The following is a 57671-nucleotide window of genomic DNA, read 5'->3' as shown; positions in this document are numbered from 1 at the left end:
ATTCCTCGCCCAGAGTCGGCGCAGGGTGCGGATTATCCTCGGTCGGTTCGACCGGAATCTCGTCCTGAGCCCAAACGGTAAAGCTTCCGGCACGCGGATCAAGCTCCACACGAGCATGTTTCGCCGCGTGCGGCGTTTTCAGATATGCCAGTCGTAATGCTTCCGAGAGTGCGGCATCCAGCGTCTCGGGATCGATTCCCTGCCCAGCTGCGAGCTGGTGCATTCCTGCCAGGTCCAGTTCCATACTTCCAAGACCTCCTATATGAAGTTATTCCGAGCGCTCGGCCCAATGGTCACAGTCAGCTATTAGTCTAATGTTTCATGCAGACACGTTCCCCTCTTTTCCCTTCGGTCTCGTCGACCTCAAGACGCGTCTGCGTCTTGGCATGCATAGGCGTGCTTGTAGCGTCTCTGACTGCTTGCTCCGCACCCCGAATCGCGGGCCGCGCCGAGGCTGAACTGCAGCCAAGTCCTTGCGAGAAGGCGTATGCCGACGCGACCGCCAACGCCGACATCATGGCAGACAGGTCACGCCATATCATTATGCGCTATCTTGCCGCGCAGGAGGCGGTTTCAGATTGGGCAAACACCGCAGCTTACTGCCCTGCACGGTTCGCCGACGGCACGTTGCGCAGCGCGCAGGCCCGTCACACCGCCCGTTTGATGGCGGCGCAACTTACGATCAACATCGCACAGCCCACGCTGTCACGTTGCGACGGCATCGATTCGTTTGATATTGACGCGGATTCGCTTTCCGCCATGTCCGTTGCGGAAGATCAGGCCGGATTCGCAATGGGGGTTTTCGCGGCACGTTCCATCGGACATGCGACGCTCGATATCAGCGATCGTCATAAAACAACTTCGCAGCGGCTGATTTCCTTCTCTGGAGCTGAAGATACCCGTGCGAAAACCTATGATGTCGCGCAATTGCTCGCCCATCCCGATACTATTGTGGATTCCGCAACTGGATTGTTCGCACCGACCGACGCCGTCATTGAAATGAATTGCGCGCGCAGCGAAATCGCAGCCGTCACATCAAGTTCGAATTCGACGAACGACTCGGCGCAACCCCGCACGACCGCAGAAAACTCTTCAGATGATTCAAGGCAACAGTCTCTGGGCATACTTACCAGCATGATCGCCGACCGTGTGGACCTGGCTCTCACTTGGGGCTATCCATCATTCGACGAAGCATTGTTCGAATAGCGCACACCAACACACGCCAGTTCATACAACAACCTACGCGATACCTGCGCAACCACGAGCCTGACAACGTAACGCATCATCCATGCAGCTAAGACACGCCGAACAATCGCAGACATCGCAAAAATCTCATAGCTGAATTTGACAATCGCCAAAGCTGTGGCAGAATAATCAAGTTGCTTGTTTTCAAGCGGCGCAATGGATAAGTGTCCGAGCGGTCTAAGGAGCACGCCTCGAAAGCGTGTGAGGGCAAACCCCTCCGCGAGTTCGAATCTCGCCTTATCCGCAAGTAGAAAAACCGGAGCAACGACGCTTCGGTTTTTTTATTGCTTACAGCTCCTGTTCGTGCACGGAAGCGTTCACCCACTGATGCTGTTGCACGTTGCAACCGGAGAAAATACCGGTGTCGAGCATGCAGTCACGGTAATCACGGCCGTGCGCGATGGTGATGTAGTTGTCGTCGACCATACGGTTGTGTGTCGGATCAAGCCCAATCCAACGCTCGTTGTGGTACACCTCCACCCAAGTGTGCGTGGCACCCTCTCCACCCAACAATCCGGCGATATAACGCGCGGTGAGACCAACATGGCGGCACACCGATTACGGAATCCGGATTGAATGCGAACGGATCGAGATATTCGTCCGACAAGCGACGGTAGACCACGCCCACGCGATGTCTTTTGCCCGCATAATCAAGGAAATACACCTTGTTGTCAACCACTTCGAGATCTTCCGGGAACGCCAGCGCGGCACCGGTTTTCTCCGACAAATAGGCATGCTCGAAAAACGCGGAATCATATCGCCTTGGCGTCAGCACCACAACAATGCCTTCCGTGGAGACGAAATCCATGGACTTGTGCAGCAGACGAGGGTAATCGCGGTTATATCTCGTTTTTCCGTTTTTCTTGCGATTGCGTGATGTAGCCTTGCGATACGCTATTTGGTGCGATTGTATAGCGCGGTCTTCTGTGCAACTGTACAGTATGTGCTCTTACAAAGTACGTTTTGCACGAATCGCTTCGGCACGAATCGCCAACTGGTCGTCTTCCGGATATTCGATATGTTCGAGCGTCAATCCTTGCGGAGCGATCGGGCCAGTGCTGCCTTCACGCAACGGCGTCGCCATTTTTCCGGCGAACCAATCCAAGGAACGTTTACCGATACCGACCTGTACGCAACCGTTAACCAACGAACGCACCATATTGCGTGCGAATGCGTCGGCGACGATGGTGAAGCAGAGCAGTCCCGACTCCAAGGCGGGCGTTCGATACCGCTCCCCCATGGTGGCTCCGTCGTCGATAAGCGGATGCTGCGGTATGCGCCTCCAATACGCGGTTTTGACCTCTCGTATGGTGGTTCCTTCTGGATTGGGAGTTGCGAACGAGCCGAAATCATGCAAACCGATTGTCATTTCAGCAGCCTTGTTCATGGCGTCGATGTCAAGATTATCGTCGATATGCAGCACACTATTTCTGATACGTGGATCGATTTCGCTTGATCGGTCGGCAATACGATATACGTAAGTGCGTTCCAACGCGGAGAAGCGCGCGTCGAATCCTTCAGGAGCCTCTTTGATGGAACGAATGGCGATATCGTTCGGCAGCATGCGTTGCAGTCGTCGCGTCAACGCCATCACCGGTTCGACCTGCATATGCCCGACGCAACGTGCAAGCGTCTCCTCATTGATATCGAGATGGCAAACCTGGTGCGACGCGTGCACACCGGTATCAGTACGACCTGCGACGGTCAGGCGCAGCGGATCGTTGTCGTCGCCTTCCGGCACGCGCAGAATGGTATGCAGCACACGTTCGATTTCCCCCTGCACGGTGCGCATGTCAGGCTGTTTCGCCCATCCGTAAAAATCGGTGCCGTCATATGCCAAGTCGATACGTAATCTCACGGCAATGAGCATAACAAAAGGCGCATAACAACACATGACAACGCATAACAAAAAGGCTGGGAACCTTTCGATTCCCAGCCTTTTCATCAGCTAGTCAAGCCTGCTTGATGCCAATCACTCGGCGTTCTCTGCGGTGGCTTCCGGAGCCTCAACCGGTGCCTCTTCGACAACCGGAGCTTCTTCAGCGGCAACCTTGGTTGCAGCTTCGGCTTCCTTGACCACGGCCTGCTTCGGGCTCACCGGCTCGGTGACGAGCTCGATGATGGCTGCCGGAGCGGCATCGCCACGACGCGGAGCGATCTTGACGATGCGGGTGTAGCCACCTTCACGCTGCTCCATCTGCTCGGCGATCTCGGTGAACAGCTTGTGCACAACGGACTTGTTGCGGATGACACGCATCACGCGACGACGGCTGTGCAGATCACCACGCTTGGCGAGCGTGATCAGGCGCTCAGCCAGCGGACGAAGGCGCTTAGCCTTCGGCAGGGTGGTGGTGATGCGGCCGCGCTGGAACAGGCTGGTAGCCATGTTCGCGAGCATAAGACGCTCATGAGCCGGGCTGGAGGCCAGACGCGGACCCTTCTTTGGTGTAGGCATTGTTTCTCCTTGAAAGCCCCGTTGGATTCAGGTGGGCAATCGCCCGAACATCCGAATCCAACGAAGCGGTTAGGTCAAAGGCGGCGAATCACTCGTCTTCCGGCGAGAAGAAGGTGCCACCTTCGAGGTTGTTGGTATCGAAGTTGCCCAGCGGGGAAGCCTTGAGAGCCAGACCCAAGGACTGGAGCTTTTCCTTGACTTCGTCGATGGACTTCATACCGAAATTGCGGATGTCGAGCAGATCCTGCTCAGTGTGGGCGACCAGCTCGCCAATCGTGTGGATGCCTTCACGCTTCAGGCAGTTGTAGCTGCGCTGGGTGAGGTTGAGATCCTCGATCGGAACAGCCATCTCCGGGTTGGTTTCCTCTGCCACCGGGGCAGGTCCAACCTCGACGCCCTCAGCCTGGGTGTTAAGCTCACGGCACAGACCGAAGAGTTCCACCAGGGTGGAGCCTGCGGATGCGACTGCATCGCGCGGGGAGATTGCCGGCTTGGTCTCCACGTCCAGGATGAGCTTGTCGAAGTCAGTGCGCTGTTCAACGCGGGTGGCTTCCACACGATAGCTCACCTTGAGCACCGGGGAGTAGATCGAGTCGACCGGAATACGACCGATCTCGGCGTTATCCTGCTTGTTCATCTGGGCAGGCACATAGCCGCGACCACGCTCGACGGTGAACTCGATTTCGAGTTCGCCATCTTCCGCGAGGGTTGCGATATGCATATCCGGGTTGGCGATGGTGACGCCGGCCGGAGGGGTGATGTCACCCGCGGTGGCCTCGCCCTTGCCGCTCTTGCGCAGATACATGACAACCGGCTCATCGTATTCGCTGGTGAGCACGATGCCCTTGATGTTCAGCAGGATCTCGGTAACGTCCTCTTCAACACCCGGCAGAGTGGTGAACTCGTGCGGGACGCCGGAGATACGCACCGAAGTCACAGCCGCTCCAGGGATGGAGCTCAGGAGGGTGCGGCGCAGCGAGTTGCCAAGCGTGTAACCGAAACCAGGCTCGAGAGGCTCGATGGTGAAGCGGGAACGCTGAGGGTTGAGAGATTCCTCGGTAAGTGTCGGACGCTGTGCGATAAGCACTGTGGTTATCCTTTCAGCTTCAGGCCGGTGGTGCACTCACCGGCCATAAGCGGCGTTGGATTGATGATTTCTTCTAGTGCTCAGACGCGACGGCGCTTCGGAGGACGAACGCCGTTGTGTGCCTGCGGGGTGACGTCGGTGATGGAACCGACTTCGAGTCCGGCGGACTGCAGGGAACGGATAGCGGTTTCACGACCGGAACCCGGACCCTTCACGAACACGTCGACCTTCTTCAGACCGTGCTCCATAGCCTTGCGAGCTGCGGATTCAGCGGCCATGCCAGCGGCGTACGGCGTGGACTTGCGGGAGCCCTTGAAGCCGACATCGCCACCGGACGCCCAGGACACAACTGCGCCGGACGGGTCGGTGATCGAAATGATGGTGTTGTTGAAAGTGGACTTGATGTGCGCCTGCCCAACCGGGACCGACTTACGGTCGCGGCGACGCGGCTTGCGCGCGGCTTGCTTTTGAGCTGCCATTGACCCTCGTTTCCTAATAACGAATTTGCTTTGTTGTTCAGGCGATGAAACTTACGTCTCGTGGTCTGAACTGACAGCCACCGATTACTTGGTGGCCTTCTTCTTTCCGGCGACCGTACGCTTCGGGCCCTTGCGGGTACGTGCATTGGTCTTGGTGCGCTGACCGCGCACAGGAAGTCCCTTACGGTGACGCTGGCCTTGGTAGCAGTTGATCTGAATCTTACGACGGATATCCGCATCGATTTCACGACGCAGATCGCCCTCGATCTTGTAGTTACCCTCGAGGTAGTCACGCAGCGTGATCAGCTGCTCATCCGTCAGATCCTTGACGCGAATATCCGGGTTGATACCGGTCGCGGCAAGCGTTTCCTTGGCACGAGTACGACCCACACCAAAGATGTAGGTGAGGGCGATCTCGATGCGCTTCTCATTGGGGATGTCGACTCCGGCAAGACGTGCCATTGCGATTCCTTCTGTTTTCCGCAGGTCTTGCACCGAGTCGTCCGGTTTCCCGGCCCGGGCCTGCGTACCCGGGGTTCATATCGCTTGCGCGATCTGTGACTCAGCGCCTGTACTGATTGTGCCGCTGGATCTACTCTCAGCCCTGGCGCTGCTTGTGGCGCGGGTTGACGCAGATCACCATGACGCGGCCGTGACGACGGATCACGCGGCAATTCTCGCAGATCCTCTTCACACTAGGGCTGACCTTCATGGTTTTCCTTTGCTTATGTACCTTACTTGTAACGGTACGTAATACGGCCGCGGTTCAGATCGTAAGGGCTCATTTCAAGCACAACACGATCCTGTGGCAGAATGCGGATGTAGTTCTTCCTCATCTTGCCCGAGATGGTTGCGAGCACGATATGCTTGTTCTCGAGTTCAACGCGGAACATCGCGTTCGGCAGTGCTTCCACTACCTGTCCTTCGACTTCAATCACACCGTCTTTAGCCATGAGCCTCGTTCCGTTCTTTGGCGATTACTATGCGTGCCCGAAGACACACCAACTTGCAAGAATACACGAAAACGGGAATTACGGCACATTCGGCGTGTCGCAATTCCCGTTTTCGATTGATCTGTGGTATTTTATTGGGCTTTCTTATCTATGCATATGCTTCGAATCAGCCCAATCCTCAGCTATTTCAGCCGAGTTCAGCCACGATGGTGGACTGGATCTCTTCGACGGAACCGACGCCGTTGAAGGTCTTCAGCAGGCCACGCTCTTCGTAGGTTGTCAGCAACGGAGCGGTTTCCTTCGCGTATACGTCGAGGCGCTTGGCAATTGCTTCCGGAGTGTCGTCGGAGCGACCTTCGATCTCGGCGCGCTTCTTCATGCGCTCCATAAGCACGTCATGGTCGGCGTCGAGAGCCACCACTGCGTCCAGCGGAGTGTTCAGATCGGCGAGGATGGCGTCCAGTGCTTCGACCTGGGAGGCGTTGCGCGGGTAGCCGTCAAGAATCCAACCGTTCTTGGCATCGTCCATGGCCAAGCGATCCTTGACGATCTTGTTGGTCAGCTCGTCAGGAACCAGTTCGCCTTTATCGATGTATTTCAGTGCCTCAACGCCAAGTTCGGTCTTGTTCTTAATGTTGTAGCGGAAGATATCGCCGGTGGAGATCGCCGGAATACCGTAGTGCTCGCTCAGCAGAGCAGCCTGGGTGCCCTTGCCGACGCCCTGAGGTCCCATGATCAGCAGTCGCATGTTATTCTCCGTTTCATTTGGCCTCTTTCGAGGCTTTCTGATTTTCGATTGGTTACATGAAAATCGTGATACCGCCTCACGTCGAAACGGTATCACGATTTTGAGGCTTTACTTGCCTTCCTTGTGGTCAGTGCCCTCGAACAGGAATCCAGCGTACTGGAACTGTTCGGTCTGGGCCTTGGCCTGGCGCAGGGTGTCGAGGCCGACGCCTGCGATGATCAGGATGGTGGTGCCGCCGAACGGCAACTTGGTGTTGAGGTCAAGCGCCATGATGAGCACGGTCGGAATAAGCGCCACGAATAGCAGATACACGGCACCGACGGTGTTGAGCCTGTTCATCACGTAGCTCAGATAACGGCTGGTGGCGCTGCCTGCACGGATTCCCGGAATGAAGCCGCCGTACTGCTTCATGTTGTCTGCGGTCTCGTCCGGGTTGAAGGTGATTTCCGTGTAGAAGAAGCAGAAGAACACGATCATCAACGCGTACAGTGCGATGTACCACACGGAAGTGGTGTTGGCCAGGTTGGAGTTAATCCACTTGACCCAGGACTGGTCAGATTTGCCGAACTGTGCGATCAGGGTCGGGATGGCCAGAATGGAGGACGCGAAGATCGGCGGAATAACGCCGCTCATATTGATCTTCAGCGGCAGATAGGTAGAGGATCCGCCGTACATCTTGCGGCCAATCATACGACGGGTGTACTGCACCGGAATACGACGCTGGGAAAGCTCGACGTAGATGACGAGGATCATGATAACCAACAGTACGCCGACGACCGCGGCGAACTTCGCCCAATTGCCATCGGTGCCTTTGGTGCCCCAACCGATCTCCCACAACTGCGGCAGGAAGCCGGAACAGATGGACATGAAGATAAGGATGGACATACCCTGGCCAAGACCCTTATCGGTGATCAATTCGGCCATCCACATGATCAGGCCCGTACCACCGGTCATGATCAGCACCATGACCACGAGGTTCCAGACGGAACCGTCAGGCACGACCTGGGAGCACTGATAGTTGAACAGGGCACCGGAGCGGGCGGTCACCAGAATGGTGGTGGACTGCAGCACAGCGAGGCCAATGGTCAGGTAACGGGTATACTGGGTCAGCTTGGCTTCACCAGACTGGCCTTCCTTATGCAGCGCCTCAAAGCGGGGAATGACCACGCGGAGCAGCTGGATGACGATAGATGCCGTGATGTACGGCATGACGCCTAGCGCGAAGATCGACAGCTGCAACATTGCGCCGCCAGAGAAGAGGTTCACCAGACCAATGAAGTTCTCGGAGGTGCTGTTCATCGAGCCGACGCACTGCTGGACCACCTTGTAGTCGACACCTGGGGTCGGAATGAACGAACCAATACGATAAATGATGATGATACCAAGAGTGAAGAGGATCTTGTTCCTCAACTCCTTGGTTTTCAAGGCCTGGATTAACGTCCTCACCTGGGATTCCTTCCATCGACGTGCGCGCCGGCGCACCCGTGCAAAAACAGACTCTACCGGTCGAGTCTAGCGTACGGCGTCTACCTACACATGGAGTGTTCCATTGTCGGTTTTCATTAGATCTCTGGGCACTGTTTTTCGATCCCCGTACTGGACCGAAAAAACGAAGTGAGGCCTCCCCCGCCCCAGCGGGAGAAGCCTCACTTACGAGCTTAAGTCAGCTACATTCCGTGGAATCAGTCCTCGGAGATGGAGCCGCCGGCAGCCTCAATCTTGGACTTGGCAGAAGCGGAAGCCTTGACACCCTTGATGGTGTAGGCAGCCGAAACCTCGCCGTCGCCCAGGACCTTGACCGGGTAGCCGTCACGCACGGCACCCTTGGCAACCAAATCGGCAACGGTAATCTCGCCACCCTGCGGGAACAGTTCCGCAAGAGCTGCGACGTTGACGACCTGATATTCCTTCTTGAACGGGCTCTTGAAGCCACGCAGCTTCGGAAGGCGCATGTACAGCGGCAGCTGGCCACCTTCGAAGCCCGGGCGAACCTGATAGCGCTTCTTGGTACCCTTGTCGCCACGGCCCGAGGTCTTACCCTTGGAGCCTTCACCACGACCGACGCGAATGCGATCCTTCTTGGCGCCCGGAGCCGGCTTCAGGTCATGCATCTGCAGAATATCTGCCATAATCAGTCAGCCTCCTCAACGGTGACCAAGTGACGGAGAACCAGCAGCTGGCCACGAAGGGCCGGGGTGTCCTCACGAGTCACGGTCTTGCCAATCTTGTTCAGGCCCAGAGTCTGAGCCGCAGCACGCTGCTTCGGAGTGGAGTTCACCAGACCGTGGTGCAGCTTGATGTTCAGGTTAGTCATCACTCACCGTCCTTCTGAGCGGCCTTGGCCTGTGCTTCTTCACGGGCCTTACGAGCCTCGGCGATGCCTTCGGCGCGAGCACGCAGCAAGGAGTCAGGAGCCACCTCTTCGAGGGACATGCCACGACGAGCTGCGATCTCTTCCGGCTCTTCGAGCTTCTTGAGAGCGTCGACAGTTGCACGCACCACGTTGACGGCGGTGGCGGAGCCCATCGACTTGGTCAGGACGTCGGTGATGCCAGCGCATTCCATGACAGCGCGGACTGCACCGCCGGCGATAACGCCGGTACCCGGAGCAGCCGGGCGCAGGAGCACGGTACCTGCGGCATCATGACCAATCACCGGGTGGGTGACGGTGCCCTTGACGCGCGGAACAGTGAACATGTGCTTCTTGGCATCCAGCTGGCCTTTGGCGATTGCAGCCGGGACCTCACGGGACTTGCCGTAGCCAACGCCCACGGTGCCGTTGCCGTCGCCAACCACCACGAGGGCGGCGAAGCTGAACGTACGACCACCCTTGTGGGTCTTGGACACACGGTTGATGGTCACCACGCGATCGAGCATCTCGTTCTCGTGAGATTCCTCACGACGGTTGCGACGCTCGCCACGACGACCCTCACCACGCTGGCCACGACGGGACTTGCGATCCTCGTTGGTAGCCTCAGCAGCAGCCTGAGTGTTCTGAGTTTCTTCAGCCACTTGGGTTTCCTTTTCGTTGTCGCTCACAGTGCCAGACCTCCCTCGCGGGCGCCTTCAGCGACAGCTGCGACGCGGCCATGATACTTGTTGCCGCCACGATCGAACACAACCGCGGTGATGCCTGCGTCCTGAGCCTTCTTGGCAATCAGTTCGCCGACCTTCTTGGCGGCTTCGGTCTTGGTGCCCTCAAAACCAGCGAAATCGCTCATCAGAGTGGATTCGCTCACCAAGGTAATGCCCTTGGTGTCGTCGATGATCTGGGCAACCATGTGACGGTTGGAACGGGTAACCACCAGACGCGGGAGCTCCGGGGTACCGCTGATACGCTTGCGCAGACGAGCGTGACGGCGCTGAAGCGCGGCCTTCTTGCCCTTACCGAAAATCTGGACGCTCATTACTTACCAGCCTTTCCAGCCTTGCGCAGGATGCGTTCATCCGAGTACTTGACGCCCTTGCCCTTGTAGGGTTCCGGAGCGCGAAGCTTGCGGATGTTAGCGGCGCACTGGCCGACAGCCTGCTTGTCGATACCCTTGACGATCACCTGATTCGGGTTCGGCAGTTCGAACTCGATGCCTTCCGGCGGCTCAACGGTGATGGTGTGGGAATAACCGAGGGAGAACTCGATACCCTTACCCTTCGCCTGAGCACGGTAACCGGTGCCAACGATATCCAGGGTCTTGGCATAGCCCTCGTGCACGCCCTTGACCATGCTCGCCACAATGGAACGAGCCAGGCCGTGCTTTGCACGGGTCGGGCGCAGATCGTCAGCCGGGACGAGGATGATCTCGTTGCCTTCGACCTGAGCGGTGATGCCTTCCGGAATCTCGTAGGAGTCAGTGCCCTTAACGCCCTTGGCGGTGAAGGACTGACCGTCGATCTTAACTTCCACGCCAGCAGGAATGGTGACGGGGAGCTTACCAATATGCGATGCCATGTTTCAGCTCTCCTTTCTCACCAAACGAAAGCGACGATTTCGCCGCCGATGCCTCGGTCGAGGCATTCCTTCTGGGTCAGCAGTCCCGAGCTAGTCGAGATGATTGCGATGCCAAGGCCACCGAGCGGCATCGGCAGAGCATCGGACTTTGCGTAACGACGCAGGCCCGGCTTGGAGATGCGCTTGATGCCCTGGATGGAACGCTCGCCGTTCGGACCATACTTGAGGGTGACCTCGAGAGTCTGGCCGACCTTGGCTTCCTTAGCGGTGAAGTCCTTGATGTAGCCTTCGCGCTTCAGAATCTCGGCGATGTTCGCCTTGAACTTGGAGTACGGCATATCCACGGTTTCGTGCTTTGCCGCGCTCGCATTACGCAGACGCGTAAGCATGTCTGCGATCGGATCTGTCATTGTCATTTGGGCTTATTGCCCTTTCTCGCCGTGGTTTCCGCCGCCCGCACGCTTTTCAGCGATTGGGCCGCGGACCTTCAGCGTCGTTATTTACCAACTGGACTTCGTAACGCCGGGCAGCTCGCCGCGGTGGGCCTTCTCACGAAGGCAGATGCGGCAAAGGCCGAACTTGCGGTAGACGGAGTGAGGACGACCGCAGACCTGGCAACGCGTGTAAGCGCGCACCTTGAACTTCGGCTTAGCGGCCGCCTTGTTCTTAAGAGCGGTTTTTGCCATATCAGTTCTCCTTGAAGGGGAAGCCGAGATGCTTCAGGAGCACGCGAGCTTCCTTGTCGTCCTTGGTGCTGGTCACCACGGTGATGTCCATACCGCGCTGGTGATCGATCGAATCCGGATCGATCTCGTGGAACATGGACTGCTCGGTGAGACCAAAGTTGTAGTTGCCCTGACCGTCGAACTGGTTGCCGTTGATGCCACGGAAATCGCGGATACGCGGCAGAGCCATGGTCAGAAGGCGATCCAGGAACTCCCACATGCGCTCGCCACGCAGGGTGACGTAAGCGCCGATGGCCTGGCCTTCACGCAGGTGGAACTGTGCGACGGACTTCTTGGCCTTGGTGATCTTCGGCTTCTGGCCGGTGATCAGGGTGAGGTCCTTGACGGCGCCTTCGATGAGCTTGGAGTCGCGAGCAGCGGCGCCAACGCCCATGGAGACGACGACCTTCTGGACGCGAGCAACCTGCATCGGGTTGGAGTAGTGGAATTCCTTCTCCAGCTCCGGCACGATCTGCTCGTTATACTTTTGCTTCAAGCGCGGAGTTGCCGGCGCTTCGACAGTGGTATCGGTCATGCCAGCTCCTTTCCGGACTTCTTGGCAACACGCACACGCACGGTCTTCACCTTGCCGTCGCGAGCCTCTTCCTTTTCGACGATGCGCACGCGGGTCGGCTGCTTGGTCTCCGGATCGATGACCATCACGTTGGAGCGATGAATCGGAGCCTCGACAGCCACGATGCCGGCCTGCTGGCCCTGCTGCGTGGCGCGAACGTGCTTCTTGACGATCTGCACGCCTTCAACGATCAGACGATCGTCCTTGAGCACCTGCTTGACGGTGCCTTCCTTGCCGCGATCCTTGCCGCGGATGACCTTGACCAGGTCGCCGCTCTTAATCTTGGCTGCCATGTCAGATCACCTCCGGGGCGAGGGACACGATCTTCATGAAGCGCTTGTCGCGCAGTTCACGACCGACCGGTCCGAAGATACGAGTGCCCTTCGGTTCACGGCCAGAGCCGAGAATGACGGCGGCGTTCTCGTCGAACTTGATGTAGGAGCCGTCCACACGACGGTGCTCCTTGACAGTGCGGACGACGACAGCCTTGACGACGTCGCCCTTCTTGACCGACCCGCCAGGGATGGCGTCCTTGACGGAGGCGACGATCACGTCGCCGATGCCGGCATAGCGTCGCTTCGATCCGCCGAGCACTCGGATGGCGAGGAGTTCCTTCGCACCCGTGTTGTCGGCGACATGAAGCCGCGTTTCCTGCTGAATCATTGATTCTCCTTAGCCGAGCTGGTTCTCCCCAAGCACCCCGCCTGCCTGCTTGAAGCAGGCGGGGTGACTCACGGAGCCTTGCCGAACTTATTTACTTAGCGCGCTCGATGATGCTATCGAGACGCCAACGCTTGGTCTTGCTCAGGGGCCGAGTCTCCATAATACTCACGAGGTCGCCAATGTGAGCCTCGTTGTGTTCATCATGGACCTTGACCGTACGAGTGGAACGCACGACCTTGCCGTACAGCGGGTGGGTCGAACGCTGCTCGAGCTCGACGGAAATCGTCTTGTCCATCTTATCGGACACGACGTAACCGCGACGAACCTTGCGGAAGTTACGCTCTTCAGCCATTACTTCTCCTCAGCTTTCGTTTCGGTCGCCTCGGGGGCCTGGCTGATGCCGAGCTCACGCTCGCGCAGGACGGTGTACATCCTGGCGATGTCGTGCTTGACCGCCTTGAGGCGGGCGGTGTTTTCGAGCTGACCGGTCGCGGACTGGAAGCGCAGGTTGAACAGCTCTTCCTTGGACTTCTTGAGGAAGCCCTCGATCTCCTCGTTGGTCTTCTCGTTCAGATTCTTCATGGTGTAGTCTGCAGTTCCGACTGCCATCAGATGTCACCGCCTTCACGAGCAATAACACGGCACTTCATAGGGAGCTTGTCGATTGCGCGGCGCAGAGCCTCGCGAGCGACATCCTCGGACACGCCACCGATCTCGAACATAACGCGACCCGGGTGGACGTTAGCGATCCAGAATTCCGGAGTACCCTTACCGGAACCCATTCGGGTGCCAAGCGGCTTCTTGGTCAGCGGACGATCCGGGAAGATCGTGATCCACACGCGGCCACCACGCTTGATGTAGCGGGTCATGGCAATACGAGCGGCCTCGATCTGGCGGTTGGTCACATAAGCTGGAGCCAGAGCCTGGATACCGAAATCGCCGAATGCGATCTCGTTTCCGCCCTTGGACATGCCACGGCGAACCGGACGGTGCTGCTTACGATACTTGGTTCTCTTTGGGATAAGCATTTCTCAGCTCACTCCTTCGTTTCCGTTGCGGCAGGTGCCTCAGCTGCGGCCGGAGCCTCTGCTGCTGCGTTCTGCTGCGGAGCAGCATTGCGCTGGCCACGACGCGGACGGCGATCGCCGCGGCGACCCTGGCGGTTGTTGCCCTGCTGTGCCTGCTGCTCTTCGAACTCACGCTCGGTCATGTCGCCCTTGTAGATCCAGACCTTCACGCCGATACGGCCGTAAGTGGTCTTGGCTTCGAAGAAGCCGTAATCGATGAGGGCGCGCAGGGTCTGCAGCGGAACGCGACCCTCGCGATAGAACTCGGAACGGCTCATTTCGGCGCCACCAAGGCGGCCGGAGAGCTTAATACGAATACCCTTGGCGCCTGCACGCATGGCATCCTGCTGGGCCTTACGCATCGCGCGACGGAAGGTCACGCGGTTGGTGAGCTGCTCAGCGATGCCCTGTGCGACGAGCTGGGCGTCCAGTGCTGCGTTCTTCACTTCGAAGATGTTGAGCTGGACCTGCTTGCCGGTGAGCTTCTCAAGCTTGGCGCGAACGCGCTCAGCTTCAGCACCACGGCGGCCGATGACGATGCCCGGGCGAGCGGTATGGATGTCCACACGCACGCGGTCGCGGGTACGCTCGATGACGATACGGGACACGCCCGCACGCTCGAGATCCTTGCTCATGGCCTTGCGGATGACGTCATCTTCGAGAACGAAGTCGCGGTAGCGTTCGCCGACCTTGTTGGAATCGGAGAACCACTTGGAACGATGGCTCTCAGTGATTCCCAGGCGGTAGCCAAACGGATTGATCTTCTGACCCATCTTTAGCGGTTTCCTTCCTTGTTAGCGACGACGACCGTGATGTGGCTGGTGCGCTTGTTGATACGAGCGGCACGGCCCTGTGCACGAGCGCGGAAACGCTTGAGCGTCACGCCTTCGTCCACATAGGTCTCCTTCACGACCAGGTCGTTCTCACGGAACGGTTCGCCGGCCTTGTCGGCCTTCACGCGAGCGTTCGCGATGGCGCTCTCTAGGACCTTACGCACCGGAAGGGATGCGTCCTGCGGAGCGAACTTCAGAATGGTGATGGCTTCGGTCGCCTTCTTGCCTCGGATGAGGTCGACCATACGGCGAGCCTTGCGCGGCGTCACGCGGACGTGACGAGCGATTGCTTTAGCTTCCATGTGTCCTTACTCTCCTTTAGCGGCGTGCCTTCTTGTCGTCCTTCACATGACCCTTGAAGGTCTTGGTCGGGGCGAACTCACCGAGCTTGTGGCCAACCATGGATTCGGTGACGAACACCGGAACGTGCTTGCGGCCATCGTGAACGGCGAAGGTGTGTCCGATGAAATCAGGGGTGATCATCGAACGACGGGACCACGTCTTGATGACGTTGTGCGTACCCTTCTCGTTCTGCTCGTCGACTTTCTTCTGCAGGTGGGCGTCGACGAAGGGGCCCTTCTTGATGCTACGAGTCATCTACTCGACACTCCCTTACTTACGGTTCTTACCATTCGGGCGACGACGAACAATCATCTTGTTCGAAGCCTTCTTCGGACGGCGGGTACGAACCTCGCCCTTGCCCCACGGAGAAACCGGCGGCTTGCCACCGCGGGTACGACCGCCGTGCGGGTGATCGACAGGGTTCATGGATTCACCACGGGTGATCGGGCGCTTGCCCATCCAACGTGCACGACCTGCCTTACCGAGCTGGATGTTGGCGTGATCAGAGTTGCCGACCTCACCAACGGTTGCGCGGCAGCGAGCATCCACGTTGCGGATTTCGCCGGACGGCATACGCAGCTGGGCGTAAGCGCCATCCTTGGCGACGAGCTGCACGGAAGCACCTGCGGAACGAGCGATCTTGGCGCCACCCAGCGGGCGGAGCTCAATCGCGTGCACCACGGTACCAGTCGGGATGTTGCGCAGCGGCAGGTTGTTGCCCGGCTTGATATCAGCCTGGGCACCGGTCTCGATGACGTCACCCTGCTTGATACCTTCCGGAGCGATGATGTAGCGCTTCTCACCATCTGCGTAGTGCAGCAGTGCGATACGAGCGGAACGGTTCGGGTCGTACTCGATGTGAGCGACCGTTGCCGGCACGCCGTCCTTGTCCCAACGCTTGAAGTCGATGAGACGGTACTGGCGCTTGTGACCACCGCCACGATGGCGGGAGGTCATACGGCCGTAGGAGTTACGACCGCCAGTCTTGCTGAGTTTGCGAACCAGCGACTTCTCAGGCGTAGAACGCGTAAGCTCGGAGAAGTCCGAGACGGACGCGTTACGGCGGCCTGCAGTCGTCGGCTTATAAACGCGGATAGCCATAATCTAGTTCTTCCTTTAACTTTTCTCGGCTAGCCTTCAGTTACCGAAGATGTCGATCGTCTGGCCCTCGGCGACGGTCACGATGGCGCGCTTCTGATTGACGCGCTGGCCGAAACCGTTGCGGGTGCGCTGACGCTTGCCGGCGCGGTTGAGGGTGTTGACGTTCGTCACCTTGACATTGAAGATCTCTTCGATTGCCTGCTTGATCTGAACCTTGTTCGCGTTCGGAGCCACCACGAAGGTGTACTGACCGCGATCGGACAGAGCGTAGCTCTTCTCAGAAACGACAGGCTTGAGGATGATGTCGTGTGCGGGCTTGTGAATAGCGACCATGAAAATCAGGCCTCCTTTGCAGCCGGCTCAGCCTTCGCAGCAAGGAAAGCGTCGAAGCCTTCCTTGGAGAAGACCACGTACTGAGCGGTGACCACATCGTACGTGTTGAGCTGATCGGCGAAGATCGGGTGAACGGTCGGGATGTTACGAACGGAAAGCCATTCGTTCACATTCTCGCGAGAGAGCACCACGGTGGTGAACTTGTTCTCGGTCACCGGGGTAAGAGCGGCAACAGCGGCCTTGGTGGACGGGGCTTCGGAAACGCCGAAGTCCACGACTGCCACGCGACCTGCGTTGGCGCGATCGGAAAGCACGTACTTGAGAGCAGCGGCCTTCATCTTCTTCGGGGTGCGCTGGGAGTAGTCACGCGGCTGCGGACCGAACACGGTGCCACCGTGGTACCACTGCGGTGCGCGGATGGAGCCCTGACGAGCACGACCGGTGCCCTTCTGCTTCCACGGCTTGCGGCCACCGCCGGAAACCATGCCGCGAGTCTTGGTGGCATGGGTGCCCTGACGAGCAGCGGCGCGCTGGGCCACCACAACCTGGTGAATCAGCGGAATACGGGACTGGACTTCTTCGGCGGAGAAGCCAAAGATCTCAGCCGGAGCCTCGACGGTTCCGGTTGCATTGCCCTGGTTATCGGTAACGTTCAGAGTAACGTTTGCCATGATTTATCAGGCTCCCTTCACTGCCGAACGGACGAGAACGATGCTGCCCTTCGGGCCCGGGATGGCGCCCTTGATGGCGAGCACGCCGTTCTCAACATCCGACGAAACGATGGTGAGGTTCAGCGTGGTGTTGGTCACATGACCCATGCGGCCAGCCATACGCTTGCCCTTGAGGATACGGCTCGGGGTAGCGCATGCGCCGACAGAGCCAGGACGACGCTCGTTCTTGTGAGAGCCGTGGGTACGACGATAGGACTTGAAGCCCCAGCGCTTGATGGTGCCTGCGAAGCCCTTGCCCTTGGTGGTACCGGTCACGTCGACCAGAGTACCCTCCGGGAACAGCTCAGCGGTCAGCTCCTGACCCGGCTCGAACTCTTCGGCGTTATCAGTACGGACCTCAGCGAGGTGACGACGCGGGGTGACGCCAGCCTTGGCGAAGTGACCGGCGAGCGGCTTAGTCACCTTGGTCGGGTCAACCTGGCCGTAGCCAAGCTGAACAGCCTTGTAGCCGTCGGACTCTTCGGACTTGACAGCGGTCACCACGTTGGTGGAGACATCAACGAGGGTCACAGGAACGAAGAAACCGTTCTCGTCCCAGACCTGAGACATGCCGAGCTTCTTGCCCAGCAGTGCGGTGCGATTAGACATAATGGTTCCCTCCTCCCTTACAGCTTGATCTCGATGTTCACGTCTGCGGGCAGATCAATGTGCATAAGGGAATCCACGGCCTTCGGGGTCGGGTCCACAATGTCGATGAGACGCTTATGAGTGCGCATCTCGAAATGCTCGCGAGAATCCTTGTACTTGTGAGGAGAACGGATAACGACGAACACGTTCTTCTCGGTCGGGAGCGGAACCGGGCCAACCACAGTTGCGCCCGCGTTCGTCACCGTTTCGACGATCTTCTTCGCCGATTGGTCGATGACCTCATGGTCATAGGACTTAAGCCTGATGCGGATTTTCTGTCCCGCCATTGCCTTCCGCCCTTTCTAGCGATTCGTTAGTTACTGTTTACCAGCCTGCTTCTCAAAGGGCACCGGCGTAGAAGCCCCCGGAACCGTGGAAGTTCCGTGGCCATACCACATCAGTGCGCAGCTATGCAGTGTTCACTCTCGTGATCACTGTGCCACGCTCGCTTTTTTAATTCCAATTTGCGAGCCCTAAAATCAGGCAACTTCTTTATTTAAGCATCAGGGGTAGTCTTAAGAAATCCTCGCGTGTCGCAGTCTCAAGTCCTGTTTTCAAGTCCCTGAAAACGAATGCGATGCACATTGCTGATCGTCGGTTGCGATCATGATGCAACATCATCCGAAAATGCTTTTCTATAATACAGAAACGAGGAATTCGATTGAACAGATCCAATCGAATTCCTCGTTATCAATAGCGTCTATCGATGTAACGCAAGTACCTTATATATAAATCAATATCGATGACCTATATATGCGAGGTGACTCATGCGCGCTCGGAAGCCTCTTCCGTGGCGGCCTCACCCTGACGCTGGACGCGCAGCTTGTGGCCTTCCGCCTGACTGACGCCGTAGTAGGCGGCAATGGCGATATCCTTCATATCCTCGATCTGCGGGATACGCGGATTTGCCGGAGCGCACTGATCTTCGTAGGCACGCATGCCGATCTGGTCAAGGACGGACCAGAAATAGTCCTCGTCCACACCGCACTCCTGGAAGCTCTTGTTCATGCCGAGCTTGTTGTCACGGTAGTCCTCGACGGCCTTGGCCAGGTTCTCGACGCCCTCTTCCGGAGTCTTGCCCGGGTTCACGCCAAGGTTCTTGGCGATCTCCTGGTAGCGTTCCGGAGCGACGTACTTGTTATACTTCGGCCAGCTGGTTGGTTCCTCCGGGATGGAGCCGTTGTAGCGGATGACGTACGGCAGCAGGATGGAGTTGGTACGACCGTGGGCAACGTGGCACAGAGCACCGATGGTGTGGGCCATGCCGTGGCACATGCCAAGGAATGCGGAGCCGAATGCCATGCCGGCCATGGTGGCGGCATTATGCATCTTCTCCTGGGCCTTGATCTTGTCTTCGCCCGGTTCGCCGTTGACGGACTCGGCGAGGTTGTCCCAAATCAGCTTGGCTGCGTGCAGCGCCATGCCATCGGTGAAATCGTTGGCATAGACGGAGACGTATGCCTCGAAGGAGTGGGTCAAGGCGTCGAAACCGGCATCGGACGCGAGCTTGCGAGGCTGGGTGCGTGCCAGCACCGGATCGACGATGGCGACGGACGGTGTCAGCGCGTAATCGGTGATCGGGTACTTGTAGCCGGTCTTATGGTCGGTGATCACAGCAAACGGCGTGACTTCGGAACCAGTGCCGGAAGAGGTCGGGATGCACACGAGCTTGGCCTTCTCGCCCAGCGGCGGGATCTTGAAGGCGCGCTTGCGGATATCGAAGAACTTCTCACGCACATCAGAGAAGGAGATTTCCGGGTGCTCGTACAGCAGCCACATGATCTTGGATGCGTCCATCGGAGAACCACCGCCGACTGCGATGATGGTATCCGGCTCGAACTCCTCGCGCATCATGGTGGCGCCGCGCTCGACGGTCTCGACGCTCGGCTCCGGCTCAACGTAGTCGATGATACGGAAGGTCACGCGGTTGGAACGTGCACGCAGCTGGTCGATGATCTTGTCGACCACGCCGAGCTGCTCCATGACCTTATCGCACACGATGACGGCCTTTTCGATGCCGTACATGTCGCGCAGGTACTTGATAGCGTTCGGCTCGAAGTAGGTCTTGGCCGGAATCTTGAACCACTGCATGTTGTTGTTCCTCCGAGCGATGCGCTTGATGTTGAGAAGGTTGACTGCCTGGACGTTGCCGGACACGGAGTTGCCACCGTAGGAGCCGCAGCCGAGGGTCAGCGACGGTGCGATGGCGTTGTAGATATCACCCACGCCGCCGAGGGAGCTCGGAGAGTTCCAGATGATGCGGCATGCGTGCATGCGCTGGCCGTATTCGCGGACCAGAGCCTGATCGTTGGTATGGATGGCTGCGGTGTGGCCTGCACCATGCTTGAGCATGGCTTCGCACATTTCGAAGGCCTGTTCCTTGTTGTCGGACTTCAGCACGGCCTGGACCGGAGCGAGCTTCTCCATGGTCAGCGGCTCGTTTTCGCCGATTTCCTTGCACTCGGCGGCAAGAATGGTGGCGTCTTCCGGAATCTCAAAGCCTGCGGCCTTGGCGATGTACTGCGGGGACTTGCCCGGCACCACAGAGTTAAGCTTCGGGGTCTGGCCGGAGTATGCGGTGCAGCCGAACATGTACTGCTCGAGCTTGGCCTTCTCTTCGTCGTTCACGAAGTAGGCCTTGCGACGCTTGAGTTCCTTGATCAGCGGAGCGTAGACTTCCTTGTCGGCAATGATGGCCTGCTCGGTGGCGCAGATCATGCCGTAATCGAAGTGCTTGGAGAGCACCAGATCGTTGGCGGCGCGCACGATGTCAACGTTCTTGTCGACATATGCCGGAGCGTTGCCAGCGCCGACGCCGAGGGCCGGCTTGCCGGAGGAGTATGCGGCCTTGACCATGCCCGGACCACCGGTGGCGAGGATGGTGGCGATACCGTCATGCTTCATCAGGGCGCCGGTGGCTTCGATGGACGGGTGCTCGATCCACTGGATACAGTTCTCGGGAGCGCCTGCCTCGATGGCCGCGTCGCGCACGATCTTGGCGGCTTCTACGGAGCACTTCTGCGCGCCCGGGTGGAAGCCGAAGATGATCGGGCAGCGGGTCTTCAGTGCGATCAGCGACTTGAAGATGGCGGTGGAGGTCGGGTTGGTGACCGGGGTCACGCCGGCGACGACGCCGACCGGTTCGGCGATCTCGTCGATGCCCATGACATCGTCTTCGCGAATGATGCCGACGGTCTTCTGTCCGGCCAAATAGTTGGTGACGTGTTCGCAGGCGAAGATGTTCTTAGTGGCTTTGTCTTCCACCAGACCACGGCCGGTTTCCTCAACGGCCATCTTGGCGAGCACCAGATGCTTGTTCAGCGCTGCGACGGAAGCCTTGGCGACGATACGGTCAACCTGCTTCTGATCGAGCTTTTCGAAATCGTCAAGAGCCTTCAGGCCCTTCTTGACCAGAGCGTCGACCTCAGCCTCGGCTGCGGCGAGCTTCTCTTCCGGAGTCGGCTTGGTCGGCTCTTCCTTCTTTGCGTCTGCCACTTGAAGTCCTCCTCGATTCTTTGGGGGTTTGCAAAGTAGTTTCCCGTTATTCCACCCACCTCGAAGCGGATGGACGCGTTGCTGGTCTTTTGTGACCTAGGACACACTTTAGTGAGTATGCAATATGATTTTCCACTGTGTCGTGTCGCAAGAGAAATGTTATATTCTGTTCATTTAATGTTTATATTGCGTTCTTTTGTGAAGAGAAAAAGCTTTAAAAACATCATTTTGAGCGTTTTTGTTGCTTTTTATCATAAATCACACACACTTTCTCAAGTCTCACCTCCTCATCTTTTATAAAAGTATTTTCTATATGATATCAATCATATCAAACTTTTACAAAGTTTATTTACTTATCTTGTCCGTCCAATGTATTTTTTCCGCCAGCCAGTAGGAGTTTCGCCTGTTTCTTCAAAGAAGCGACGATTGAAATTTGAAGCGTTTCCATATCCGCAAGCACGACGAATCGACGCGACGCTTTGATTCGTGGTCGTCAGCAATCTACATGCATGCCCGATACGCAATCGTCGAACAAAATCCGAAAACCTTATTCCTGCGGCCCTTTTGAACAGACGAGAGAAAGCCGAAACACTCATTCCGGCCTGACGAGCGGCCAGATCCAGGCTAATTTCACCGCTCAGATGCGAGGAAATGTACTCAATGGCATCGTTGACCACACTTTCCGCACCACTGCATACAGCCGGATCGTATCCGGACGCAACCACTGTATAGGATTCATCTGCGGGAGCATGCGCGAACACATCCAACACACGAATCAGATCACTAACACGGCAAGCAAGACTATGTTCCTCCATGCTTTCCAGAATCGAACCGGCCTGACGAGCGGATTCACCGCTCAGCACCAACGCCTGCCCAGCGCGCCTCAACACCATTGCAAAACCAGACGTTTCCGGAAATCCAGACATCAGCAGACGTATGGTTTCCGGACGCACATGGCACACCACATCACGCTGACGAAGCCGCTCCCCCGGAGCGATGTCGGACACCCAATTATGCGGAAGATTCGAACCAATCAGCGCAACCTGCCCGGCCTCATACGGAACAACGGCATTGCCTGCCATCATCAATCCGGTACCTTCCCGAATCAGATGAATTTCAATATGAGGATGATGATGCCATTTCGCCAACGAGCTTGGGTAGCCATGCTTCACCCAACGCACCGAAGCCTGCGCGTCCGGCACAATGATCTCCAATACGCCGGAATCGTTCGAACTTCCACCTTTCGGCACGAATCCACCAAAAGAGGTCTGAGCCAAAGCCGCCTTCCCATGCCGATTATCGTTGACTTGCACAACAGCACCCATGGCCTAGACCCCTTTCGTCGTTCCGTAAAGTGCGTAACGTCAGTCGTTATTCACGGTAATCTGCAGCTTAATATCTCCAGGACGCCCCTCGGCCATGCGATCGAACGCCGCCTTGGCATCCTCCATCGCATAGGTGTCGGTGATGAATGGCTTCAGATTCAGTTTACCGTTAGCCACGAGGTCAATGGCCTTCTGATACACATTGGCATAACGGAAGATATTTTCGATGCGCACCTCGGTAGCCTGCAGTTCCGTAATGTCGATAGCCACCGGACTGACCGGAATGCCAACGATAACGGCAGCGCCACCGGGAGCAATCAGCTTCCAGAATGTCTCGTATGACTTCGGCGAGCCCGAGCACTCGAAAGCCACATCAGCACCCCAGCCCCCCGTTTCCTCACGGACGCGCTCCACCAGATCCTCTTTGGTGAGATCCACCGGAATAATACCTGGAATCTGAGCCGCAATCGCCAGTTTGATTGCCGACACATCAGAAATCAGCACCTTGGAAGCACCACCTGCCAACGCGCACGACGCGGTCAGCATGCCGACCGTGCCCGATCCGGTGACCACGCAGACATCGCCCGGCTTGATACGAGCCTTGGTGGCGGACCACATGCCCACAGCCAACGGTTCAAGCAGCGCACCCTCACCGAAGCTCACATTGTCGGGCAGCTTGTAGGTGAACGCCGCAGGATGGTTCACCGTTTCGCACAGGCAGCCATCAATCGGCGGAGTGGCAAAGAAACGCACCGCAGGATCGACGTTATACATGCCCAGTTTGCTGGCACGCGAACTCATATCCGGAATGCCGGGCTCCATGGCCACACAATCGCCCACCTTGAAGCCTTCGACGCCAGGACCGACCTCAACCACCGTGCCGGAAGCCTCATGACCGAGAATCATCGGCTGCTCCACCACATATTTGCCCACGCGACCATAAGTGTAATAGTGCAGGTCGGAACCGCACACACCAACGGTATGCGGCGCGATCTTCAGCTCGCCTAGACCAGGTGCGGGGACGTCAGGCACCTCACGCACATTGATGACGCCCTGCTCTTCGAGAACGACTGCCTTCATGATTATTCTCCTTTGTGGATAATGATGTTTTTTGAGAAAAATGATGATCGAGCAATTGATATTCAATTGCGATTAGTTACGCTCGATCACGGCAATGCGACGGCCGCGATCGTCAAATCCGGGTTGATGAGGATGAATGCCGAACGTGACCAACGATCCGATCGCATAGCAGATCGCATACGTCCAGCACACGCCGCCGAATCCGATAGTGGAAACCAGCACCGTCGCAATCAGAGGACCGAAAAACGTAGCCAGGCCGGAAGCGAAATTATGCGCGGAAATCGCAGCACCCTTATGTTCCAACGCCAACGCGGGAAACACGGCTCCCATAGGAACGAAAGCGGAAATTCCCAATCCAAGAACAACCGCATCAGCACACATAAGCACCATATTCGCCCCGAAAAACTGCGGAATGTAATACATGCCCAGCGTGCCGATCACACAGAACCAGCAGCCAAACCAGCGCATTTGCCGCATCCAACCATGCGAATCGCCCATACGACCCCAGAACACATTGCCGAAAATGGTGACCACAAACTGGAATCCCCAAATCTGACTCCATTGCGAAACCTTAAACCAAGCGCCGCCGCCATTGTTGGTAGTGGCCAAGTAGAGTGGCATGATGACAGGAAAGCCATACAACGTCAGATTGCAGATCACACGCACCACCGCAGCCAAAGCGATTTGGCGATTATGCACCAGAATGGTGACTCCTCGACTAAGCTCGCGCAGCTTGTCTGCATTGCTCATGGAAGAGGTGCCAGAACCTTTGCTTTTCGGCACCATCAGCAGGCAAATCAGCAGTCCAGCTATAGAAAACGGCAACGAAAGCCACAGCGAATAGTACTCGCCCACCAGCGGAATGGTGAAACTCGGCAAATATGCGCCAAACACGCCAATGCCGAACGAGTATGCGGCCCAAAACCACCCCATGGCCGACGCGAGCTTGGCAGGATCGATAGTTTGCGCCATTAACACCACGAACGAGTAGATGAACAGCGGGTAGCCAACACCCCGCAACGCATACACGCCTAACATCAGCGGATAGACGCCGCTCGGCAGCGCCACACCAACGAACAGCAGGTGCAAAACAACCCAGGCGCTCGCGCCGATAAGCATGATGCGTTTGGCACCGAACATTTCAGCTAGCACACCGGACGCCCAGCCGGCAAGCGCAGCCATCAGCCCGTACATGGTGAACATCAGCGACGATTGCGAAGAGCTGAATCCCTGGTCCACGATGTATTTGGACAAAAAAGTCAATTCAAAGCCATCGCCAGTCATGAACACCGCTATGGCGACCAAGCCGGCCAATAGCGTGCGCGGCAGACCTATCTTCATAACATGTCTCTTTTCTTGGTAGAACGTCGTTGTCACCGTCTCAACTTTTTTTGTTGATAAACATATTTTCGACGCAGAAAAGTGGCAGAAAATCCTTTATGCACAGCTTTTTTTGATACTTTTTTGCAATACCTGATATCTCAGAACAACACAAGACATAAGGAAAGGACTTTTATGAAGTAATCTTGGAAAAGAAGTTGCGCAGGAAGGATCAACCAGTGAAAGCCCAATCCGCCTTATCAGTCAAAGAAGCCAATCTCAAGGCCATGACCGCGTTCATCTACACCCAAGGTTCAGCCACCAAGCAGATGTTCGAACACGAATTAGGGCTCAGCCTGCCAACCATCACGCAGAATCTGCGCGCCATGGAGACCGACGGGCTCATCGTCAAAGGCGAGATGCAACAATCCACCGGTGGACGCAAAGCGCAAATCTACGAATTCGCGGCACACTCCAGCGTGGCTATCGGCGTGCGAATCCAAACCACACGAATCACGGCCATCGCCATTGATCTGAACGGCAAATCCGTGACCACCAGACAGCGCACACTCCCCTATCGCAACAACGACGCCTACTACCAGCGCATGAACGGCATCATCAACGATTTCGCGCAAGAACTGGCGAAACAAGGCAGCACGGTGCTGGGCGTGGCCTTCTGCATGCAAGGCATCGTATCGGCAGACGGACAGTCGATCACCTTCGGCAAAATCATGAACAACACCGGCCTGAAACTCAGCGAACTCAGCCACGGCCTCAACTATCCGTCGCTGATGATTCACGATTCCGACGCTTCTGCCATGGCGGAACTCTGGTTCGACCACAATCTGAAGGATGCCGTCTGCATCTACCTCGAGCGACGACCCGGAGGCGCGGTCATCGTAGACGGATCGCTCTACCAGGGGCCAAACCAATGCAATGGCTCAATCGAACATATGACGCTGATTCCAGGAGGCAACACCTGCTACTGCGGGCAACAGGGCTGCATGGATACGTATTGCTCGCCGGAAACGCTGATGGAAGATGGCGAAAGCCTGCCCGGCTTCTTCTCGGTGTTGGAACAAGGCGAGCAGGAGCATCGCAAACGATTCTCACAATGGCTGGATTATGTGGCGCTGGCGGTAACGAATATTCGCTCGGTACTGGCCGGTGACGTGATCATCAGCGGTGAGGCAGCACAATATCTCGATGATGACGATATGGCCGGACTACGCGAACGTGTGGTGGAACATACGCCATTCGGCACCACGGATTTCACCCTGCGCAAGGGAATGGCGCTCGACCATCAAGACATTATCGGCGCAGCCCTGCGTTTTGTGGAGCCGTACGTACGCGAACTATGCGATATGTGACCGCTTTTGCGCACATATTAATCGCATCGATTGCATAACAAAAAGAAGCGTGCTGCCGAACCCGTATATAAGGTTCAGCGCACGCTTCTTTGTTTGCTTCCGTCTGTATCGCTTGTTGTATTTGTTTTCAACGATTATTTTCAACGATTATTTAATCATTAATCATCTAACGATAGTTATTTGACGATCTGGCAGAATTCAATGGTTTCGCCGTTCGGTCCGTATACGTTGAAGTAGCGGATGCCATGCTCCCAGAAGCTGTCGATATGCTGGATTTCGTTATCTTTGAAATTCAGCCCGAGTTCCTTCGCGTTTTCGAATGCGGCTTCGATGTCGGGAGTGTCGAATGCCCAATGGTTGATGGCACCAGTGGTCAGCGGAGCCGGATCACCCTCCCACGTTTCGATGGTCAGATGGCCGTAACGCAGGAATGCACAACGGTTTTCGCCGTTATGGAACAGTCCGGCCAGTTCGAAACCAAGCTTCTTCGTATAGAATTCGATGGTTTCGTCGAGATCCTTCGCCGGCATGCCGGAATGCTGCAGATCGGTAGTGAATTCAGACATTGCTTTCGCCATAAAATTACCTCCTGATGACGATGAATACGATTGTTTTTCCCTTTTGTGATTAGGATATGCGCTATGCGGCGATGTCGGCGGCGCATTTGCCGTCATGTCGTGATACTTTTTCGCTAATTCCAAGCTGTTCAGGACGAATAGACAGTGTCTGGCACCGATTTTGACGACAGCCTTGGAAGCGGCGGCGATTTTGCCGTCGAGGAAGTCCTGCACCTGCTCGAGTTCAAGCTCACGGCTGGATCAGACCGGCACGAGCGCCGACAGCCTCGACATAGCAAGTCAACAGATAATTTCAAAGTGTTTAGAATGAGGTTATGAAGAACCCACCTTTGCACCGCTACGCAACCCGACCAGGTCTCTATTTCACCGACGATGGTGGCGCGGACGCCGTTGTCCGCTCAGAAACAGCAGACCAAGTGTGGTTTTGCGTACTTGAACCACTTGACCAACCGAGCGCCTTCTATGCCGACGCCGCACGGCTGTTCAACGAACCCGGACTCACGTTCATCGATCAGGCCAAAAAACAGCGCATCTGCACCAGACGCATTCCCTCGCTCAATCTTCGCGAAACACTGTTCCGCATGGACGGTCCCAACTACGGACTGTGGTACGTGCACGTGCCACAAGCATGGGACGGCATGCAATACGGATACCGCGTCAACGGCCCATGGGATCCCAATCATGGCGTGAGTTTCAACCCCTACAAGCTGCTGCTTGACCCATACGCCAAAGGCATCGAAGGATCGATGAAACTCGATCCAGGCGCATTCGCCTACGAATGCGAAATCGTCAACGGCAAGGTCAAAGGCTCCCCCTTCGGACCGATGAGCACCATCGACTCGGTAGGGCGCATGCCCGTTTCCGTAGCCATAGACGACCGCGCCATCGACAAACACGTAGGAGAGCCCTCGCATCCACACGTTCCGTGGAGCAAAACGGTTATCTACGAGCTGCATGTCAAAGGCTTCACCGCCAACGCGCCATGGCTGCCCAAAGAACTTCGCGGCACCTACGCGGGCCTCGCACACCCGGCCACGCTCTCATACCTGCAGGATCTGGGCGTCACCTCCATCGAACTGCTGCCGATCCAAGCCAAACAATCGGAACTCTTCCTGCAGGAACGAGGACGCACCAACTACTGGGGATACTCCACACTCGGATATTTCGCCCCCGAATCCTCATATGCTACCAAACGCTCGCAAGAGGCAGGCGCGGCCGCAGTACGGCAAGAAGTCATCGACATGGTGCGCGCATTGCACGAGGCCGGCTTTGAAGTGATTATGGATGTGGTTTACAACCACACCTGCGAATCAGGCCCCGAAGGCCCGACCATTTGCTGGCGAGGCCTTGACAATCTCTCGTACTACCGACGCACCAAAGACAAGATCAGCCGTCTGTACGACACCACCGGTTGCGGCAACACGCTTGATTTCACCAACACGCACGTCACCACGTTCGCCGTGGATTCGTTGCGCTATTGGGCCAAACGCATTGGCATCGACGGATTCCGATTCGATCTTGCGGCGACGCTGGCACGTCTCGACGGTGAATTCACCCGCTACCATCCATTCCTGTACGCCTTGCGCTCCGACATGCTGCTCGGCAATCTCAAAATGATCATGGAACCATGGGATTGCGGCCCGAACGGCTGGCGCACCGGCGAATTCGGCATTCCTTTCGCAGAATGGAACGACCGTTTCCGCGACTGCACGCGCAAATTCTGGCTGACCGACGTGGATCGCACACGCGGCGGCGAATACGGCGAAATGACCATGCAAGACATGGCCACACGCCTATGCGGATCTTCCGACCTGTTCGCCACCGACCCCGGCCGCGGTTCGACCGCCTCCGTGAACTATGTGGCCTGCCACGACGGCTTCACCACTGCCGACCTGACCATGTACAAGAACAAACACAACGAAGCCAACGGCGAAAACAACCACGACGGAACAAACAACAACCATTCCGTCAATTTCGGGCATGAGGGCCCCAGCAGCGACCAAATCATCGTGCAGCAGCGCCAGCGTGCCATCATGAACCTGCTGGGCACGCTCTTACTGTCGTTGGGTACGCCAATGCTGCTCGCCGGTGACGAATTCGGCAATTCGCAAAACGGCAACAACAACGCCTACACGCAAGACAATGACACTACATGGCTTGATTGGGATTGGCTGTACAGCACCGAGCAGACGCCGGAATTGAAGCAATTCAATCTAACGTCACGTTTAATCACGTTGCGAAAATCCCACGATTTGTACAGTCATGAGGATTTCTTCACGCGCCTGAGCAAAATCGGTTTGCTGAAGAAATCCGATCGCGTGCATTGGTATCTTCCGAACGGGCAGATGCCGGACGATTCGGATTGGACGAATCCTGCCGTACGCTCGTTCGCCATGCAACTGCTCTCCCCCGACGAGCCGAGCCTGCTAATTCTGATCAATGGTTCCGACGAAGTCACACGTTTCCATCTTCCGAAAGGCATTGAATGGGAGATGGTCTGGTCTTCATCGGAGATCGTCGGCGAATATCCCGGTTTAGGAACGTCCATCGAACGGGTGTCGGAATTCGACGCAGAGTCGGAAAACAAGCCGGCAGGTAGACTGCGCAATCATCTGCACCGCATCAATATGATGTACTGGCAGGTGCAAGACAATGAAGCAAATCTGCAATCCGCCGACGATGGATTGTCGGAAGACGATCCGACATTGTGGACGCTCCCGGCGTTGAGCATCAGTGCGATGAAGCAGATGCCGACCGCCTGATTCCATCAAGCGCTGCCTGAATCGTTCGAATACCAAGAAACCCCTCGGAAAACGAATTTCCGAGGGGTTTCGTATAAGCCGTAAAGCTTTAGCGCTTCGAGAACTGCGGAGCGCGACGAGCCTTGTGCAGACCGGCCTTCTTGCGTTCCACGACGCGAGCGTCGCGGGTCAGGAAGCCAGCCTTCTTCAGGGCTGCGCGGTTCGCATCACGATCGATGGCGTTCAGAGCGCGGGCAACGCCCAGGCGGATTGCGCCAGCCTGGCCGGTGGTGCCGCCACCGTCAACGAGGACGATAGCGTCGAACTTGCCTTCGAGCTTGAGAAGCACGATCGGGGAGTTGACCTCACGCTGCAGCAGCTTGGCCGGGAAGTACTCTTCCAGGGTGCGACCGTTGATGGTCCACTTGCCGGTGCCCGGAACCAGGCGAACACGAGCGACGGCTTCCTTACGACGACCGGTGCCGTAGCCCGGAGCGATAGCGGAAGTACCGGTGCCAGCGCCAGCGTTGGTTTCGGTGGTGTACGAGGTGAGCTCCTCTTCGGTCTCGAGAACCGCGGAGTTGTTGGTGTTTTCAGCCATGTTTCCTATCTCCCTTCGGTTCACTTAGCCTGCTGCGAGACCTGAGCGATCTCGAAAACCTGCGGCTTCTGGCCAGCGTACGGATGCTCGGTGCCACAGATGATGTGGAGGCGATCCAGCTGGACCTTGGCCAGACGATTCTTCGGCAGCATGCCCTTGATAGCGGACTTGATGATGCGCTCAGGGTTGGTCTTGAGCAGCTTGCCGTAGCTATCGCGACGCAGGCCACCCGGACGACCGGAGTGCATGTACAGTTCCTTACCCAACTTGTTGCCGGTCAGAGCGATCTTATCGGCGTTGAGAATGATCACGTGGTTGCCGGAATCGGCGTGCGGAGCGTAGGTCGGCTTGTTCTTGCCACGCAGCAGGATGGCTGCCTGGGAAGCGAGACGGCCGAGCACCACGTCGGTGGCGTCGATAACGTACCAGTCGTGAGTCAGATCAGCTGGCTTCGGAGTGAAAGTTTTCACGATGTACCTTTTCTATATATTGTGTTCCGGACCTTCCATCAACATCAATGCGTTGGTTAGGCGCGGAATGATGCCGTTTTCAGGTCTCATTATCCGTGGGCTCCCTGAAAGTCCTCGATGGCGAGTGGGAAAAGCGCTTTGAAGGACCCCGTAGGGAAACACAACAATCTACTAGTGTATCGCCAGCCTTGACATTTGCGACACATCGTATAGCGAAATCAACGTAAAATAACTCTTTTCCCACAGCAACGAAAAACCGGCGATACGCAAACGGACGTTCCGTTTCATATCACCGGTTTTACTATATCTAATATCTGATGCCAAACGCGATCAGCCGCGCATAATCGCCGCGATCTCCTGCAGTCGAGTATTGCCGAACAACTCTTCCAGAGGCACGACATTGCCATCGCCGTCAGCTAAAGGAATACGCCAATTCGGGTACTCGTTGCAGGTTCCCGGCTGGTTCTGCGTGCGCTTTTCACCGACCGCATCGACAATGGATGCTGCCATCAGCTTGCATGGCGATCCCTTAAGACCGCGGTACAGGGCGTCGATGATCTCGTTTTCGTTGGCAAGCTCATCTTCCAGCACGTCAGCGTCAAGATAGCCTTCCTTGACAAGCATGTTCAGCATGGCGTTATGCTCGGCTTCCGCGGACTTCTTGAATTCCTCGACCGGACCGGACAACAATCCCAACTGCTCGCGCAGCTTGACATGCCCATACTCCAAGTAGCCTGCCGCCGGAGGCAAATCGTGCGTATTGACGGAAGCCAGCGCATACGGACGCCAATCCTTCGGTGCACGGAACACACCGTCGAACTGTTCGAACCATTCCACTGCGCAACCGAGAATGCCGTGCTCGGACAGCGATTTGGACACATAAGCCGGAACCACGCCAAGATCCTCGCCCACGACCACGCCACCGGCGCGAGACGCTTCCAGCGCGAGAATGCCGAGCATGATGTCAGAATCGTAATGCACGTAGGTGCCGTCCATGGCCTTCTTGCCTTCCGGAATCCACCACAAGCGGAACAAGCCGAGAATATGGTCAATACGCACCGCGCCCGCATTGGAGAACATGCCATGCACCATGTCTCGGTACACCTTGTAACCGGTCTGATCAAGGGCAATCGGGTTCAGCGGCGGCTGGCTCCAATCCTGACCCTGCTGGTTGAACATGTCTGGCGGGGCGCCGACCGTGGCACCCTTGGCGAAACGCTCAGGATTCCACCACACGTCGGAACCGGCCGGGTGCACACCCACCGCCATGTCGGCGACGATGCCGATCTTCATGCCTGCGTCACGCGCCGCCTGCTGGGCCGCATGCAGCTGCTCGGTGGCGACCCATTCGAGCCAACGGTAGAATTCGAGCGTGTCAGGATACTGCGCGCGAAGCTGCGCGACCTCTTCGGAACCACGATTAAACTTACGCACCCAATCGTCGTCGCTGCCATTGGAGGCGCCCCACTTGTCGTAGCACAGGCACCACGTGGCATAGGATTCGATTTCATCGCCCACTTCGGCGAGATACTGGTCGAACTCAGCTTGACGCTGTATGGAAAGACCTGCTTTGTAGATGACCCACAACGCCTGCATCTTGGTACGCCACATCGTTTCACGGTCCAAAACCTGCGCATCGCCGTTGAGGGGTTCGACCTGCTCGTGCAGCGCGTCGACCTTCGTCTTATCTTCCGGCGAAAGCGTGGCATATTCCGGCATGGATTCCGGACGAATATAGCTGAAGTTGATGAAACGGCGCGAAATCGGCAGATACGGCGACGGCTCGATCGGCGGCACCGGCTCGGCGGCATGCAGCGGATTGATCAGCATAAAATCGGCACCGGTTTTCTTCTTGGATTCGACGAGCAGGGTCTTCAGATCCTCATAATCGCCGATTCCCCAAGAGCCGCTGGAACGGATGGAATAGAGCTGGCTCATCCATCCCCACAGGGAGCCTTCCTTCATCTCGTCGAGCAGTTCGATCTTCTCCGGAGCGCTGATAACGGTTGCAGACTCCGTCTTGCCACCCACGGTGACCTCAAGGGTGTGATACCCTTCGGGAAGGTCTTCCGGAAGCACCAGATACGATGTGCACACAAATACGCCATCGACCTCGACCGCGGCACCGCTGCCGCCCTCATGCTCGATTTTGCCGGCATACGTCTCGCCATCTTCCAACGTGATGGAAGCTGCAGGAACGTCAAGCGCGCCGCCATGGACTTCTACTTTGCTTTTCTTACCGACAATGTGCAACACGGTCGGGGGAACGATTCGGATGTTGCGTTCACGCTGAATGGTGGTGATGGACCGTTCGATCGCATCATCGTTGGAAGCGTCGATTCCAAGCGCTTTGAGCACCGCCACAAGAACATCGTCTTCGATTTCGTGGTAATCACGGCTCATACCGACATAACTGGTGGCGACACCCACCAACTTTGCCAAACGAATGAGCGGACGGGCTAGACGCGTTGCATTTTCGGTCTGTTCTGTCATAAGCAACAGTCTATGCCCCAATCACACGCACCACGCGCAAAAATCTCATAAAAATGACAACGTATGCAACTATTTCTCCGAAAGACGCTTTTCAGCGGCTCTTTTTACTTCTCCCGACGCATCCCGCGCAAGTTTTTCCAGCATCTGATCGGATGCATTCGGGTTCACCGCAACGGCCCTGCGCACCATGGAAGCGAGTACCGCAGGAGCATTCGGTTCGATCTCGGTTCCCAAGGATCCCAAAAAATCAAGGGTTTGCGAATCCGTATCCGGATCCTGTGCGCCTTCGAGCCTCATCTTCCAAGATGTCCGCTTGTTACGCAATGCGACATCGCGCACTTCGGGGGACTCATCCTTGGTGAGACGCCCCACCAGCCAATTCTTATCATTGGAATTGCCGGCAACGGCCTTGCGCACCTCAACGGATTCGTCGGTGGACAGTTTGACGAGAATATTCGGAAACGGCATGGTTTCCGCGAGGAAAACGCGATCTTCCAACGGCGTATGCGTATTGCCTGCGACAGCCTCCAGCAGTGCCGTGGCTCGCGAGAACGCAGCCTGTTCGGAACGGTCAGGCAATGGCCGGCGTGCGAATTCACTCAGTTCAGCGGCATCCGCGGAATGCCGCAAACGCTCGTAAGTCGCGGTCAGAGGCTCGAAATCCGAAGGAATCTCCTGGCCTTGCGATTGTGCGGATTCGTTCTCGGCATTGCCGTCTTGCTTGATTTCAGCATCGGTCATAGTTTCCACCTTACGTCATTGTCTTCCGGGATTCACATTTTCACCGGACGATTGGAAGTTCCCGTTTTCTGTGGAGTCACGGTTGCATTGAACGTTTCGACCACACGCGATTCGAATTGCTGCGATTGCTCCTGTGGCACGACAACCGCCAATACGATGCGATCGGTGTACTGCGCGTCCGCCTGCTCACCCTGCACCGAGGCGAGAAGATTCTGGAAACTGCCCAATTGTGAGTAGTCGAGCGTTACCTGATATTCGCTACACGGCACGATTTTCGCTTTGGTCGCCGCTTTGACGGCGATGGACGCACCCGTGGAATATGCACGGATCAGACCGCCGGAACCCAATAAGATCCCACCGAAATATCGGGTGACGGCAACCACGCAATCCGTCATCTCGTTGGCGCGCAGCACGTCGAGAATCGGCTTGCCGGCCGTGCCCGACGGCTCGCCGTCATCACTCATGCGCTCGGCCAAACGGCCGTCGGAGCCACCGCACACCGCAGCATAGGCAACATGACGGGCTTTCGGATGCTGATCGCGAATCATCTGCACAAACGCGAGCGCCTCATCCAAGGAATTGATATGGCAGGCGTCGCCGATGAATTCCGATTTCTTCTCGACGAACGCATCATGCGCGGGCTGATCAGCGGAATCGAGTATGGTCTGCATGTCTTTCAACCTACCCAATCACGCCGACCGTCCGTACGTTTTTTCTTATACCGTTTCATGCGATCGCTCACACGACGACGTTGAAATCCTCGCCCTTAAAGTAAGCCGCGACCGATTGAACAACCTGCTTGGTGATGCCCACATATGCGCCGTCGGTGCGCCAGGCGGTGTGTGGGGTGAGGATGATGCCTGGAATCGAGCACAGCGGATCGTCGGCAGTGAGCGGCTCATGGTCGAACACGTCGAGCGCCGCAGGAATGTCGCCGCGCTGGAGTCTGGAGAGCAACGCGCCTGACTCGATGATTTCCGCACGGGCCGTGTTGATGAACATGGTTCCCGGTTTCAGAGCCTCAAGATTTTGCGCGGTGACAATGCCTTTTGTGGAGTCCAGCAACGGCAAGTGGATGGACACCACGTCGGATCCGGCAATCAGTTCGTTCATATCGTCAACCGGAGTGACGTTCAGGTCGGTGAACACCTGCTCGGGAACGTGGGAGTTCCATGCGGACACGTTCATGCCGAGAGTTCCGGCGATACGCGCCACGGTTTGGCCAATGCCGCCAAGGCCGATGATGCCAAGCTTCTTACCGTACAGTTCATAGCCGTCGACACCATCCCAATTGCCTTCTTTGACTTGCCTGTCGAGTTTGCCGACCTGCCTGGCGAGTTCCATGAGCAATGCGATGGTGTGTTCGGCTACGGCATGGTCGCCGTAGTGCACCACGTTGCATACGCGGATGCCGCGTTCCTTGGCTTTGGCTAGATCGATGTAGCTGGCTACGCCGGTGCCGCCGAACGCGTAGCACTTGGCGTTCAGACGGTTGAGGATCGAGTCGGCGCAGTGGAATCCGACCACTATGATGGCGTCGGCTTCGGCGCACCGCGCGACGATGGTGTCTTCATCGAGCGTGAAATCCTTGTACATGCGTACGCGGGCAATGTCTTTGAACAGCTCGAAGTTCTTTTCGAACGGTTCAATCATCGATTCGATGATGACGGGCATAACCACCAGAGGCAGATCGGTACGTTCCGGCTGGGTTTCGTAGATTTCATCCATGTCTTTCACCTCACACTGTGTGTTCAAGCGGTTCTTCCGCGTTTTCAACCAACGGTATGAGGCATATTGTGCCATGGAAAACTACTCGCCAGATGAACTCGCCCGCTCTGCGGTTATATTCCATTCCTTGACCACGTTTTGGTCGGCGCCCATGGAATAGAGCACGTCCCAGATGCGTTGGCGCACATTCGCGTCTTGCGTTTCATCCCAGCAGGGGCCTTCCGGATGATCGCTTGCCAGCGAACACCATTGGTATTTGCCTTGCGTCACATTGGCGCTGGGCACCCAGTCGATACGGTTGACGCGCCACGAGCCTGCCACGCCTTTTTTGCCTGCGAATTGAATGCGCGCGGTCACACCTTGGTTGTTTACGATGGTGTCTGCAGTATTGGCCGATTCGGTTACGGCATTACCCAAACCGTAGATGATCCAAGTGCCGTTATAGTTCTCGATCGGCTGCGCGCAATGGCAACCGGCACCATAGATCACATCAAATGCGCCCGTATCAGCTAGCTCGTGCGCTTCATCCTGCTGCCAGGAATCGGCGTAGTCCAAGTATTCCTGCACGGAATGCATGGCCATGGCCACCACGTCGGCACCTTGTGCTCGAGCGGCCTTCGCCTTGGCCACGGCCTTGTCTATATCGGCCTGATGGTTCGGATCTCCGGATTCGCGAAGGCGATCCACACGCCAGTCGTAGTCAGGCGTTTGCGCATTCAACGATACGGTTCCCGCAACGAGTCCGATTTTGCCGCCGCCCGTCGGCGAATCGATGACCAACGGCTCATACGAATCCTTTTCGGTTTTATAGGAACCGGTTTGCGCTATGCCGTCCTGTTCAAGCGTGTCCCACAAACGTGCGATGCCGTCGGCACCTTGATCCCAAGAATGATTCGAAGCATGAGTGCAGGCATGATATCCCACATTTTTCGCGGCATCGGCCACTTCTGGAGGAATATTGAAAATCGGATAGGCGGAATATGAACCGCCACGTTGTGCGATAGGTGTTTCGAATTCACATACGGCGATGTCGGAAGCTTCGATATATTTGCGCATCGGTTCGAACAGACCGGTGAAATCAAATGCGGTGCCGTCGGTGGCCGCGGTGTTGGCGCTGGCATACTGGTTCCACAATCCCTCATGGAACAGCAGATCACCGTTGACAAGCATGGCGATGCAATCGGTATCGGGGCAATCTGGGGAATTGCCATGATGCTCCGCAGATTCGGTCACTTGTTTCTTTTCAACCGTTTTTGGCTCGCTCACCGTTGTTGCCGGCTTCGCATCGGCATCACTCTGCTTTGATTGAAGGCTATGCACCAGCAGCCATATTCCCGCAACAAGCACGACGGCAAGCACGGTCAACGCCGCGAACGCGAGCCTGCGTCGGCCGGCCGCAAGCACTTCCGGGTTGGTTGCGTGCACTGCCTCTTTTCTGTATTTCATGGCGTTCCCGCCTTCCTCTAAAACCTTCTCAACTCTTCAATTCAAGAATAACGGACGCACCCCGGCTTCTACACTCCGAAGCTGGCGATGTCATTGCCGTATTTTTGACGCACCGCATCCAGTGCTGCTTCCGCACCACGCAAACGTTTTGCGTGGGTCTGCATTTGCGCAGATTTTGCCTGAACCGCCGCATGCCGTTCGGCTTCGTTTTCTTCCAGCAGATCATCCAGTGAGGGCTGGATCGCAGTCTCTTCGGCAAGCACAAGTCCACTGGCGCTCATTCCCGCCAAACGCACGGGCCGAGCAAGGGAAATGGCATGCACGGACTCCGGGACCATGCCCATCATGGCGAGTAGCAGGTCTACGCATTGCGGGTAAAGCACGCTCGCCGCGTCAGTAGGGCAGTCCAGCGTGCGCCCTTTCGTCGCATAACTCAAGTCCGGAAATCGGAGTTTGACCATGACCTTGCGTGCAAGGAAACCACGCTTACGCAACGACGTAGCCACGTCATCGCAACACCAGCGAAGCATAGAACACACCTGTCGCATGTCTTGTGTGTCTGCTTCGAAGGTACGTTCCGCGCCAATCGATTTTTCCTGCGTGTATGGTACGACGGGCCTATCGTCCAAGCCTCGGGCCGCCTGATACAGGCCGTGTGCGGAGATAGCAGATCCGGTGGCCCGCTCCAGAGATTCGAGACTCATGCATGCAAGGTCGGCGACCGAGTCGACGCCCCACGCGTTCAGACGCTTTTCCAGAGAAGGTCCGATGCCGGGAATGCCACGCAATGGCATCATCTGCACGAATTGCGCATGCCGCGCCACGGGAATCATCAACATGCCGTTGGGCTTGGCATTGGTGGATGCCATTTTGGCGACCAGCTTGTTCGCCGCGATGCCGACGGAACAGGTGATGTTGTAGCGCAAGGCCACCTGTTCACGTATCCACGCTCCAATGGCACTGGGACTGCCCCACCGCAGCAACGCTCCGGAAACGTCCATATAGCATTCGTCAACCGATACCTGTTCGATGCGGCCGGTAATTCGACTGAGCACTTCCTTGAAAATGCGATGCGACATCGCGCGATAGTAACTCATGTCGACCGGAAGGAAAATGCCGTTCGGGCATAGCTTTTGCGCCCTAGAACTTGCCATGGCCGAGTTGATGCCGTATTGCCGCGCCTCGTAGCTGGCCGCGGACACCACCGAACGATTGCCCACGCCGATGATCACCGGCCTGCCGCGGTATTCCGGGTGCCGGGCCACTTCCAAAGACGCATAGAAAGCATCCATGTCGATATGCAGCACCGTGCACCCAGCCTCGTCATGGCCCCAGTCACGTTTGGCTGCTGCGATTCTCGGTGCGGTACTCATAATTCCATGATAGCTGTTTTTCACGTTCCTTTGAAACAAATGTTCGAATATCGCAGTTTATCTTACGAAAACAGCGTGTCGACAGTTGCGATTTCATAAAGCACGCACATGCATATAGCACGGATTTTCCCCGATATTTCAACGTTCTTTCATCTTTTTTTCGAGATATGGTGTTTTGCCCGCAAATGGATGGTATAGTTACATGCTGTTGCGTCGTGAAAACGGTAAAACAGTGGAGTCATGCCTGAGTGGCCGATAGGGGCACCCTGCTAAGGTGTTAGTCGTTTTTAGCGGCTCGAGGGTTCGAATCCCTCTGACTCCGCCTTGAGGGTTTTCGGAGAAATCCGGAAGCCCTTTTTTCATGCCAAAACGGCGGAGTACCAACGATTTCAAGGCATCCAACGCGACGATACACATGGGCGACGCCATGACCGACATGCTCAAACAGCAGATAAACGGCAAGGCTCCTACCGACTACGTGATATCCGCACGACGCCGAACAGGGTCTTTAATGGCCCGAGCCTCCGCGAGACGCCACCGACGAACCAGACGACGGAAACGGTGAAAAGTCGGATAATCAGTCTCGAAATCCTCCTGCACGCGCAACGGCAAACCATTATGCGACAGGGACGATCCACAAAGACCGCCCCTGTTTACATATCAGTATTTATACATCAACGGCATGCCGTCACAGGCCGAATGCTTTTCGATCCGTTTCGGTAAGCCAATCCGTCCGCATGCCCGGTTCTTGGCACAAATGCATGGCGGGGCATTCCTCACCGATGCAAGGATCCCATACAGGAAGCGGCGTTCCGTCACGGTCCGTTCCGTTGGGATCGCCATTGGCAGCGAAATTGGTCCAGTACAGCCCCATTCGCCTTGCCAGATCGTAATGCCATCCAACGAACGGACGCCAGCATTTCGCAAGGCTTCCAAAGGAGAACCACAGATCGGACGAGTGGAAGGCTCCGGCATCATCCCCCGGCATAGCGACATCGAAATGATAGTAGTATGGCGCGGTTCCACCGCTTGCGGTCCATTTGCGGATCAGCGTGAGATTGCCGAGCTGTCCGACATGCACAGGCTTCCCATCTTCAGTCGAAGCGATGAACTCATTGGTCGTGTTGCCGACCAGCATGTCGACGTTGTTGGCCTTGCAGCCCTCAACGATACGCTCCTCCTGATCGGGAAGGAACAGGCCGTCCACGCATGGCACCCAATTGACGATCATCGACCAGTCATCTTCACGTCCGCTGTCCGGTGGAACAGGCAGGGACTCGGCGGCTTCCAATACCGTTCGGGCCGGGATTGCACGGGCCTGCTCCAGCGTGGAGACACCCAATGCTTCGAACAGACGGATTCCGTTGGCCTGCGCATGCTCCAGCGTGTCCTGCCGCGCATTGAAATACCCTAAGCCTGCGCCGGATTGCATGATGGCTTTCTGAAACAGGCCATGATTCATCGGCGAGCAGACCTGGGCCAAGACGCTGGCGGCACCGGCCGATTGGCCGAAAACCGTGATGTTTTCCGGATCTCCGCCGAACTTCGCGATGTTTTCCTTCACCCATTGGATTCCGGCACGCTGATCCAGGAATCCGAAATTCGCATATGGTTCGCCGTCGCCGCGTTCTACGGCCTCCTCATGCAGCAAAGGGTGCGTCATAAACCCAAATGCATTCAGACGATAGGCCACACTGACCACAACGACGCCGTTCGCGGCGAGATGTGTGCCGTCGAATTCCTTTTCAAATGTGCCGCCACATTGATAGGCTCCGCCATAGATCCAGACCATGACCGGCAGCTTTTCGGAGGCTACCATGCTATCCGCGCCATATCCGCGTAATGCCGGAGTCCAAATATTCAGGTAGAGGCAATCCTCGCTCATCGGCACGGCCGGATCGGTGCCCCATTCACGATCATAGAAATCATCGGAGGCGCCCGGCGTCGGCTGCATCGCGGTAGGCCCGAAATCGAAGGCTTGCAGCACACCATCCCATGGCAGGGCCGGCTGCGGCGCACGCCAGCGCAGACCGCCGACGGGAGGCTGGGCGAACGGGACCCCTCGGAACACGGTGATGCCCTGATCTTCAGCCGCCAAGCCTTCGACAGTTCCTTGCGCCACTATGACCTGTCGCTTCATTGCTCTCTTTCCTTCGTATTCGGCGTCGAATACGCAAAGTCGTAAAAATCGGCGATTCCACCGGTCTCTTTTGTCGAATACAGGAACAATCCGATACGGCAACCTGTGAAATGATCCATTTTGAAGATCATCCGGTGCGCTGTCCCCAATGGACACCATTCGGATTCCGGCGTATCCGCATCGCGGTAGAAGAACGTCACTTCATCCTTGCAATCGGTGAAATCATATACTGCGCGCAGGCGCATGCAATCCGCATCCGCCATGATTTCCGCATCCGTTACGGCTGGACTGTCCCAATCATCGTCGGAGAAGATGGAATCGTCATTCACCGGCTTGTATTGGACGGTCAGCATCGTGCGGCCGTTCCTTCGCGTAAGCGCGATGTAGGAATAGCATCCTTGGAACGCCGCCAATCCGGCGAAGTCGCCATCATGCAATGTCGACGCGTCGACGGTGACTTCGGCCACCGTCACAGGCCCCATCGTGCGCTGCGTCAGCGTGTTCCATGCATGATTGAGATTCGAGCTGATGCGTCCGGAATGCAGGCGGAATGCTCCCGGACGTTCCGTCAGTGACCAGTATTCGTTATGTGGGATGTGATTGAACTGCCAGTATGGCTGCAGACAGTCGGCATCGACTCCGCCTTCGGCGTTATACCGGGCTATGAATTCGCTGCCGTTGATGGGCGTGACAGGTTCGGCACAGCTTGCAGCCGGCACGCTGACCGACTGCGGCACTTTGCCGTTCTCGCCGACGACGGGGAATCCGTCCTCGCCGAACCGCATCGGCATCAGTATCGGCACGCGTCCCACACCGCCGCGGTCCTGCATCATGAATGCATACCAGTCGCCGTCCGGAGTGTCCACCATACCGCCTTGCGCGACTCCGTAACCGTGGAAGGACAGGTCGTCTTCGATAATTTCACGCACTTCGAAAGCGCCATCCAAGGATTCGGCCATCAAGCAGGCTTCTGTTTTGCCCTTGCCTTGCGGGAAGTGACAGGTGAAGACGTAATAGCGTCCATCATGCTTGTACAGGTGACTGCCCTCATAACCAAGGTCGGCCTGCGGATCGTCCTGCACGATGACCCGGTCGAGCCCACCCGGCATCGGCCCGCTTAATTCAGGATTCAACTCCGTGATGCGCAATGTCGACTGCCCATGTACGACATAGGCTCGATCATCGTCGTCAAAGAACAGTCCGCTGTCGTAATAGAAGCCGTCAAGCTCACGCTTTCGCCATGGGCCGCATGGATCGTCCGCCGTCAGCAGATAGCTGGTATGCGTATCGTTGGCGGCGAACAACACATACCAGGTGCCCCGATGGTAACGCAGTGACGGCGCCCACATGCCTCGACCGTAGGCGTTGGCACCTTCACATTCCAAACGTTCTTCAGGGGTATCCGCCACGATATTCAATGCGTGCGCAATGAATTCCCAATGCACTAGGTCATAGCTGCGCAGAATATCGCACCCGGGTGTGAAATGCATAGTCGTAGTGGCCATGTAATACACGTCCCCGACCCGGATGATGTCTGGATCAGGAAAATCCGTGTAGACCATAGGATTAGTTGAGGTAATCATCATTCATACCGATACTTTCCGCTCAACGCCAGCATGGCGAAAGCATAGAGGAAGTTGTCATAGTAACGACGCGTGCCGGTTCGCATCGGCGTATTCCACAGCATGCGCACCCATTCACGGGCATTATGTTCCGCGTCGGGCTGGGTCGAATGCACCGCCGCAAGTGCGCCTTGCGCGGTCGCGGCCAGGAATCCGACCGGATGAAGCACGACCTCATCCACGGCGGTGCCGTCGATGGCGTAGACGCTAGTACGGTCGTGGGTCAGGAAGAATCGCTGCAGCGCGGCGACGCGGTCGCACAGCACTTCCTGCGGACCGTTCCAGGCTGCATCCAGTCCGATATTCGCCGCGGTACGGTAGGCGTCGGAATAGAAATGCCAATGATTGGACTCGTCGACATGCGGCTTTCCGTCATAATCCGCGTATTCAGCATTCATGCCGGTCCGCTCGTCGCAGGCCGCCTGCAGATAGCGACGGCTTGCGGCGGCTGCCTCATGCCAAAATGGACGGTCTTCTTCGTCGGCCTCTTCGGCGAATACTTCATAGAAGTGCGGCAGATGGTAGGACGGATCGCTCCACTCGGTTTCCGGAATGAACTTGATGAGCTTGTTGTCGGGATTCCACATGGGCTCGCCGTCGTAGCGTTCGCCCTTATGAACGCAATATCTCAAGATCTCGCGTCCCCATGCGGAATATTCGTAGATATCCTCGCCATCACCCCAGCGACGGGAAGCGAGGAACAGATCCATCGCGAAATATTCCTCGCCGTCAGGTGCAGGACCATTCGAGTTCGGCGTACCGTCCGGCTCGACCGACCATGCGAAATAATGCGCATGATGACCGTCCTCCATGTACATGTGACGCATTACCCAGCCCCACAGCTTGTCGAATACGTCCTTACGGTCGTATTGCAGGGCGATCATCATCGCATAGCTCATACCCTCGGTACGTACATCGTTGTTGCCGGTGTCCATCACATAGGCAAGACCTTCGTCGTTCTCCCAATAGAATTTGTTCGGACCTTCGAAAATTTCATGCCAGACCTGTGACAAGCGCTTATCGATGGCGTCCTGGGCATATCCGCACTGTGCGAACATGGACTCGCCCAATGTCTTGTTGGTATCGGTTGCATTTGTCATATCAGTTGTTCCATTCCCAGATTCGGATGTGATTCTCTCCGGAGACAAGACCATTCAACGCCCCGGCTTTGCGTTCCGTTGCCGTCAAGGCTTGTCCCAGCAAGTCGGTGTCCAGCACATAGTCACTGCCATCGGGCTGTTCATAGCGTTCCTCCACGATGCGAGGCACGCCGAGCATATCGCTGGTGACGACCTGCATTCTGGTATCGGTGACGGCCTGTGGCACAGTGCACTGCAGGTACAGTCCATCGGGTTCTTCGACCAATGTCACCGGCATGGGCTCATCACACGCAACGCTCGTGGAGGCGGTGCCGCCGAAGAACGGGGCGTCCTCCTGCATGCGTTCCGAATCGTCGGCCGCACCTTCCTGCTTGTTCAGCCCCTGTGCGCCGGACAGATAGATGTTGCCGCCCGCGTATAGAGACTGCAGAGGATTGCGCTCGCCACCACCCTGCGAAGGATCTGCCCACATGGCCCGCTGGCGTTCCAAGTATTCATGCATCGACATCGGGCAATCGCTGTAGGCGGACAAACCATATTCACCGACGGTCGGTTTCACCGGTTGCGGCGCGAACATGTTGTTCAGCCAACGCTCATCGCCGCCGGATACCACAGCGCACCCGGCCACCTCGGTGGTGTGCGGATAGTGATACGGCGTGGAACGGTCGGGGACGGTATGCGGTTCAATGCCGCCGCAAATCAGATTGTTGACGAAGGCACCACCTTGCGACCAGTTCTGAAACATCACCGGCGAGGCAAAAACGTTATTGTCCACCAAATACGGCCCATGACTCACTTCAATCATGAGGTCACGGACGTTATCGTGGAACACATTGCGCGTGATGCGCGTGCCCTGCGTCTGCCAATCCATCCACATGCCCAGCGAGCAGTCGTGGATGTTGTTGTTGGCAATGACCGTATCCAATGCGGCATGGAATTTGATGCCAGCGACCTCCCATCCGAAGAATTCACGCTTCAACGCAATGTGATGGACATGGTTATGCTCGACACGGCAGAATGCGCTGCCCATATGTCCGACGATGGCATTCTGTCCGCACTCGTAGATGTCGTTGTTGCGTACGATATGACCGCCGATCAGCCCCTTTTCCCAGCCGATGCGACGGGCCTTGAACACGGCCTCCAACTGGTACTGGTAACCGGTCTTGCGCTCGGTTTTCGCCCACTCGTTGTCGCCGGATGAGATTTCCTTGCCCAATGACACCGCGGAGAATTTGGCGTCATGCAGCACGTTGTCTTCGATGATCCAGCCATACGACCAGTTCGGGCCGATCATGCCCCACTGCTGCGAGGTAGGCGGCGCCCAATCTCCAGTGGCCTGCGCCATTTCAAAGCCACGCACAGTGATGTAGTTGACATGGTTGCGGGAAGGGAAGAAGCATGTGCGACGAACACTGACCTCCACCAGTTCCTCATTCGGATCGACACCTTGGAAATTCGCCCAGATCGTTGTGGTGCCGGCATTTTCGTCCACTTCGGCATGCCATACATAACGTGTACGGTCCACATCCGGCACAGGGCAGGGAATCTTCAACGCGAAATCCTCATCCGTATCACGCGGCTGCGGATCGTATACGCCTTCCAACGTCGTCGATTCGAAGAAGGAAACACCGTTGAGATACACATCGCCAAGATGTTTGTCCGGATCCTTGCCGAACTTGGGCATTTCCAGCCAGTCACCGAAAATCGGGGTCGCGAATGGATTGAAATCCCCGAACATCGTATTATCAAGCATCACCGTCCACACATGCGGATGATCGGCCAATTCCGTCCAGCCCTGCACGCATTCCGAGCCTTTGATAACCGGCCGTGCTTCGCCTTCGGCTCCGCAGTAGGTGATGCGCTCATGTTCACTCAGACCGCCGCGTTTCGGATCGACTTGTTCGCGGTATACGCCTTCATGCACGATTACCGTATCACCCGGAGAGGCCATCTGTGCGGCCTTGGAAATCGTGGCGAACGGATGCTCCGCGTCGCCGCACGCAACATCGCTGCCGGTTGGTTTGACATGGTATTCAAACTTCATTGCTGAATCTCCTTATTCACACATGTTCCTAAACCGTGACAGTAACGCTCCGCCATGGTTCGCACCAACCCCATACCGGTACGTCCTGCCCGGATTGCAGCACACATCCGTCATCGAAAATCTTCGGCATCGCAAGCATCGCTGCTCTTCCTTCTTCCATCTTTGACAAGTCCACATAAAGTCTCCGTATACGATTCATGACGGCTTGCATACGTCAGTGGCGACGAAAACACAGCTCCCGTCGCCACCAAAACACCTACTCGTTATCGGGCAATTCCCGATAATCGAATTCGCTGAATTTCGCAACCCTGTCGTATCCAGAAAGATCGATTGCAGCCAAACCGACGAATGCTCCGGTGAAGAATCCGCCGTATCGACGCAGGATATAGTCGTCCGACAGGATCTTCGCGTCCAGTTTCACGCCCAAATCGACCCATGAAGTCCCATCAAACGAATATTCGTACGAATACCACTGCTTACGCACCTTCGTGCGCAGCCATACGGTCTTCACGTCATCCGGCACAACAGGTGCCTTGTCGCGCAGGAAAGACGTGTAGTTGTTGAAATCGTTCTGTGCGACTTCAATCACACGGCACTGACGTTGTTCGTCCCAGGTCACGAACACCCAGGACCAGCACAAATCGTCATAGTAATTCGTCAGACCGGCCATTTGACGGTAATTCTTCGGATCGAATTCGACTTTCACGGTCGCATCGAAGTTGAACGCCTGCCAACGACGTGCCACCAACGACAGATCGAAAAGGTTGCACAGCGAGCCCTGGCCACGCAGTTCCAACACGCCGCCACCGACCTTGCCCATCTTGCCATCGAACGGCACACGCAGCGTATTCCAATTCAAATCCAACGTATCGGACATGAAATCGTCATGCTGGCTGTGATCCGCAGGTGCCTCGGTCTCGATGGCATCCTTCGGAGCATCCACATAACGCTGTCCGCCATGGCCTCCGACAATATACGGCCAGCCATCCTCGGTCCATTCGACCTTCTGGATGGAGGTTTCACGCCCCAGCGTGCACCAGCCGCGCGGATCAGTGAAGGATTCATTGTCGTGATGCCACGGACGACCGCACAGCGAGGCGTAATACCATTCGCCGGACGGGGTATCGACCAGCGCGCCATGCCCCTGCTTTTGCAGATAGGAACGCGGCGTGTCGAAATTCGTGATGAACGGATTCGACGGCATGCCTTCGAAGGACAACGCGTCCAAAGTCTTGGATCGGGCCACGACTTCCTGATGCGTATACACGGTACCGCCTTCAGCGGCGAACAGGTAGTAATAGCCATTGATCTTGTACAGATGTGGTCCCTCGGTGAGTTTGACGTCCGTACCGCGCCAAATCGTACGTTCAGTTTCCGGCTTGAGCTTCATCGTCTTCACATCGAATTCGGTCAGTGTGATGCCGTCGAAGCCATGATGGTACTCACGAAAATCCCAAGTCTGCTGCACCAGATACTTGCGGCCATCGTCGTCATGGAACAGGCTTGCGTCGAAGCCGACACCGTTCACGCGAATCGGCTCGCTCCACGGACCATGGATACTTTCGGCAGTGACCAAATAGTTCGTGCAATCCTTGAACGCACCGTTCACGACCTTCACGTCCGTGTAGATCAGCCAGAATTTGCCGTCCGCATAGGAAAGGTCCGGAGCCCAGATGCCACCGGATGACGGATTGCCTCGCATATCAAGCTGGCTTATGCGGCTCAGTGGACTCGGCAACAGGTTCCAATGGACCATGTCCTTGGACTCGTGCAGACGGACACCTGGGAACCATTCGAACGTGGAATTGGCAATGTAGTAGGTATCCCCGACTCGAATCATAGAGGGATCGGCATTGAATCCCGGGAGAACGGGGTTTGCGATTTGCATAATAAACGCTCCCTATGAGAATGCAACAGTGTGGCATAAACGGACTGCCTTATATAGACGACAGCGGTTTATGCCACACAATCCGTCACGCGATATGGTCACGCTTGGCACGGAAAAACGCATCCGGATCCGGTGCGGCACCAAGCAACTTCTTCGTATACTCGTTCTTCGGATGCAGAATCACCTCATCCGATGGACCATGTTCAACAATATCGCCGTGGTACATCACCATAATTTCATCAGAAAAGTGACGGGCAGTCGCCAGATCATGAGTGATGTACAGCATGGCAAGCTGTTCTTCCTGCTGGATACGGGCCAACAGGTTCAGCACACCTAGGCGTAGGGACACATCCAACATCGAAACCGGTTCGTCAGCAATAAGAATCTTGGGCTGAGGAGCCAGAGCGCGAGCGATGGCTACACGCTGACGCTGTCCGCCGGACAGTTCATGAGGACGCCGCCACATGAAGTCCTTGGCCGGAGACAATTCGACGCGCTCCAAAAGCTTCATGACCCGCTCTTCATATTCCTCTTCTGTTTTAGCCAAATGATTGATCTTCATCGGACGAACAAGATGGTGATAAATATTGTGATACGGATTCAAGGAAGCAAACGGATCTTGGAATACCATCTGCACGTTGTGACGATACTGGTGCAAAGCCCTGCCGCCGCGAGGAACCGGCTTACCATCAAGTGTAATGGTACCTGAAGTCGGAGTCTCCAAGCAAGTAATCATTCGCGCGATAGTTGATTTACCGGAACCGGATTCGCCCACCAACGCAATCGTCTTTCCGGATTCCAGCGTAAAGCTGGCATCCTTGACCGCATGAATCGTGGTGTGTTTCAGACCATTGCGCAGATCGAAATCCTTGACAATGTGATCGAGCTTGATTTCACTCATGGCTCTTAACCTCCGAATTCTTCGCAACCACGCGGACAAAATCTCCACGATCGCCCGTCAAGGACGGGAAGGAGCCCAGCAAACGCTGGGTATATGGATGCTGGGCATGCCAATAGATGTTCTCGGACGTGTTCTGCTCAACAATGACACCGTTCTTCATCACGGCGATACGATCCGTGATTTCCAAAAGCATCGGCAAATCATGCGTGATAAAGATGACGGAAAAGCCACGCTGATTCCTGAGTTCTGTGATCTGCTGAATGATTTCGCGTTGGACGACCACATCGAGCGCAGTCGTCGGCTCATCCATGATAATCAACTGTGGATCAAGGGCCAAAGCCATGGCAATCATCACACGTTGACGCATGCCACCAGACAGTTCGAACGGGTATGCAGCCAAACGATTGGGGTCAACATGCACAATCTTCAACAACTCAGCGCATCGATCCTGACGCTCCGATTTGCTCATACCAGGACAATGCGTAATGTACACATCCTCCAATTGCTTACCAATCTTGGTAACCGGACTCAATGAATTCATTGCGCCTTGGAACACCATGGATGTCTTCGCCCAGCGATAGTCACGCAATGCTTTCCCCTGTAAGGCACGCACATCAATTGTTTCGCCGGATGCATCATGGAACAGCACTTCTCCCGAGGAGATACGTCCAGGAGCTTTCAGCAAACGGTTCACACTGTAAGCAAGCGTGGATTTGCCGCATCCAGATTCACCGGCCAAACCCATGATCTCTCCACGTCGAATCTGCAAGTTGGCATGCTGCACAGCATGTACCGGATTCTCGGAATCGTAGATGACATCAAGATCGTTAATCTCGAACAGGACGTCCTTATCGACTTCAGACATCTCACTTCACCTTCGCTTTCTTGCTCTTGGCAGGCTTGGCGTTCAACGTGCGCAGCTTCGGATTAATCACCTCATCGATCGTGAAGTCGATGAAGGACAGGCCAGCGCCGATGATGGCCACAACGACTCCCGGCGGGATGAACCACCACCACGCACCGATATTGATAGCGGCCGCATTCTGGGAGTAGTACAACATCGTGCCCAAAGTCAACTGGCCAGAAGCACCAAGTCCAATGAATGACAGCGAGGATTCGCCAAGAATTGCGAAAATCACGGCAAACACGAACTGCGAAGCCATGCAAGGCAACAGATTCGGCAGAATTTCGACAACAATGACTCGCCAAGGACGTTCGCCTGAGATTTTTGCCGCCAGCACATAGTCCCTACCGCGCATGGATAGGGTCTGCGCGCGCAGCACTCGGGCCGAGCCGGCCCAAGAGGTAATAGCCAAAACGATGATCACCATAGCGATGCCTCGGGTTGGGGACATCACTGCAATGACGATGGTCAGAGGCAGTCCAGGGATAACTAGCATGACGTTAGTAATCAAAGCCAGCAAATCATCCCAGATGCCACCGACGTACGTACCAAGGATACCGAAGATTCCAGAAAGAATCGTCGCAATTATTGCCACTGAGAAGCCAATAATCAGAGATCCACGCGTCGCATACGCCAACTGCATGAACACATCCTGGCCACTCATCGTCGTACCCAGTAGATGCTGTGCCGACGGGGCTGTCAGGCCTATGTCACTGATGGCATTCGGGTCATCGCCGAAAAATGGCACGATAATCGCGAACAGCAGCACCGCACCGAGCAGTACAAGACCTGTGACGAGCTTGGCGGAGCGACGCGGAAGCATACGCTTGACCGCATCGAAGCGATTACGTTTAGGAGCCTGATGATTGGACACTTTTGTAGCAGTCATAGTTTGTGAAGTCACGACAGATCCCTCCAATCAGTCCGTCTGGCGAGTTCGGGCATCAATGAAACCGTAAAAAACATCCACGATGAAATTGACGACCAAGACGCTGGTTGTGATGATCATGAAGATGCCCTGCATCAGGGCGTAGTCATTGTTCTGCACAGCCAAAAGCAGCTGCTGACCAATGCCAGGATAAGAGAACACCGTTTCAGTAAGCAGCGAGCCGCCCACGACGTTGCCCAAGGAAACAGCGAAACCAGACACCGACGGAAGAATGGCGTTTCGAGCCGCATAACGCCACTTGATACGGGAATCTGTCAAACCCTTGGCCTCTGCAGTGAGAATGTAGTCCTCAGACAATGTGGAAACCATCATGTTACGCATACCAACCACACCTGCACCAAAGGAGCTAACCAAAATAGTCAAAGCGGGAAGGAAAGCGTAATGCAGTAAGCTACCGATGAACACAGGCGAAAGCACGGGATTCAGATGTTGGTAATCGTATCCGCCGGAAAGCGGGAACCATCCCAAAGTCTTGGCGAACAAAGACACAAAAATCAATGCAAGCCAGAAGTAAGGGACAGACTGGAATACTGTGGATACCGGGACAATGAAGCTGTCGAACTTTCGTCCGTGCTTCCAACCAGCAGCAATGCCCATAATCTGCTGCAGGATGAAGGACAGAATCGTGGTAATGCCAACCAGACCGATTGTCCAAGGAAGTGCGTTCTTGATGACTTCCAAAACCGGGGTTGGGAAGTAGGCCACCGAGATACCCCAGTTTCCGGTGAAAATGTTTTTAAGGTACGTAACGTATTGGTTCCAAAGCGGCTGACCGTCACTTTGACCCAGCATGGATTCTATAGCAGCTCGCGTGTCCGGCTGTACAGGGCCCTTTGATGCCAATCTGTTCAGCACGATGTCCACCGGATCGCCTGGAAGCATGCGCGGGATAGCGAAATTAAGCGTAAGCGCAGCAAAGAAAGCGACCAGATAGAACCCGAACTTACGAAGATAGTATTTCATGGCTTCTCGATTCGGTAGGGTAGGTGTCCGTCGATATCTGACGGACACCTACCAATTGTTTGGGATATTGGCGGTAACGTCACTTGTTATCCGTCACAGGCTTAATCTGACGAAGGATGATACCTGTGTCCCAGGTATTCCAGCTGGCCGGGGCGGCGTAGACGTTGTCCTTAGTGACCCAACCGGTGTATTCCTTACTGGTCTCCACCATGGTTGCGGTACGCATCATCGGGATGTATGGCATGTCGTCATAGACCTGCTGCTGGATAATGGCGTACTGTTCCTTCTTTACATTGGTATCGGTGGTCGAGTTGATGACATCCAACGCATCGTCTACGGTCTTGTTGGAGTAACGGGCCCACCCGTTAACGCCCTTCTCACCGACCTTAGCCGTCTGGTCGGAAGCGTAGAAAGTATTGTAGAAGTCATACGGCTCGGAACCCGAATACCACATGTTCTCAGTGATGATCTGGAAATCACCCTTCGAGTACAGTTCGGTCATCTCATTGGCGGAAACCTGCTTGACCTTCATTTCGATACCGACCTTCTTCAGCTGCTGACCAGCAACATCAACACCGTTGATTGATTCGGTCCAGCCGGAGATCGCGGGCACTTCAAAACTCAGACGCACGCCGTCTTTCTGGTAGATGCCATCACTGCCCATCGTATAACCGGCATCTTCAAGCAACTGCTTTGCCTTTTCAACATTGGCCTCTTCCGGAACCGTCGATTCAGGAACATCCGGAGACAGGTACTCTTCGTTTTCAGGAGTAGGAGTCAGCGAAGAGCTGGAATCGTAGAAGATACCGTAGAATGCCAGCTTGTTCAACTGCGCACGATCCATACCGTAATAAATCGCCTTACGGACGGCAACATCGGTCTGCGGACCAGTGCAGCCAAGTTCGGCATTGGAACAGGTGACCAGCACCTGCGCACTAGACGGCATAGTCAGATAATCAACCGGAGCATTCTTCAACTGCTTCTCCGGATCCTGGAATACATTCGAAGCCCAGTCGATTTCACCTGCGATGATTGCATCCTGGGTGGCAGTACCGCCAGCATAGGATGTGTAGCGAACACCGTCGATATATGGCTGGCCCTTCTCATGGTAATTCGGATTTGCACGGAACACATAGTTCTGTGAGGTAAAGTCCTTTTCATCAAGTGTGAATGGGCCACTCGTGACAGGATTCTTATTCACATCGGTGGTCACGTCGTCCATCTTTTCGAAAACATGCTTCGGAACCAACGGAACACCGGTGAGAATGGCGCGAGCCGTCATGGTTGCAACCTGATCAAAAATTAGCGTGAAGGTGGTGTCGTCGACCTTTTTAACAGTGCCGTGCCAGCCAATACTGTTCAAGCTACTGGTTTTATTAATCAAATTAAAGGTATACACGGCATCATCAGAGGTAATCGGCTTACCGTCACTCCATTTCAGGCCGTCCTTCAACTTAATCGTAAGCTCTTTGTTATCATCGCTGAACTTATACGATTCGCCCAGCATCGGTTGCATCGTATCGTCGCCGCCTGCCACATTCACGTAGAACAGCCCCTCATACAGAGCACCGCAAGTACCTTGAGAAGCGGTCGGGCTCAGAGGATTCCAGTTCTCAGTAAGCTGCGACGTAGAAATCGTCGCGATGTTGACGATGTTTTCCGCTTTCTTAATGGCTGCATCATTGCCATCACACGCGGCCACAGAAAAGGCCACAATACCTGCACAGGCGGCTGCAAGCACACGCTTCCAGGCTCTTGATCTCATCATGTCTTTCTCCTTTGGTGACATGCACGAAGCACATCTTTATGTTTCGCAAAACTTTGGCTTTTAGCCAAATCACTGTTTGATTATATAGCTTAGTTTTAAAAAAGTCAAATCGTTTAACTTAAATACTGGAAATCTTAATAACGAAAACGACTCGCCAGTACTTTACGAAACTTTCGATTATATTTTCCCGCTAAAATAAAGGAATATACATGTTCCCACAGACGAGCTTAGCGACAAACCCCTGTACGCGCCTCATCACCTAGGTATGCAAAACAGCGACACGGCACGACGTCAACATGGACCCTGCCTGCTATGGCAATCATCGGAGGGCCGACCTATGAACACAGAAATATTGCGCTATAATCTACAAGCGGCGCATCGTTGCGCCCATTCCGAATCACATAAGCCATGCGTCCCGGAATCAAGGACACAGCTTCACCCCACCGAGAGGATTACGTTATGGAGCATATTCTCAACAGACGAACCGCCACCATCCTTGCATATACACGCATCCATAAGCCTGGGATGACACCCTGCGGTCTGGCCTACGCCGTTCACTTTGCCATCAGCAGAGACGGTCGCGTTTATGAATCTCTGAACCAGAACTACGGTATCCTATTCGCCCCGGCAGATATCACAGAAAACAACACAATTGACACAAAAAGCCTGAAAAACCCCTACATCTTTCCCCTTATAGAGGGAGGTTGGGGCATCGCCGCAATACGCACACAGGAAACAGGAGAGCCAGATTCCAACCACCGCATATTGATATGGAAGACCAAGGATTTCATGACCTTTACGCAGCTTGATCCGCTTTCGATTGGAAATGAAGCCGCTCACGCATTGCACGTCCATATCGAAGATGACGGTTACTCATTTGCATGGAAATCCGATTCTGGCTGCTATGAGACATTGCTCCCCACATTGCCCGGCACTGCCCTCGAAGTCAAGCCCACCGTCTGGCATGAGGAAAAGGAAGCTGAAATGCTGCCAGGTCTACCGGAGGATGCCATACCTGGTAATAGCGTTATGATTAATGCCTCACTGGCCGACAAACTGACACTATACTGGGGAGAGCTCTCCCACTGCGCCACTCATATGCCCGATTCCGTTATCGCCCACTGCGCGAAGGATATCGAATCTATTGCCGCCATTGCAACGTATACGGACGGCTCCACCGCGCCGCAACAAGTGGATTGGGATATGTCCACCGTGGACTTCACCAAGCCAGGCGATTATGTCGTGCACGGCGTGCTGCATGGAAACCGTTATCGTTTCCCGCTCACGCACGGAACCGGCGATCCGGTCATCGTACCGTGGGCAGGCAAATATTACCTGCTGTTCACCAATGACAAAATGAACGACGTTGAGTTCTATGCGCGAGAAGCCGACAGTCCGGAGGAGTTATTCGCTCCTGGCATCGAAAACCATCTGATTTTACCTTACGACGAGCTAAAAGGCCATATCCAGACGTTCTGGGCACCGGAATTCCACATCGTGGGCGGCGAACCATATATCTTCTTCGCCATCAGCGGCAAGATCTGGGGACCGCAATGCCATGTCATGCATCTACGTCATGGCGGGAGTTTCATCGACCAGGAAAGTTGGGAAGAACCAAAACGCCTTGTACGTGCGGATGGCAGCCCGTTGGCCGCAAGTGGAATCACGCTCGATATGACGGTAATCAAGGCTGGGGGCCACACCTACGCTGTATGGTCATACCGCAACGGATTCAACGATTCGTTCGATACCGGCTCCATGCTCTATATCGCCGCATTGAACGAAGACCGGCCATGGATGCTGGCCAGCGAACCACGACTGCTCAGCCGTCCGACGCTCAGCTGGGAAAATACGGAAGGTACGATCAACAACGAGGGACCACACTCATTTGTTACAGAGGACTGCGTCTATCTGAGCTACAGCGGAGGCGCTGCAAACAGCTACACGTACGCGGTCGGTCTGCTGACCGCGAATCCGCAGGATGATCTTTCCAATCCCGCAAATTGGCACAAAAGCCTTACACCGGTATTGCACTACCAGTCGGTTGCGGGAGAATACGGCCCCGGCCATAATTCCTTCTTCCGGGACGATCTTGGCAACCTGTGGATTGCGTTCCACGGCGAGGTCAGTTACGAAAGCCGTGAACGTTGCGCCGGTATTCGCCGCGTGCATTTTGATGTGGATGGACGTCCGAGATTCAACCTTTCCGCGAATCGCGACGTCAATCTGGCCCTGCGCAATGTGTCGATCCACGTGACAGTGAAATAAACGAATTAGTCGACCGTACGAGGCGCACATGTGCTGTTGCGTACCACCAGCCCCACAGGCAGAATCGTCGTACGCAACAGCACCCTGTTGGCGTGGATATCCATAATCAGCCGGGTGGCAAGCGATGCCATTTCTTGCAACGGCTGATGAACAGTGGTCAACGGCGGCCCCATGAACTCCGAGGTCTGTATGTCATCGAACCCCACTACGGAAAGATCTTCCGGAATACGTAGCCCCAGCTGTCGTGCCGCCTCATATACGCCCATACATTGCAGACCGCTTCCTCCAAAAATGGCGGTGGGTCGATTCTCCACGTCCCTAAGTAACGACATCGCCTGCTCATAGCCGCTTTGAGTTCTGAAATCACCTTCCCGAATCAAAGTGGAATCGTGAAGGATTCCTTTTTCTTCAAGAGCCGACATATAACCCGACAGACGCGCCCTGGAGCAGAACATGGACCGGGGACCGGTGATAATATTGACATGGGTGCGACTGTAAGTAACATACAGCGTACGAGGAGGGAGTGGCTTATGGCGGCCTCATCTTCTGGACGGCGTTCACATGCTATGGATCGTCGGGTGCAAGGCGTCCGTCTTGCTGATATCGCACGTCGGACAGGATACTCGTTAGCGACCGTGTCCAAGGTTCTCAACGGTCATCCGGATGTTTCGGCCGAAACGCACAAACGCATTGATACGGAGCTGAGGGCCAGCGGGTATTCGCGTCATAAACGACATCTGTACCGCACCAGCCGGTGCATCGAAGTGGTGTTTGAAAGTCTTGACACCGTGTGGGGCATGGAGCTGTTACGTGGTATGGTGACGACAGCCAAACTGTTTGATGTCAGCGTCGTCGTCACACAAAGCGGTAGCCGGGAGCATGTAGATCCGCAATGGGTGGATGATGTGGCACAACGACGCCCGATTGGTGCCATTCTCGTGTTTTCCGAGCTGACTGACAGCGAGCATAAATGTTTGAGTGATCACGATATACCGTATGTCATTCTTGATCCATCAGGTGAGCCGTCAAGCGACAGCATCTCTGTGCAGGCGGACAATTGGAGAGGAGGTGTTATCGCGACAAAGCATTTGTTGGATCTCGGCCATACCCGTATCGGCATTATCACCGGTCCCCGGTCCATGTTCTGCTCCAGGGCGCGTCTGTCGGGTTATATGTCGGCTCTTGAAGAAAAAGGAATCCTTCACGATTCCACTTTGATTCGGGAAGGTGATTTCAGAACTCAAAGCGGCTATGAGCAGGCGATGTCGTTACTTAGGGACGTGGAGAATCGACCCACCGCCATTTTTGGAGGAAGCGGTCTGCAATGTATGGGCGTATATGAGGCGGCACGACAGCTGGGGCTACGTATTCCGGAAGATCTTTCCGTAGTGGGGTTCGATGACATACAGACCTCGGAGTTCATGGGGCCGCCGTTGACCACTGTTCATCAGCCGTTGCAAGAAATGGCATCGCTTGCCACCCGGCTGATTATGGATATCCACGCCAACAGGGTGCTGTTGCGTACGACGATTCTGCCTGTGGGGCTGGTGGTACGCAACAGCACATGTGCGCCTCGTACGGTCGACTAATTCGTTTATTTCACTGTCACGTGGATCGACACATTGCGCAGGGCCAGATTGACGTCGCGATTCGCGGAAAGGTTGAATCTCGGACGTCCATCCACATCAAAATGCACGCGGCGAATACCGGCGCAACGTTCACGGCTTTCGTAACTGACCTCGCCGTGGAACGCAATCCACAGGTTGCCAAGATCGTCCCGGAAGAAGGAATTATGGCCGGGGCCGTATTCTCCCGCAACCGACTGGTAGTGCAATACCGGTGTAAGGCTTTTGTGCCAATTTGCGGGATTGGAAAGATCATCCTGCGGATTCGCGGTCAGCAGACCGACCGCGTACGTGTAGCTGTTTGCAGCGCCTCCGCTGTAGCTCAGATAGACGCAGTCCTCTGTAACAAATGAGTGTGGTCCCTCGTTGTTGATCGTACCTTCCGTAATTCAAAGGGAGTGGCGGGCAATCCCTGATCATTATACAGGAACAGCTCCGGTGACAGATCCCAAGCATAACGAATCAACGTTCCTCGATTCAACCTGATTTCCTGACTGATCGGAACCTTAATCAAGTGACCGCCATGGCAATCGTACCGACAAGCCTTCACCCGATATATCGAGCCTCCCGGCTCCAAGATGTCAAAAGGCACGTCGCCTGTGCAGACCAATCCCCCTCCCGTATGGATGAAGGAGATCTCAATGCCGTCATCCTTGTGAATCGCCATGACAGGAAGCGGCCCCATCGGCTCGCGATCACGTCCATAAACCAACGACTCGGCAGCCGTTGCCAAGCGCTGCGCGACATGGCGCTTATCCAAAGGATGCAGGTCATTATCCTCTCCATATCCGATCGTCACCACCATCGCCGTGTTCCACAACGTCAAAGC

At 55.9% G+C, this 57671-nt stretch carries 61 protein-coding genes, 2 tRNA genes and 3 pseudogenes (2 of these 66 only partly in view); 7 read left to right on the top strand and 59 right to left on the bottom strand.

Annotated elements, in window-relative coordinates:
- On the bottom strand, positions 1-244 hold the start of the coding sequence (nusA, locus tag BBKW_RS01945; protein ID WP_003835972.1) for a transcription termination factor NusA. 809 nt of this gene lie to the left of the window's left edge; only the first 244 of its 1053 coding nucleotides appear in the window; it begins with the start codon at positions 242-244; its stop codon lies off the left edge, out of view.
- Positions 245-396: 152 nt separating this feature from the next.
- Between nusA and BBKW_RS01940 the strand changes: the two genes are divergently transcribed.
- Together BBKW_RS01940 and BBKW_RS01935 are read left to right on the top strand one after the other, a co-directional pair.
- Positions 397-1206, top strand: coding sequence for a hypothetical protein (locus BBKW_RS01940; protein ID WP_193786580.1), 810 nt, complete (start codon positions 397-399; stop codon positions 1204-1206).
- A 197-nt stretch (positions 1207-1403) separates the two neighbouring features.
- A tRNA-Ser gene (locus BBKW_RS01935) sits at positions 1404-1489 on the top strand.
- A gap of 44 nt (positions 1490-1533) precedes the next feature.
- Here the strand turns inward: BBKW_RS01935 and BBKW_RS01930 are convergent.
- The 36 genes and pseudogenes from BBKW_RS01930 to BBKW_RS01755 form a co-directional block, all read right to left on the bottom strand.
- Positions 1534-1803, bottom strand: a pseudogene (locus BBKW_RS01930) (transglutaminase domain-containing protein); the annotation flags it as partial.
- A pseudogene (locus tag BBKW_RS10035) lies at positions 1793-2098 on the bottom strand (circularly permuted type 2 ATP-grasp protein); the annotation flags it as partial. The pseudogenes BBKW_RS10035 and BBKW_RS01930, both read right to left, overlap by 11 nt.
- Before the next feature lie 96 nt (positions 2099-2194).
- Positions 2195-3115, bottom strand: coding sequence for a tRNA pseudouridine(38-40) synthase TruA (gene truA / locus BBKW_RS01920; RefSeq protein WP_033500844.1), 921 nt, complete (start codon positions 3113-3115; stop codon positions 2195-2197).
- Positions 3116-3217: 102 nt separating this feature from the next.
- Positions 3218-3700: a 50S ribosomal protein L17 gene (rplQ, locus tag BBKW_RS01915; RefSeq protein WP_033500843.1), complete on the bottom strand. Its 483-nt coding sequence runs from the start codon at positions 3698-3700 to the stop codon at positions 3218-3220.
- 88 nt (positions 3701-3788) lie between these two features.
- Positions 3789-4787, bottom strand: coding sequence for a DNA-directed RNA polymerase subunit alpha (locus tag BBKW_RS01910; protein ID WP_003835980.1), 999 nt, complete (start codon positions 4785-4787; stop codon positions 3789-3791).
- Between the two features lie 80 nt (positions 4788-4867).
- Complete coding sequence (rpsK, locus tag BBKW_RS01905; RefSeq protein ID WP_003808141.1) at positions 4868-5266, bottom strand: 30S ribosomal protein S11; 399 nt, start codon at positions 5264-5266, stop codon at positions 4868-4870.
- Between the two features lie 84 nt (positions 5267-5350).
- A complete protein-coding gene (gene rpsM, locus BBKW_RS01900) occupies positions 5351-5728 on the bottom strand; it encodes a 30S ribosomal protein S13 (protein WP_003808138.1) in 378 nt (125 codons plus the stop codon).
- 136 nt (positions 5729-5864) lie between these two features.
- Positions 5865-5978, bottom strand: a complete 114-nt coding sequence (gene rpmJ, locus BBKW_RS01895; protein WP_003808136.1) for a 50S ribosomal protein L36 — start codon at positions 5976-5978, stop codon at positions 5865-5867.
- A 22-nt stretch (positions 5979-6000) separates the two neighbouring features.
- The gene (gene infA / locus BBKW_RS01890) at positions 6001-6219 is read right to left on the bottom strand and encodes a translation initiation factor IF-1 (protein WP_003808114.1); all 219 of its coding nucleotides are present in this window, start codon (positions 6217-6219) and stop codon (positions 6001-6003) included.
- 187 nt (positions 6220-6406) lie between these two features.
- Positions 6407-6967 (bottom strand): adenylate kinase, encoded by a 561-nt coding sequence (locus tag BBKW_RS01885; RefSeq protein WP_004220017.1) that lies wholly within the window; start codon positions 6965-6967, stop codon positions 6407-6409.
- Positions 6968-7075: 108 nt separating this feature from the next.
- On the bottom strand, positions 7076-8413 hold the full coding sequence (gene secY, locus BBKW_RS01880) for a preprotein translocase subunit SecY (RefSeq protein WP_003835983.1): 1338 nt from the start codon (positions 8411-8413) through the stop codon (positions 7076-7078).
- Positions 8414-8649: 236 nt separating this feature from the next.
- On the bottom strand, positions 8650-9096 hold the full coding sequence (gene rplO, locus BBKW_RS01875) for a 50S ribosomal protein L15 (RefSeq protein WP_003835984.1): 447 nt from the start codon (positions 9094-9096) through the stop codon (positions 8650-8652).
- Positions 9097-9098: 2 nt separating this feature from the next.
- Entirely contained in the window at positions 9099-9284 is a 186-nt protein-coding gene (rpmD, locus tag BBKW_RS01870; RefSeq protein ID WP_171842402.1) for a 50S ribosomal protein L30, read from the bottom strand.
- The gene (rpsE, locus tag BBKW_RS01865; RefSeq protein ID WP_003835987.1) at positions 9281-10006 is read right to left on the bottom strand and encodes a 30S ribosomal protein S5; all 726 of its coding nucleotides are present in this window, start codon (positions 10004-10006) and stop codon (positions 9281-9283) included. The genes rpmD and rpsE overlap by 4 nt, the downstream gene beginning before the upstream one ends.
- A complete protein-coding gene (rplR, locus tag BBKW_RS01860) occupies positions 10003-10374 on the bottom strand; it encodes a 50S ribosomal protein L18 (RefSeq protein ID WP_033500842.1) in 372 nt (123 codons plus the stop codon). The genes rpsE and rplR overlap by 4 nt, the downstream gene beginning before the upstream one ends.
- Positions 10374-10913 (bottom strand): 50S ribosomal protein L6, encoded by a 540-nt coding sequence (rplF, locus tag BBKW_RS01855; protein ID WP_003835990.1) that lies wholly within the window; start codon positions 10911-10913, stop codon positions 10374-10376. Before rplF ends, rplR begins: the two co-directional genes overlap by 1 nt.
- 17 nt (positions 10914-10930) lie before the next feature.
- Positions 10931-11329: a 30S ribosomal protein S8 gene (gene rpsH, locus BBKW_RS01850; RefSeq protein WP_003808048.1), complete on the bottom strand. Its 399-nt coding sequence runs from the start codon at positions 11327-11329 to the stop codon at positions 10931-10933.
- A gap of 84 nt (positions 11330-11413) precedes the next feature.
- Positions 11414-11599, bottom strand: a complete 186-nt coding sequence (locus BBKW_RS01845) for a type Z 30S ribosomal protein S14 (protein WP_003808046.1) — start codon at positions 11597-11599, stop codon at positions 11414-11416.
- A gap of 1 nt (position 11600) precedes the next feature.
- Positions 11601-12173: a 50S ribosomal protein L5 gene (rplE, locus tag BBKW_RS01840; protein ID WP_003835992.1), complete on the bottom strand. Its 573-nt coding sequence runs from the start codon at positions 12171-12173 to the stop codon at positions 11601-11603.
- Positions 12170-12505, bottom strand: coding sequence for a 50S ribosomal protein L24 (rplX, locus tag BBKW_RS01835; protein WP_003808040.1), 336 nt, complete (start codon positions 12503-12505; stop codon positions 12170-12172). Before rplX ends, rplE begins: the two co-directional genes overlap by 4 nt.
- A gap of 1 nt (position 12506) precedes the next feature.
- A complete protein-coding gene (gene rplN / locus BBKW_RS01830; RefSeq protein WP_003808038.1) occupies positions 12507-12875 on the bottom strand; it encodes a 50S ribosomal protein L14 in 369 nt (122 codons plus the stop codon).
- A 91-nt stretch (positions 12876-12966) separates the two neighbouring features.
- The gene (rpsQ, locus tag BBKW_RS01825) at positions 12967-13227 is read right to left on the bottom strand and encodes a 30S ribosomal protein S17 (RefSeq protein WP_003808036.1); all 261 of its coding nucleotides are present in this window, start codon (positions 13225-13227) and stop codon (positions 12967-12969) included.
- Positions 13227-13484, bottom strand: a complete 258-nt coding sequence (gene rpmC / locus BBKW_RS01820; RefSeq protein WP_003835994.1) for a 50S ribosomal protein L29 — start codon at positions 13482-13484, stop codon at positions 13227-13229. The genes rpsQ and rpmC overlap by 1 nt, the downstream gene beginning before the upstream one ends.
- Positions 13484-13903, bottom strand: a complete 420-nt coding sequence (rplP, locus tag BBKW_RS01815) for a 50S ribosomal protein L16 (protein ID WP_003835996.1) — start codon at positions 13901-13903, stop codon at positions 13484-13486. Before rplP ends, rpmC begins: the two co-directional genes overlap by 1 nt.
- A gap of 8 nt (positions 13904-13911) precedes the next feature.
- Positions 13912-14715: a 30S ribosomal protein S3 gene (gene rpsC, locus BBKW_RS01810; RefSeq protein WP_033500841.1), complete on the bottom strand. Its 804-nt coding sequence runs from the start codon at positions 14713-14715 to the stop codon at positions 13912-13914.
- Between the two features lie 2 nt (positions 14716-14717).
- Positions 14718-15077 carry a 50S ribosomal protein L22 gene (gene rplV / locus BBKW_RS01805; RefSeq protein ID WP_003808026.1) on the bottom strand — a complete coding sequence of 120 codons (360 nt, stop codon included), beginning with the start codon at positions 15075-15077 and terminating at the stop codon, positions 14718-14720.
- Between the two features lie 16 nt (positions 15078-15093).
- Entirely contained in the window at positions 15094-15372 is a 279-nt protein-coding gene (gene rpsS, locus BBKW_RS01800) for a 30S ribosomal protein S19 (RefSeq protein WP_003808025.1), read from the bottom strand.
- A gap of 15 nt (positions 15373-15387) precedes the next feature.
- The gene (rplB, locus tag BBKW_RS01795) at positions 15388-16218 is read right to left on the bottom strand and encodes a 50S ribosomal protein L2 (RefSeq protein WP_003835999.1); all 831 of its coding nucleotides are present in this window, start codon (positions 16216-16218) and stop codon (positions 15388-15390) included.
- Between the two features lie 36 nt (positions 16219-16254).
- Positions 16255-16551: a 50S ribosomal protein L23 gene (rplW, locus tag BBKW_RS01790; RefSeq protein ID WP_003808021.1), complete on the bottom strand. Its 297-nt coding sequence runs from the start codon at positions 16549-16551 to the stop codon at positions 16255-16257.
- Between the two features lie 5 nt (positions 16552-16556).
- On the bottom strand, positions 16557-17222 hold the full coding sequence (gene rplD / locus BBKW_RS01785; protein WP_022245323.1) for a 50S ribosomal protein L4: 666 nt from the start codon (positions 17220-17222) through the stop codon (positions 16557-16559).
- A 6-nt stretch (positions 17223-17228) separates the two neighbouring features.
- Positions 17229-17870 carry a 50S ribosomal protein L3 gene (gene rplC / locus BBKW_RS01780; RefSeq protein ID WP_003836003.1) on the bottom strand — a complete coding sequence of 214 codons (642 nt, stop codon included), beginning with the start codon at positions 17868-17870 and terminating at the stop codon, positions 17229-17231.
- A gap of 17 nt (positions 17871-17887) precedes the next feature.
- Entirely contained in the window at positions 17888-18196 is a 309-nt protein-coding gene (rpsJ, locus tag BBKW_RS01775; RefSeq protein ID WP_003808013.1) for a 30S ribosomal protein S10, read from the bottom strand.
- A gap of 478 nt (positions 18197-18674) precedes the next feature.
- On the bottom strand, positions 18675-21404 hold the full coding sequence (gene adhE, locus BBKW_RS01770) for a bifunctional acetaldehyde-CoA/alcohol dehydrogenase (RefSeq protein ID WP_033500840.1): 2730 nt from the start codon (positions 21402-21404) through the stop codon (positions 18675-18677).
- A gap of 353 nt (positions 21405-21757) precedes the next feature.
- Positions 21758-22729 carry a helix-turn-helix domain-containing protein gene (locus BBKW_RS01765; RefSeq protein ID WP_033500839.1) on the bottom strand — a complete coding sequence of 324 codons (972 nt, stop codon included), beginning with the start codon at positions 22727-22729 and terminating at the stop codon, positions 21758-21760.
- Between the two features lie 39 nt (positions 22730-22768).
- Positions 22769-23809 carry an NAD(P)-dependent alcohol dehydrogenase gene (locus BBKW_RS01760; protein WP_033500838.1) on the bottom strand — a complete coding sequence of 347 codons (1041 nt, stop codon included), beginning with the start codon at positions 23807-23809 and terminating at the stop codon, positions 22769-22771.
- Between the two features lie 72 nt (positions 23810-23881).
- Positions 23882-25150: an MFS transporter gene (locus BBKW_RS01755; RefSeq protein ID WP_033500837.1), complete on the bottom strand. Its 1269-nt coding sequence runs from the start codon at positions 25148-25150 to the stop codon at positions 23882-23884.
- 218 nt (positions 25151-25368) lie between these two features.
- Here BBKW_RS01755 and BBKW_RS01750 point away from each other — a divergent pair, with 218 nt between their 5' ends.
- Positions 25369-26499, top strand: coding sequence for an ROK family transcriptional regulator (locus BBKW_RS01750; RefSeq protein WP_231858501.1), 1131 nt, complete (start codon positions 25369-25371; stop codon positions 26497-26499).
- Positions 26500-26675: 176 nt separating this feature from the next.
- Here the strand turns inward: BBKW_RS01750 and BBKW_RS01745 are convergent, their stop codons facing one another.
- The gene (locus tag BBKW_RS01745; protein ID WP_003807935.1) at positions 26676-27077 is read right to left on the bottom strand and encodes a VOC family protein; all 402 of its coding nucleotides are present in this window, start codon (positions 27075-27077) and stop codon (positions 26676-26678) included.
- A 314-nt stretch (positions 27078-27391) separates the two neighbouring features.
- On the opposite strand from BBKW_RS01745, the gene glgX reads away from it, so the two are divergent.
- Positions 27392-29839 carry a glycogen debranching protein GlgX gene (glgX, locus tag BBKW_RS01740; protein WP_033500835.1) on the top strand — a complete coding sequence of 816 codons (2448 nt, stop codon included), beginning with the start codon at positions 27392-27394 and terminating at the stop codon, positions 29837-29839.
- An 88-nt stretch (positions 29840-29927) separates the two neighbouring features.
- On the opposite strand, the gene rpsI is transcribed toward glgX, so the two are convergent.
- The 8 genes from rpsI to dinB form a co-directional block, all read right to left on the bottom strand.
- Positions 29928-30419 (bottom strand): 30S ribosomal protein S9, encoded by a 492-nt coding sequence (rpsI, locus tag BBKW_RS01735; RefSeq protein ID WP_003836019.1) that lies wholly within the window; start codon positions 30417-30419, stop codon positions 29928-29930.
- 20 nt (positions 30420-30439) lie between these two features.
- Complete coding sequence (gene rplM / locus BBKW_RS01730; RefSeq protein WP_003836021.1) at positions 30440-30889, bottom strand: 50S ribosomal protein L13; 450 nt, start codon at positions 30887-30889, stop codon at positions 30440-30442.
- 330 nt (positions 30890-31219) lie between these two features.
- Complete coding sequence (gene malQ, locus BBKW_RS01725; protein WP_033500834.1) at positions 31220-33382, bottom strand: 4-alpha-glucanotransferase; 2163 nt, start codon at positions 33380-33382, stop codon at positions 31220-31222.
- Between the two features lie 69 nt (positions 33383-33451).
- Complete coding sequence (locus tag BBKW_RS01720) at positions 33452-34123, bottom strand: AbrB family transcriptional regulator (protein ID WP_033500833.1); 672 nt, start codon at positions 34121-34123, stop codon at positions 33452-33454.
- A gap of 32 nt (positions 34124-34155) precedes the next feature.
- Positions 34156-34794: a YigZ family protein gene (locus BBKW_RS01715; protein ID WP_033500961.1), complete on the bottom strand. Its 639-nt coding sequence runs from the start codon at positions 34792-34794 to the stop codon at positions 34156-34158.
- 67 nt (positions 34795-34861) lie between these two features.
- A complete protein-coding gene (locus tag BBKW_RS01710) occupies positions 34862-35851 on the bottom strand; it encodes a D-2-hydroxyacid dehydrogenase family protein (protein ID WP_033500832.1) in 990 nt (329 codons plus the stop codon).
- A gap of 81 nt (positions 35852-35932) precedes the next feature.
- Positions 35933-37297, bottom strand: coding sequence for a CapA family protein (locus BBKW_RS01705; RefSeq protein WP_033500831.1), 1365 nt, complete (start codon positions 37295-37297; stop codon positions 35933-35935).
- A 68-nt stretch (positions 37298-37365) separates the two neighbouring features.
- Positions 37366-38670 (bottom strand): DNA polymerase IV, encoded by a 1305-nt coding sequence (gene dinB, locus BBKW_RS01700; RefSeq protein ID WP_033500830.1) that lies wholly within the window; start codon positions 38668-38670, stop codon positions 37366-37368.
- 234 nt (positions 38671-38904) lie between these two features.
- On the opposite strand from dinB, the gene BBKW_RS01695 reads away from it, so the two are divergent.
- Positions 38905-38992, top strand: a tRNA-Ser gene (locus BBKW_RS01695).
- A gap of 366 nt (positions 38993-39358) precedes the next feature.
- On the opposite strand, the gene BBKW_RS01690 is transcribed toward BBKW_RS01695, so the two are convergent.
- From BBKW_RS01690 to BBKW_RS01645, 10 genes are all read right to left on the bottom strand, one after another.
- Complete coding sequence (locus BBKW_RS01690; protein ID WP_033500829.1) at positions 39359-40810, bottom strand: carboxylesterase/lipase family protein; 1452 nt, start codon at positions 40808-40810, stop codon at positions 39359-39361.
- Positions 40807-42396 (bottom strand): glycoside hydrolase family 43 protein, encoded by a 1590-nt coding sequence (locus BBKW_RS01685; RefSeq protein WP_033500828.1) that lies wholly within the window; start codon positions 42394-42396, stop codon positions 40807-40809. Before BBKW_RS01685 ends, BBKW_RS01690 begins: the two co-directional genes overlap by 4 nt.
- On the bottom strand, positions 42393-43532 hold the full coding sequence (locus BBKW_RS01680) for a glycosyl hydrolase family 8 (protein WP_033500827.1): 1140 nt from the start codon (positions 43530-43532) through the stop codon (positions 42393-42395). The genes BBKW_RS01685 and BBKW_RS01680 overlap by 4 nt, the downstream gene beginning before the upstream one ends.
- A gap of 1 nt (position 43533) precedes the next feature.
- Positions 43534-45576, bottom strand: a complete 2043-nt coding sequence (locus tag BBKW_RS01675; RefSeq protein ID WP_033500826.1) for a right-handed parallel beta-helix repeat-containing protein — start codon at positions 45574-45576, stop codon at positions 43534-43536.
- A 256-nt stretch (positions 45577-45832) separates the two neighbouring features.
- Positions 45833-47464, bottom strand: a complete 1632-nt coding sequence (locus BBKW_RS01670) for a glycoside hydrolase family 43 protein (protein ID WP_033500825.1) — start codon at positions 47462-47464, stop codon at positions 45833-45835.
- Positions 47465-47549: 85 nt separating this feature from the next.
- Entirely contained in the window at positions 47550-48365 is an 816-nt protein-coding gene (locus BBKW_RS01665; protein WP_033500824.1) for an ABC transporter ATP-binding protein, read from the bottom strand.
- Positions 48358-49230, bottom strand: a complete 873-nt coding sequence (locus tag BBKW_RS01660; RefSeq protein ID WP_033500823.1) for an ABC transporter ATP-binding protein — start codon at positions 49228-49230, stop codon at positions 48358-48360. The genes BBKW_RS01665 and BBKW_RS01660 overlap by 8 nt, the downstream gene beginning before the upstream one ends.
- A gap of 1 nt (position 49231) precedes the next feature.
- Positions 49232-50158, bottom strand: coding sequence for an ABC transporter permease (locus tag BBKW_RS01655; protein WP_172790513.1), 927 nt, complete (start codon positions 50156-50158; stop codon positions 49232-49234).
- A gap of 30 nt (positions 50159-50188) precedes the next feature.
- Positions 50189-51181, bottom strand: a complete 993-nt coding sequence (locus tag BBKW_RS01650) for an ABC transporter permease (protein WP_033500822.1) — start codon at positions 51179-51181, stop codon at positions 50189-50191.
- A gap of 79 nt (positions 51182-51260) precedes the next feature.
- Positions 51261-52949 carry an ABC transporter substrate-binding protein gene (locus BBKW_RS01645; RefSeq protein ID WP_051920303.1) on the bottom strand — a complete coding sequence of 563 codons (1689 nt, stop codon included), beginning with the start codon at positions 52947-52949 and terminating at the stop codon, positions 51261-51263.
- 459 nt (positions 52950-53408) lie between these two features.
- Here BBKW_RS01645 and BBKW_RS01640 point away from each other — a divergent pair, with 459 nt between their 5' ends.
- On the top strand, positions 53409-55217 hold the full coding sequence (locus BBKW_RS01640) for a family 43 glycosylhydrolase (RefSeq protein ID WP_158332745.1): 1809 nt from the start codon (positions 53409-53411) through the stop codon (positions 55215-55217).
- Between the two features lie 5 nt (positions 55218-55222).
- Here the strand turns inward: BBKW_RS01640 and BBKW_RS01635 are convergent.
- Positions 55223-55705 (bottom strand): annotated as a pseudogene (locus BBKW_RS01635) (substrate-binding domain-containing protein); the annotation flags it as partial.
- Between the two features lie 42 nt (positions 55706-55747).
- On the opposite strand from BBKW_RS01635, the gene BBKW_RS01630 reads away from it, so the two are divergent.
- A complete protein-coding gene (locus BBKW_RS01630; RefSeq protein ID WP_048349494.1) occupies positions 55748-56806 on the top strand; it encodes a LacI family DNA-binding transcriptional regulator in 1059 nt (352 codons plus the stop codon).
- Positions 56807-56811: 5 nt separating this feature from the next.
- Here the strand turns inward: BBKW_RS01630 and BBKW_RS10025 are convergent, their stop codons facing one another.
- Together BBKW_RS10025 and BBKW_RS01620 are read right to left on the bottom strand one after the other, a co-directional pair.
- Positions 56812-57168 carry a family 43 glycosylhydrolase gene (locus BBKW_RS10025; RefSeq protein ID WP_231858525.1) on the bottom strand — a complete coding sequence of 119 codons (357 nt, stop codon included), beginning with the start codon at positions 57166-57168 and terminating at the stop codon, positions 56812-56814.
- Positions 57165-57671: the 3' portion of a sialate O-acetylesterase family protein gene (locus BBKW_RS01620; protein ID WP_034255249.1), read on the bottom strand. 141 nt of this gene lie beyond the right edge of the window; the window shows 507 of its 648 coding nt (coding positions 142-648); its start codon lies off the right edge, out of view — the gene reads right to left on this strand; the stop codon is at positions 57165-57167. The genes BBKW_RS10025 and BBKW_RS01620 overlap by 4 nt, the downstream gene beginning before the upstream one ends.

It is taken from the genome of Bifidobacterium catenulatum subsp. kashiwanohense JCM 15439 = DSM 21854 (genome assembly GCF_001042615.1).
Taxonomy (GTDB): Bacteria; Actinomycetota; Actinomycetes; order Actinomycetales; family Bifidobacteriaceae; genus Bifidobacterium; species Bifidobacterium catenulatum.
This window is presented reverse-complemented; position numbering and strand designations above follow the sequence as displayed.

Coding starts and splice junctions, on each gene's coding strand:
- BBKW_RS01630 (WP_048349494.1), top strand. CDS start 55,748: ATGGCGGCCTCATCTTCTGGACGGCGTTCACATGCTATGGATCGTCGG.
- truA (WP_033500844.1), bottom strand. CDS start 3,115: ATGCTCATTGCCGTGAGATTACGTATCGACTTGGCATATGACGGCACC.
- rpsS (WP_003808025.1), bottom strand. CDS start 15,372: ATGACTCGTAGCATCAAGAAGGGCCCCTTCGTCGACGCCCACCTGCAG.
- BBKW_RS01705 (WP_033500831.1), bottom strand. CDS start 37,297: ATGAAATACAGAAAAGAGGCAGTGCACGCAACCAACCCGGAAGTGCTT.
- rpsI (WP_003836019.1), bottom strand. CDS start 30,419: ATGGCTGAAAACACCAACAACTCCGCGGTTCTCGAGACCGAAGAGGAG.
- BBKW_RS01660 (WP_033500823.1), bottom strand. CDS start 49,230: ATGTCTGAAGTCGATAAGGACGTCCTGTTCGAGATTAACGATCTTGAT.
- infA (WP_003808114.1), bottom strand. CDS start 6,219: ATGGCTAAAGACGGTGTGATTGAAGTCGAAGGACAGGTAGTGGAAGCA.
- BBKW_RS01690 (WP_033500829.1), bottom strand. CDS start 40,810: ATGAAGCGACAGGTCATAGTGGCGCAAGGAACTGTCGAAGGCTTGGCG.
- BBKW_RS01650 (WP_033500822.1), bottom strand. CDS start 51,181: ATGAAATACTATCTTCGTAAGTTCGGGTTCTATCTGGTCGCTTTCTTT.
- BBKW_RS01670 (WP_033500825.1), bottom strand. CDS start 47,464: ATGCAAATCGCAAACCCCGTTCTCCCGGGATTCAATGCCGATCCCTCT.
- rplO (WP_003835984.1), bottom strand. CDS start 9,096: ATGGCAGATATTCTGCAGATGCATGACCTGAAGCCGGCTCCGGGCGCC.
- rplX (WP_003808040.1), bottom strand. CDS start 12,505: ATGGCAGCCAAGATTAAGAGCGGCGACCTGGTCAAGGTCATCCGCGGC.
- BBKW_RS01745 (WP_003807935.1), bottom strand. CDS start 27,077: ATGGCGAAAGCAATGTCTGAATTCACTACCGATCTGCAGCATTCCGGC.
- rpmC (WP_003835994.1), bottom strand. CDS start 13,484: ATGGCAGTCGGAACTGCAGACTACACCATGAAGAATCTGAACGAGAAG.
- BBKW_RS01760 (WP_033500838.1), bottom strand. CDS start 23,809: ATGAAGGCAGTCGTTCTCGAAGAGCAGGGCGTCATCAATGTGCGTGAG.
- rpmJ (WP_003808136.1), bottom strand. CDS start 5,978: ATGAAGGTCAGCCCTAGTGTGAAGAGGATCTGCGAGAATTGCCGCGTG.
- BBKW_RS01885 (WP_004220017.1), bottom strand. CDS start 6,967: ATGCGACTGCTGATCATGGGACCTCAGGGCGTCGGCAAGGGCACCCAG.
- rplD (WP_022245323.1), bottom strand. CDS start 17,222: ATGGCAAACGTTACTCTGAACGTTACCGATAACCAGGGCAATGCAACC.
- rpsK (WP_003808141.1), bottom strand. CDS start 5,266: ATGGCAGCTCAAAAGCAAGCCGCGCGCAAGCCGCGTCGCCGCGACCGT.
- BBKW_RS01715 (WP_033500961.1), bottom strand. CDS start 34,794: ATGCAGACCATACTCGATTCCGCTGATCAGCCCGCGCATGATGCGTTC.
- rplV (WP_003808026.1), bottom strand. CDS start 15,077: ATGGAAGCTAAAGCAATCGCTCGTCACGTCCGCGTGACGCCGCGCAAG.
- BBKW_RS01645 (WP_051920303.1), bottom strand. CDS start 52,949: ATGATGAGATCAAGAGCCTGGAAGCGTGTGCTTGCAGCCGCCTGTGCA.
- BBKW_RS01755 (WP_033500837.1), bottom strand. CDS start 25,150: ATGAAGATAGGTCTGCCGCGCACGCTATTGGCCGGCTTGGTCGCCATA.
- dinB (WP_033500830.1), bottom strand. CDS start 38,670: ATGAGTACCGCACCGAGAATCGCAGCAGCCAAACGTGACTGGGGCCAT.
- rplF (WP_003835990.1), bottom strand. CDS start 10,913: ATGGCATCGCATATTGGTAAGCTCCCCGTCACCATTCCTGCTGGCGTG.
- BBKW_RS01685 (WP_033500828.1), bottom strand. CDS start 42,396: ATGATGATTACCTCAACTAATCCTATGGTCTACACGGATTTTCCTGAT.
- BBKW_RS01710 (WP_033500832.1), bottom strand. CDS start 35,851: ATGGATGAAATCTACGAAACCCAGCCGGAACGTACCGATCTGCCTCTG.
- rplC (WP_003836003.1), bottom strand. CDS start 17,870: ATGTCTAATCGCACCGCACTGCTGGGCAAGAAGCTCGGCATGTCTCAG.
- BBKW_RS01765 (WP_033500839.1), bottom strand. CDS start 22,729: ATGGGTGCTGTTGTGCAAGTCAACGATAATCGGCATGGGAAGGCGGCT.
- rplQ (WP_033500843.1), bottom strand. CDS start 3,700: ATGCCTACACCAAAGAAGGGTCCGCGTCTGGCCTCCAGCCCGGCTCAT.
- BBKW_RS01675 (WP_033500826.1), bottom strand. CDS start 45,576: ATGAAGTTTGAATACCATGTCAAACCAACCGGCAGCGATGTTGCGTGC.
- glgX (WP_033500835.1), top strand. CDS start 27,392: ATGAAGAACCCACCTTTGCACCGCTACGCAACCCGACCAGGTCTCTAT.
- rplN (WP_003808038.1), bottom strand. CDS start 12,875: ATGATTCAGCAGGAAACGCGGCTTCATGTCGCCGACAACACGGGTGCG.
- BBKW_RS01680 (WP_033500827.1), bottom strand. CDS start 43,532: ATGACAAATGCAACCGATACCAACAAGACATTGGGCGAGTCCATGTTC.
- BBKW_RS01845 (WP_003808046.1), bottom strand. CDS start 11,599: ATGGCAAAAACCGCTCTTAAGAACAAGGCGGCCGCTAAGCCGAAGTTC.
- rpsQ (WP_003808036.1), bottom strand. CDS start 13,227: ATGGCTGAAGAGCGTAACTTCCGCAAGGTTCGTCGCGGTTACGTCGTG.
- BBKW_RS01655 (WP_172790513.1), bottom strand. CDS start 50,158: ATGACTGCTACAAAAGTGTCCAATCATCAGGCTCCTAAACGTAATCGC.
- rpsM (WP_003808138.1), bottom strand. CDS start 5,728: ATGGCACGTCTTGCCGGAGTCGACATCCCCAATGAGAAGCGCATCGAG.
- rpsH (WP_003808048.1), bottom strand. CDS start 11,329: ATGACAATGACAGATCCGATCGCAGACATGCTTACGCGTCTGCGTAAT.
- BBKW_RS01640 (WP_158332745.1), top strand. CDS start 53,409: ATGGAGCATATTCTCAACAGACGAACCGCCACCATCCTTGCATATACA.
- rpsJ (WP_003808013.1), bottom strand. CDS start 18,196: ATGGCGGGACAGAAAATCCGCATCAGGCTTAAGTCCTATGACCATGAG.
- rplP (WP_003835996.1), bottom strand. CDS start 13,903: ATGCTTATCCCAAAGAGAACCAAGTATCGTAAGCAGCACCGTCCGGTT.
- rplW (WP_003808021.1), bottom strand. CDS start 16,551: ATGGTCGCTATTCACAAGCCCGCACACGACATCATCCTCAAGCCTGTC.
- rplR (WP_033500842.1), bottom strand. CDS start 10,374: ATGAGCGTCCAGATTTTCGGTAAGGGCAAGAAGGCCGCGCTTCAGCGC.
- rpsC (WP_033500841.1), bottom strand. CDS start 14,715: ATGGGTCAGAAGATCAATCCGTTTGGCTACCGCCTGGGAATCACTGAG.
- BBKW_RS01720 (WP_033500833.1), bottom strand. CDS start 34,123: ATGACCGATGCTGAAATCAAGCAAGACGGCAATGCCGAGAACGAATCC.
- malQ (WP_033500834.1), bottom strand. CDS start 33,382: ATGACAGAACAGACCGAAAATGCAACGCGTCTAGCCCGTCCGCTCATT.
- BBKW_RS01665 (WP_033500824.1), bottom strand. CDS start 48,365: ATGAGTGAAATCAAGCTCGATCACATTGTCAAGGATTTCGATCTGCGC.
- rplB (WP_003835999.1), bottom strand. CDS start 16,218: ATGGCTATCCGCGTTTATAAGCCGACGACTGCAGGCCGCCGTAACGCG.
- rplE (WP_003835992.1), bottom strand. CDS start 12,173: ATGACCGATACCACTGTCGAAGCGCCGGCAACTCCGCGCTTGAAGCAA.